The following is a 57,671-nucleotide window of genomic DNA, read 5'->3' on the forward strand; positions in this document are numbered from 1 at the left end:
GAACTTCAGTTCGACGATGCCACTTTCAAGAGCCTTAACCGTGATGGCTTTACCTTCGTAAATCATCAACTGATCTCCACGATATGGAAGCTGAACAGTACACGTCGGACGCAGGCGAATGGCTCGGCAGGGACGCTGTTCGTCGATGCTAACGCCAATCCACCCGGCACACCCGCCAACGCGATAGTCGGGATTCTGTAGGAGCGGTCTGAAATACAAACGCTCAATTCATACGCCCGTTTGATTTGGGTACGTCACCTTCACGGAATTTCCGACAATTGTCAATCGCCCAAAATACGGGTTGAAACGCGACTTTCCGGTCATTTCCGTACCGCGAAGCCCTGCAACACGCGGATGCATGTGAGGCCATTCATAGAATCAATAGTTAGAAAAGTCGCCCTAATTCGCGGCAGCCTGTGTTTAACGGGCTACGCTGGCGGGACACCGAGAAAAAACATGAGCACTTTTGGCGAATGCCCAGCGCAAGATCAGCCCCACACCGAATTACCGGCCTGCCTGGCCAACCCAGCCCGATGTTGATGTCGGGCTTTTTATTGCCTGCTTTCCGGACGAATACGACGCGGCTTTTATTGCCTGCCTTCCGGACATATGCGGTTTTGTAGGAGCTGCCGAAGGCTGCGATCTTTTGATTTTGCTTTAACGGCAAGATCAAAAGATCGCAGCCTTCGGCAGCTCCTACACGGGGCGGAGTTCAGGCAAGGGCTTTGAGGGTGGCATCAATCTGTTGCAAAACAGTCGCGTCACCCTTTTCGCCCCAATACAACGTGATCATTTGCTTGTCCGCTTCGATCTTGTAGACGTTGTCTGGCAACTTTTCGAAATGAATCAACAACGCCGGATCTTCGCAGACCTCTTGCCACTGATTCACCCACACACCCGGCGCTTTTTGCCAATAACTCCAGCAGGCCGGCTTATTCCCACGTCGTGGCCGGTGATACTGCGCACAGGGGCTCGGCGGCTCCTGACTCAGCCAGTGCGGCCATTCCTGAGGCGCCAGCTGCATCGCCAGCCCGAGGCGTCGCGCCTCCATGCGCAGGGCCATACGGCCGCTCTGGTGGCGGGACGGCCGCAACCATGCCAGCGGACTCAACACCACCAACAGGATTGACACCACTATCCAGACCGTCATATCTGTACTCCCGATTCTTGATGAGCGCATTCAGTCACTTTGGAAACAATGCGCTTGAAACCAGCCATACTTACCAATATTGCAATCCTCAGGAGGAGCACCTCATGCCCTACAACCACATTCTGGTCGCTGTAGATCTAACCGAAGAGTGCGATCCTGTAATCCACCGCGCTCGCGAACTGTCGGTGAGCAACGGTGCGAAGCTGTCCCTGGTGCACATTGTCGAACCGATGGCCATGGCCTTCGGTGGCGACGTGCCGATGGACCTGTCACAACTGCAACAACAGCAGTTCGATCAGGCCCGGGAACGCCTGGACCGGCTGATCCTGAAATATCCGGAGCTCACCAAGGAATACAGCCACCTGACCTACGGCCAGCCGCGCCAGGAGATTCACCACCTGGCCAAGGAGCAAGGATGCGACATGATCGTGGTGGGCAGTCACGGGCGGCATGGTCTGGCGCTTCTGCTGGGCTCCACCGCCAATGATGTCTTGCACGGTGCGCCTTGCGATGTGCTCGCGGTGCGCCTGATCAAAAGCTGACAACACGAAACCCCTGTAGGAGCGAGCTCGCTCGCGATAAACCTGAGAACGCACGGGGGTGTCAGACTGTCAGCGCTATCGTTGACGACCATCGCGAGCAAGCTCGCTCCTACAAAGATCGATTCGGCCTTGCGTCATACAAAAAGCCCGACACTCGAATTACCGAGGTCGGGCTTTTTTACAGCAGGATCAATCAGGCATCCAGCTCGGCCCAGCGCTCGACCATCACGTCGAGCTCAGCCTGCAACTGTTCCAGCTGAGCGATCACCGCCGCCGTCTCGGCAGCCGGACGCTGATAGAAGCCAGCATCGGCCATCTGAGCTTCAACCACGGCAATCTGCTGTTCCATGGCTTCGATCTGACCCGGCAACATTTCCAGCTCACGCTGCAACTTGTAACTGAGCTTCTTCTTCGCCACCGGCGCTTCGACGGCTGCAACCGGCGCAGCTTCTGCCGTCACGACAGCAGAAGTCAGGTCGGCTTTGCCGGATTTGCTCTCGGTCACGCCCAGCAGGCGCGGTGAACCGCCCTGACGCAGCCAGTCCTGATAACCACCGACGTACTCGCGAACCTTGCCCTCACCTTCGAAGACCAGGGTGCTGGTCACCACGTTGTCGAGGAATGCCCGGTCGTGGCTGACCATCAGTACGGTGCCGTTGAAGGTCAGCAAGACCTCTTCCAGCAGTTCGAGGGTTTCGACGTCGAGATCGTTGGTCGGTTCGTCGAGGACCAGCAGGTTCGCCGGCTTGCTGAACAGTTTGGCCAGCAACAGACGGGCACGCTCACCACCGGACAGCGCCTTCACCGGCGTGCGGGCACGCTGCGGGCTGAACAGGAAGTCGCCGAGATAGCTCAACACGTGACGGCTCTGACCATCGATATCGATGAAGTCGCGACCTTCCGCGACGTTGTCGATCACGGTCTTTTCCAGGTCCAGCTGATGGCGCAACTGGTCGAAGTAGGCCACGTCGATGCGCGTCCCTTCTTCCACTTTGCCGCTGGTTGGCTGCAGACCGTTGAGCATCAGTTTCAGCAGGGTGGTCTTGCCGGTGCCGTTGGCGCCAAGCAGACCGATACGGTCGCCGCGCGTCAGGACCATCGAGAAATCCTTGATCAGGAACGGGCCACCCGGGTGAGCGAAACTCACGTTCTCGAGGACCATCACCTGCTTGCCGGATTTGTCAGCGGTGTCCAGCTGAATGTTGGCCTTGCCGGTGCGCTCGCGACGTTCGCTGCGCTCGACGCGCAAGGCTTTCAATGCGCGGACGCGGCCTTCGTTACGGGTGCGACGGGCCTTGATGCCCTGGCGGATCCAGACTTCTTCCTGGGCCAGCTTCTTGTCAAACAGCGCGTTAGCGGTTTCTTCAGCCGCCAGCGTGGCTTCTTTGTGCACGAGGAAGCTGGCGTAGTCGCCGTTCCAGTCGATCAGACCGCCGCGATCCAGTTCGAGGATGCGGGTAGCGAGGTTCTGCAGGAATGAACGGTCGTGCGTGATGAACAGCACGGCGCCCTGGAAATCCTTCAGCGCTTCTTCAAGCCAGGCAATCGCACCGATATCCAGGTGGTTGGTTGGTTCGTCGAGCAGCAGCAGGTCCGGTTCGGAAACCAGGGCCTGAGCCAGCAGGACGCGGCGACGCCAGCCGCCGGACAACTCGGCGAGGGTCTTGTCGGCAGGCAACTGCAAACGGCTAAGCGTGCTGTCGACCAGTTGCTGCAAGCGCCAGCCATCGCGGGCCTCGAGGTCGTGCTGGACGTGCATCAGCTTGTCCAGATCGGCGTCGGTGACGATGTTCTGGCTCAGGTGATGATACTGCGCAAGCAGCTCGCCCACGCCGTCCAGGCCTTCGGCCACCACGTCGAACACCGTCCGCTCGTCGGCTACCGGCAATTCTTGCGGCAATTCGCCAATCTTGAGGCCTGGCGCACGCCAAACGGAGCCTTCGTCGGGCTTCTGGTCGCCCTTGACGAGCTTCATCATGCTGGACTTGCCAGTGCCGTTGCGGCCGATGATGCACACCCGCTCACCACGGGCGATCTGCCAGGACACCTTGTCCAACAACGGCATAGCGCCGAAAGCAAGGGACACATCGCTGAATTTGAGCAGGGTCATGAGCTTCTCCAAAAACCGGGCGCGCATTCTACCTGACTTGAGGCTTCAGAAGGCCGGCAATTTCAATGTGGAAGCACTCTGCATGACAAATGTTGCGAACTTAGGCTGACGGGCCAGCAAAGCTTTCGCCCGCTGCTGGCAAAAGGCTAAGCTACAGATTATTCAGTACGGGTATTGCCCGAACTTGTCATGATTTCTCTGCCCGGATGTCTCATGCGCAGTCGCCTTTTCAGTCTTTTATCGTGCTTGCTTCTCTCTGCCACTGCCGCTCAATCTGCCCAGGCGGTGGACCTGTCCACCCAACGCCAATATTACGATGAGGCCAAACGCGCCTTGGCCAAGGGTGATACCGGTCCTTATTTCCGTTACAGCCAGGCCCTCAGCGATTACCCGCTGGAGCCCTACCTGGCGTATGACGAACTGACCGCACGCCTTAAAACCGCTAGCAATGAAGAAATCGAGAAATTCCTCGCCGAACACGGTGACCTGCCGCAAGCCAACTGGATGAAGTTGCGCTGGTTGCGCTGGCTGGCCGATCGCGGCGACTGGGCGACCTTCGTCAAGTACTACGACCCCAAGATGAACTTCACCGAGCTGGACTGCCTGAACGCGCAGTATCAGATCGGTCATAACCAGAAATCTGAAGGTTACGCCAACGCCAACAAACTCTGGCTGACCGGCAAATCTCAACCTGCTGCTTGCGATGCACTTTTCGGACAATGGGCCGCCGAAGGCCAGCTGACCGAGCAGAAACGCTGGGAACGCGCCAAGCTGGCCGCCCAGGCTCGCAACTATCCGCTGGCCAATAGCCTGGTCAACGGCCTGACCACCCTCGCCCCTCGCGGTCGGTTGTTGGTGGATGTAGCGCAGAAACCCGAGCTGCTTAACCAGCCATCGCGCTTCACCCCGGCCGACGAGCCGATGTCTGACGTGGTCAGCCTTGGCCTGCGCCGCCTGGCACGCCAGGATCCGGACAAGGCCATGGACCTGCTCGACGGCTATGCCAGCAGCATGCACTTCTCCCGTGATGAAAAAGTGGCGATCGCCCGGGAAATCGGCCTGACCCTCGCACGACGTTTTGACAGCCGTGCGCTGGATGTGATGACCAAGTACGACCCGGAACTGCGGGACAACACGGTGTCCGAATGGCGCCTGCGCTTGTTGCTGCGCCTGGCCCGCTGGGACGATGCCTATCAGCTGACCCGCCGCTTGCCTCAGGATCTGGCGACGACCAACCGCTGGCGCTACTGGCAGGCCCGTAGCCTGGAACTGGCGCAGCCGCAAAACCCGGAAGCACAGACGCTCTATAAAAGCCTTGCTCGCGAGCGGGATTTTTACGGCTTCCTCGCGGCCGATCGTTCGCAGTCACCTTATTCGCTGGTCAATAAACCGCTGGTGCTTAGCCAGGCACTGATCAACAAGGTGCGCAACACCCCCGGCGTACGGCGCGCCCTGGAACTCCACGCTCGCGGGCAGATCGTCGACGGTCGCCGCGAGTGGTATTACGTCAGCCGCCACTTCAGCCGTGACGAAATGGTCGCCCAGGCGAAACTGGCCTACGACTTGAAATGGTATTTCCCGGCGATCCGCACTATCAGTCAGGCGCAGTACTGGGACGATCTGGACATCCGTTTCCCGATGGCCCACCGCGAAACCCTGGTGCGTGAAGCCAAGATACGTGGCCTGCATTCGAGCTGGGTGTTCGCCATCACCCGACAGGAAAGCGCCTTCATGGACGACGCTCGTTCCGGCGTCGGCGCCAGCGGCCTGATGCAGTTGATGCCCGGTACCGCCAAGGAAACCGCGCGCAAGTTCAGCATTCCGCTGGCTTCACCGCAGCAAGTGCTCGACCCGGACAAGAACATCGAGCTCGGCGCCGCGTACCTGAGCCAGGTTCACAGTCAATTCAATGGCAACCGCGTACTCGCCTCCGCCGCCTACAACGCCGGCCCCGCCCGCGTGCGCCAGTGGCTGCGCGGCGCGGACCACCTGAGCTTCGACGTTTGGGTAGAAAGCATCCCGTTCGACGAAACCCGTCAGTACGTGCAGAACGTGCTGTCGTACTCGGTGATCTATGGTCAGAAGTTGAACTCGCCGCAGCCGCTGGTGGATTGGCATGAGCGGTACTTCGACGATCAATGACCGGCAGGAGCTATGTAGGAGCTATGTAGGAGCTGTCGAGTGAAACGAGGCTGCGATCTTTTGACCTTATCGGTACCGCTGAAGATCAAGATCAAAAGATCGCAGCCTCGTTTCACTCGACAGCTCCTACAGTCGTTCAGTCGTTCAGTCGTTCAGTCGTTCAGTCGTTCAGTCGTTCAACCCTACAGCCGTTCAGCCGCTCAGTCCTACAAGTGAAGACCGAATTCAGGCTTGCCATCACTAAACTGCAACGCCGCCAACCGCGCATACAACGCATTGCTCGCAATCAATTCCTGATGCGTTCCCACCGCCACCAGTTTCCCCTGGTCCATTACCGCGATCCGGTCGGCGTTTTTCACTGTGGCCAAGCGGTGGGCGATGACCAGTGTGGTGCGGTTTTTCATCAGGCTCGGCAGGGCTTGCTGGATCAGGTGTTCGCTTTGGGCGTCGAGGGCGCTGGTCGCTTCGTCGAGCAGCAGAATGGGCGCGTCCACCAGCAGCGCCCGGGCGATGGCCAGGCGTTGGCGCTGACCGCCGGACAAACCGAGGCCGCCGTCACCGAGGTGGGTCTGGTAGCCGTTGGGCATGGCCTCGATGAAGTCATGGGCGTAGGCGATTTTCGCCGCTTCCTGAACCTGCGCCAGGGTTGCCGTCGGATTGCCGTAACGGATGTTCTCTTCGATGCTGCCAAAGAACAGCGCCGGGTTTTGCGATACCAGCGCGAAACAACGTCGCAGGTCCAATGGATCAAGCTGAGTCAGCGGCACGCCATCCAGCAAGATGCGTCCTTCGGCCGGGTCGTAAAAGCGCAACAGCAAGTCATACACCGTCGACTTGCCCGCACCGGAAGGCCCTACCAGCGCGAGGGTTTCGCCGGCATTGATAGTCAGATTCAAGCCATCGACGGCGTAGCTTTCAGGACGCGACGGGTAGGAAAAGCGCACGTCTTGCAGTACCAGATCGCCCTTCACTCGCTCAGGCAACGTCACCAGGCCTGTGGTCGGTGGCTGGATGATGTTTTCCGAGCGCAGCAATTCGGCAATCCGCTCAGCCGCCCCTGCCGCCCGCTGTAACTCGCCAATCACTTCGCTCAACGTACCGAAGGCGCTTCCGACGATAAGGCTATAGAAGACAAACGCCGCCAACTCACCCGCGGAAATCCGTCCGGCGATCACGTCCATGCCGCCGACCCAGAGCATCACGCCCACCGCGCCCAGCACCAGCACGATCACCAGGGTGATCAGCCAAGCCCGCTGGAAAATGCGTTTACGGGCGGTGTTGAAAGCCTCCTCTACTGTGACGGCAAAACGCTGCTCGTCCTGAACCTGATGGTTGTAGGCCTGCACGGTCTTGATTTGGCCCAGGGTTTCGGAAACGTAACTGCCGATATCGGCGATCCGGTCCTGACTCAGCCGCGACAGGGTGCGAACCCTGCGACCGAAAATCAGGATCGGCGCAATCACCAGTGGCAACGCAATGACCACGATGCTGGTGAGCTTGGGGTTGGTGATAAACAGCAGCACGATCCCGCCGATGACCATCAGCAGATTGCGCAAAAACAGTGACAGTGAAGAGCCGATCACCGATTGCAGCAACGTCGTATCGGCGGTTAGCCGCGACTGAATCTCGGAGCTGCGATTGTCTTCGTAGAAACCCGGATGCAGGTAAATCAGGTGGTTAAACACCTGCTGGCGGATGTCGGCGACGACACGCTCACCGATCCACGACACCAGGTAAAAACGCGCGAAGGTACCGACTGCCAGACCGACCACCAGCAGCATGAACAGGCCAATGGACTGGTTGAGTAAATGGGGCGACTGGGTCATGAACCCCTGATCGACCAGCAATCGAATCCCCTGCCCCATCGACAACGTGATGCCCGCCGTGACGATCAATGCCAGCAAGGCACCGAAAGCCGGCCAGCGATAGGGCGCAAGAAACTGACTGGCCAATCGAATGGCGCGGCGCTGACGGGAAGAAAGCATTGAAATCATTCGATAGCCTGATCACAGAAAATTGACAGGGCCCAGCCTACACTCGTCCCAACCTGGAACTCTATAAATCACAATGAGTCCGGTTAATTATGACCGCCAAGACTAGCGCCTAGACGCTATTGGTCTAAAGTTCGGGTGGCAGCACTGCGGTATTTCTGGTGGACTGGAGTTACCGTCCTGGAAAGATCGCAGGGAGTTGTCACAGCCCGGTCACCTGACGGCTTTAGAGTAGGCACACAACCTGAAGAGGAGACAGGCCATGTCCTTGCAAAACAGCAGCGATGACAAGATTGAAGTGATCCGCACGAAGCCGCACCAGTCTCTGGGTTGCTCGATTATTGATGCAGATGGGCGCGAAGTACCGATCACTGAAGACATGATCCAGGACGCTTGCCGCGAACTGGAACAGCGATTGGTCAAGCCTGCCGAACAAAAGTGATGTAGCCACCGTCTTCTTGACCCGGCCCTGATGGCCGGGTTTTTTATGGGGGCAAGATCAAAAGATCGCAGCCTGCGGCAGCTCCTACAGGGATTCGGTCAGGCTCTTAGGCCGAGGTTGCGCCAAGAGCAGCGACAATCTGTCGCAACGCGGGTGACTCCCCGTCAATCCGCACCTGCAACCCATCAATCTCTCGTCGCTGCGGGTAATGCTTGCGCAGTGCATCAAATGCCGCACGTTGCTCGTTCACGTTGCCGACAAGACTGCGGCGGAAATCCGCATCATCCCGGCGCGGGTCGTACACGCCACGGCACAACATCGCCAGCGCCCAGGCCGGATCGCTGTCCGCGTTCAACGACACGTGCGACAACCACGGCGCCGGCAGTAAATCGCTCAAGCTGACCTGAGCCGATTGCCCAAGGAATTCGCAATACGCCTGGTAGATCTGCGCCGTCCCGCGCTGTTTGCCATCAAGGCTGTAACCGGCGATGTGCGGCGTCGCCAGCACGCAGAGTTCGGCCAGCGCCACATCGACCTCAGGCTCCCCTTCCCAGACATCCAGCACCGCTTGCAGGTCTTCGCGCTGCAGCAGCACCTGGCGCAGGGCGGCATTGTCCACCACCGGGCCACGACTGGCGTTAATCAGCCAGGTGCCGGGTTTGAGTTGGTTCAAACGGTTTTTATCGAACAGGTGCCAGGTTGTCTGGGCGCCGTGTTTCTTCAACGGCGTGTGCAGACTGATGACGTCGCACTGCTCGATGATGTGCTCAAGGCTGACGAAATCGCCACCTTCCGCGGCTTGCCGTGGTGGATCGCAGACCAGTACGTTCCAGCCCAAACCTCGCAGCACCTTGACCAGTCGGCCGCCGACTTCACCGGCACCCACCACCCCATAGGTGCGCTGAGTCAGGTCGGCGCCTTCGATTTCAGCCAGGGTCAGCAGGCTGCCCAGTACGTAGTCAACCACGCCCCGGGCGTTGCAGCCGGGAGCGCTGGACCAGGTGATGCCGGCCTGTTTGAAGTAATCCAGATCCAGGTGATCAGTGCCGATGGTGCAGGTGCCGACAAAGCGTACTTTGCTGCCGTCGAGCAATGCGCGGTTGACGTTGGTGACCGAGCGCACCAGCAGGACATCGGCCTCTTCGATGGTGGCGCGGTCGATGGAACGCCCCGGCACGCGGCGGATTTCACCGAAACCTCCGAAGAAGGCATCGAGCAGCGGGATATTTTCGTCGGCAACAATCAGCATGGGCAGGCTCCTTTGGCGGATCGGCAGTGTAGGCGGAGATGACATCCCACGCCTAGCACGCATCCCCTGTAGGAGCTGCCGAAGGCTGCGATCTTTTGATCTTGTGTTTCATAACGGAACCTCAGTGTTGCTGAAGAGCCCAAAAGCGGAGATCAAAAGATCGCAGCCTGCGGCAGCTCCTACAGGGGAATGCGTTGCGTTGGGATTACAAATCGGTAACACAGGTCTTTTCCTGACCGATGCGTCAACGCGTAGAATGCCCCGCCTCGCGCATCAAACTCTTTTGGACGTTTCGCCCTTGAATTCCGTGACTGACCGCCCCGCCGCACTTTCCCTCAACCGCCCGGCCCGGGTTCGCCTGGAGCTTAAAACCCTGCTCGCGCTCGCGCTGCCGATCATGGTGGCGCAGCTTGCCACTACTGCGATGGGCTTCGTCGATGCGGTGATGGCTGGCCGTGTCGGACCGCGTGACCTGGCGGCGGTGGCGCTGGGCAACTCGATCTGGGTCCCGGTGTTCCTGTTGATGACCGGCACCCTGCTGGCCACCACGCCGAAAGTCGCCGAGCGTTTCGGCGCCGGCACCCACAGCGCGATCGGTCCGATTGTCCGTCAAGCGTTGTGGCTGGCCCTGGTGGTGGGATTAATGGCGACCGGCATGCTGTTCAGCGCCGAGCCGATTTTGCATGCCATGAAGGTCGATCCCGAGCTGATCGGCCCCTGCATGCAATACCTGCACGGCATCGCCAGTGGTTTGCCCGCCGTTGCCCTCTACCACGTGCTGCGCTGCTTCAGTGACGGCCTGGGACGCACCCGACCGGCGATGGTGCTGGGCCTGTGCGGGTTGGCGCTGAATATTCCGCTGAACTACATCTTCATTTACGGCCATTTCGGTGTGCCGGCCATGGGCGGTGTCGGTTGCGGCTGGGCCACGGCGATTGTGATGTGGGTGATGGCACTGGGCATGGCCGGTTGGGAACGCTGGGCGCCGGCGTATCAGTCGAGTCAGTTGTTCAGCCGTTTCGACTGGCCGCAGTGGTCAGTGATCAAACGCCTGCTGGGCATCGGCCTGCCGATCGGCATCGCGGTGTTTGCCGAGTCGAGCATCTTCGCCGTGATCGCCCTGCTGATCGGCAGCCTCGGCGCCACCGTGGTGGCCGGGCACCAGATCGCCCTGAACTTCAGCTCGCTGGTGTTCATGATCCCCTACTCCCTTGGCATGGCCGTGACGGTGCGGGTCGGCCAGGCGCTCGGTCGCCAGGAACCGCGTGAAGCGCGTTTCGCCGCCGGGGTCGGCATGGGCACGGCGCTGGCGTACGCCTGTATTTCCGCGAGCATGATGCTGTTGCTGCGCGAGCACATCGCGACCATCTATACCGCGGACCCGACAGTGATTCACGTCGCAGGCATGCTGATTGTGTATTCGGCGCTGTTCCAGTTTTCCGATGCGATCCAGGTGACTGCGGCAGGCGCCTTGCGCGGCTATCAGGACACGCGGGTGACGATGATCCTGACGCTGTTCGCCTACTGGGGCATTGGTTTGCCGGTGGGTTACGCGCTGGGCCTGACGGATTGGTTCGGCACGCCGAGCGGCCCGAGCGGGCTGTGGCAGGGTTTGATCGTGGGCTTGAGTTGCGCGGCGCTCATGCTGTCGATCCGCCTGACGCGCAGTGCACGCAAGCGGATCCGCATCAGCCAGTCGGCGGGTTGACCGCGTAAAATAGAGGCCTGCAATGCAGGTAATGCCGATAAGGAAATTTGTAGGAGCGAGCTTGCTCGCGATGGACGTTAACGATAACGCGTGTTTTCTGAATGAACGCGTCGCCCTCAGGTCCATCGCGAGCAAGCTCGCTCCTACAAGGGTCAGCGTCCGGTTAATTGGACTTTTTGCGGATCCAGTAGAGGTAGGTGCCTGCCTCTTCGTGCTGCGCGACCAGTTCGTGATCGAGAAACACGCAGAACTTGGGAATGTCGCGGCGGGTCGAGGGATCGGTGGCGATCACCTTGAGCAGGCCGCCGGGCACCAGGTCACGGATGTGCTGGTGCAGCATCATCACCGGCTCGGGGCAGTTGAGGCCGGTGGCGTCGAGGGTGCCGTCTACCGGCGTATCAATCATTTCACTCATGATTCACTCCTGAAACTTGCCGGCATTGTCGCGCATTGCCGGGTGTGTCGTACACCGTACCCCTGTAGGAGCTGCCGCAGGCTGCGATCTTTTGATCTTGTTTTTAAGGGCAAGATCAAAAGATCGCAGCCTGCGGCAGCTCCTACAGGGGTACGCGTAAATCAGCGGGACTTGGGTTTCTTTACGTCCAATCGGCGCAGGTGGCAGGTGACTTCCTCTCGGTCGTGATACAGCTGCTTACAGCCAATCTCCACCCGAATCCCGCGCTCCTTGAACCCGTCGGCGATGCGCTCCAGCAAGCGCTTCACTTCCGCGTAACGCTGTTTCATCGGCAACTTGAGGTTGACCACCGCTTCACGGCAATGCCCCTCGCCGATCCATTCTTCGAGCATCGCGGCGTTGCGCGCCGGTTTCTCGACGATGTCGCACACCATCCAGTCCACCGGCTGCTTGGGCTTGAAGGTGAAACCGTCAGCCATCAAGTGTTGCACCAGCCCGGTGTCCATCAGGCTTTCGGCCATCGGGCCATTGTCGATGGCGGTCACCAGCATGCCACGGTTGACCAGTTGCCAGGTCCAGCCGCCGGGCGCGGCGCCGAGGTCGACGCCGGTCATGTCACTGTGCAAGCGCTCGTCCCACTGGTCGCGGGGGATGAAGTGGTGCCAGGCCTCTTCCAGCTTGAGGGTTGAACGGCTCGGAGCCTCACGCGGGAACTTCAAGCGCGGAATTCCCATCGGCCACATTGCCGAATTGTTCGACTCAGCCAGGCCCATGAACACTTCACGGCCGCTTTTGAAGGTCAACAGCAAACGTGGCTTGCTGGCGTCTTCCACCAGCTTGCCAGCCGCCATCAGCGCCTTGCGCAGGTGCACTTCAAATTTTTTGCAAAAATTCGACAGCTCTTTGCCGTCGTTGGTGTCGACCATTTCCAGCCACAGGCTGCCGCACAGGGGGAAGTCAGCCATGTGCGCGAGGATCACGCTGATGCGGTCGGTTTCCGGCAGGTCGATGAAAATCCCGCGCGCCCATTGCCGTGGGAAAATCAGTTGGGCGAAACGCTGGCCACGCATCAGGCGCTCGGCGCCGTCTTCTTCGGTGCAGATAAATTCGGCGCAGGCGCTGGCGGTCTTGGCCTTGGCATAACCGGCCACATTCAGCCGCGCGGCGTGTTCGGAAATCTCGGAACAGACTTCGCCTTCGAAGCCCGGCCGGCAATGCATAAAGAGGGTGTTCATTCTTACTCCTGGGCAGTAGGCGAGAAATTCAGCCACTGCGCGATGCCCAGACTTGCGTTGAAGCAAAGCCTGTCACGAAAACCGGCGCATGATAGCCGAGTTCGGAACCTTGGACTCGGCCATAGAGTCCAGTTATTAGCCTTAATGCCTAAACAGGGCTAGGTTAAAAGCTCTGTTCGTCCCGTCAGTCCGTAGCCGTGCGGACCCAAAGGAGTCATTTCAATGCCGTCCCTCGATAGCCTGAAAACCCTTAAAACCCTGCAAGTCGACGACAAGACCTATCACTATTTCAGCCTGCCGGATGCCGCCAAAAGCCTGGGCGACCTGGACAAGCTGCCGATGTCGTTAAAAGTGCTGCTGGAAAACCTGCTGCGCTGGGAAGACGAAAAAACCGTCACCGGCGCCGACCTCAAGGCGATTGCCGCCTGGCTCAAGGAGCGCCGCTCCGATCGCGAAATCCAGTACCGCCCGGCGCGGGTATTGATGCAAGACTTTACCGGCGTCCCCGCCGTGGTCGACCTGGCCGCGATGCGCGCCGCCATGGCCAAGGCCGGCGGTGACCCGCAGCGCATCAACCCGCTCTCGCCGGTGGACCTGGTGATTGACCACTCAGTGATGGTCGACAAGTTCGGCACTTCAAGTGCCTTCGAACAGAACGTCGACATCGAAATGCAGCGCAATGGCGAGCGTTACGCCTTTCTGCGCTGGGGCCAGAGCGCCTTCGACAACTTCAGCGTGGTGCCACCGGGCACCGGCATTTGCCACCAGGTGAACCTGGAATACCTGGGCCGCACGGTCTGGACCAAGGACGAGGACGGTCGCACCTACGCCTTCCCCGACACCCTGGTCGGCACCGATTCTCACACCACTATGATCAACGGCCTCGGCGTGCTCGGCTGGGGCGTCGGCGGGATTGAGGCGGAAGCGGCGATGCTCGGCCAACCGGTGTCGATGCTGATTCCGGAAGTCATCGGCTTCAAACTCACCGGCAAACTCAAGGAAGGCATCACCGCCACCGACCTGGTGCTGACCGTGACCCAGATGCTGCGCAAGAAAGGCGTGGTCGGCAAATTTGTCGAGTTCTACGGCGATGGCCTCGCGGACCTGCCGCTGGCCGACCGTGCGACTATCGCCAACATGGCCCCGGAATATGGCGCCACCTGCGGCTTCTTCCCGGTGGATGACATCACCCTGGAGTATCTGCGTTTATCCGGTCGCCCCAGTGAAACCGTGAAACTGGTCGAGGCATACAGCAAAGCCCAGGGCTTGTGGCGCCTGCCGGGCAAGGAACCGGCGTTCACCGACAGCCTGGCCCTCGACATGGGCCGCGTCGAAGCCAGCCTCGCCGGGCCGAAACGCCCCCAGGACCGGGTTTCGCTACCGAATGTCGCGCAAGCGTTCAGTGACTTCATCGACCTGCAATTCAAACCCACCAGCAAGGAAGTCGGTCGCCTCGAAAGTGAAGGCGGCGGTGGCGTCGCGGTGGGTAATGCCGACCTGGCCGGTGAAGCCGACTACGAATACGACGGTCAGACCTATCGATTGAAAAACGGCGCGGTGGTGATCGCCGCGATCACCTCCTGCACCAACACCTCTAACCCGAGCGTGATGATGGCAGCAGGGCTGGTGGCGAAGAAAGCGGTGGAAAAAGGCCTCAAGCGCAAACCGTGGGTCAAAAGTTCGCTGGCCCCAGGCTCGAAAGTGGTCACCGACTATTACAAGGCCGCCGGTCTGACCCAGTACCTTGATCAACTCGGTTTCGACCTGGTCGGTTATGGCTGCACCACCTGCATCGGCAATTCCGGCCCCTTGTCGGAACCGATCGAAAAAGCCATTCAGGCAGCCGACCTGACCGTGGCCTCGGTGCTCTCGGGCAACCGCAACTTCGAAGGTCGCGTGCACCCGCTGGTGAAAACCAACTGGCTCGCCTCGCCCCCGCTGGTCGTCGCCTATGCGCTGGCCGGTACGGTGCGCATCGACATCAGCAGCGAGCCTTTGGGGACTGACAAGGAGGGCAACCTGGTGTATCTGCGAGACATCTGGCCGAGCACCAAAGAAATCGCCGACGCGGTGAACCAGGTCAATACCTCGATGTTCCACAAGGAATACGCCGAAGTGTTTGCCGGCGACGCGCAATGGCAAGCGATTGAAGTGCCACAAGCGGCGACTTATGTCTGGCAGGCCGATTCGACTTACATCCAGCACCCACCATTCTTCGATGACATCGGCGGGCCGCCACCGGTGGTCAAGGACGTCGCCGGCGCCAGAGTCCTTGCACTGCTGGGTGATTCGGTGACCACCGATCACATCTCCCCGGCCGGCAACATCAAAGTCGACAGCCCCGCCGGCCAGTACCTGCGCGAGAAAGGCGTGGAATCGCGGGACTTCAATTCTTACGGCTCACGGCGCGGCAACCATCAAGTGATGATGCGCGGCACCTTCGCCAACATCCGCATTCGTAACGAGATGCTCGGCGGCGAAGAAGGCGGGAATACGATCTACATTCCCACCGGGGAGAAAGTGCCGATCTACGACGCAGCCATGCGCTATCAAGCCTCGGGCACGCCGCTGGTGGTGATCGCCGGCCAGGAATACGGCACCGGATCAAGCCGCGACTGGGCGGCCAAGGGCACCAATCTGCTGGGGGTCAAAGCCGTCATCGCCGAAAGCTTCGAGCGGATTCACCGCTCCAATCTAGTGGGCATGGGCGTGCTGCCGTTGCAGTTCAAGCTGGATCAAAACCGCAAGAGCCTGAACCTGACCGGCAAGGAGACCCTGGATATTCTCGGTCTGACCGGCGTCGAGCTGACTCCGCGGATGAACCTGACCCTGGTCATCACGCGTGCAGACGGCAGCCGCGAGAAAGTCGAGGTGCTGTGCCGGATCGATACGCTCAATGAAGTCGAATACTTCAAGTCGGGAGGGATTTTGCACTACGTGTTGCGGCAATTGATTGCCTCATAATCGCGTGCTGACACAGACACCGCCTTCGGGCGTAATACGTTCAGTTAAGCGAATGGCATCCACTGTAGGAGCGAGCTTGCTCGTGTTTACTGGCTAAACGCAGCGTTCTTCAGACCATCGCGAGCAAGCTCGCTCCTACAATTCCTTCACTGAACGGTATTACGCCTTCGGGCGGTGTTTTTGTGGGTGCCACATCCCTGCACTTAAGACTCGCGCTATAGAAAGGACCATAGACTTCACCAAACCGCGACTAGTACTCGGTATCCCCTTCAATCCTGAAATGCTCAACCCAACCATTGAGTGAAGTCACAACAACCATAAGCGCCGCCAGCATCAACAACGTCATTGCAACAACAGGCCAAGTCATCATGCGCAACCCCTGGTTCAGGAAAATCCGGCAGAGCGCCCTTCAAGTTAATGTCAGGCACGTTTAAACATAGTCACAGATTCAGTTCTACGCTTCAGTTAAGGAAAAACGTCAGTATCTATATTGCTGATTCACGGGCATTTCTGCCTGAATGCCTCACATAAAGCGGCCTCGTCAGTCAATCAGGATGACCCCATGCTCGTACTACCGTGGCCGTACCTGACACTGCTCTCCGCCGGCTATGTCCTGGCACTCACTTACGGACAACTGACTGCCCTGGCGAGCATGGCAATCATACTGTTGATGCTCGCCGGTTTTGCCGTCCGGCAACCCGACTACCGTTACGCTCGTTATCTCGGCCATGCACTGTTTGTCCTGCTGGCACTCGCATTGGCAGTGCATGAGTGGCCGGGTTTTTACAACGCCAAGATGATCGACCACGAGCGCTTTACCGAGAACGCCGTCCCCTTTTCGATGAACCTCAACCTGGACAAACCGCTGATTGGCTTCTGGCTGTTACTGGTGTGCCCCTGGATCGTCGACCGCCATCCGTTGCTACCGACACTCAAAGCAAGCGCGGCTGCATTGAGCCTGACGGCATCTGTCACGTTTGGGGCCGCTTGGCTGCTGGGAATCGTCGAGTGGTCACCCAAATGGCCGGATCAGGCGTGGCTGTGGATAAACAACAACCTCCTGCTGGTGACCGTCGTCGAAGAAGCGTTATTTCGCGGCTATATACAGGGCGGCCTGAGCCGATGCTTCAAGTATCGGCCCTACGGTGAACACCTTGCCCTGCTGATCGCCTCGCTCCTGTTCGGGCTGGCCCATTGGGGTGCCGGCTGGGAATGGGTCGTGCTCGCGAGCCTGGCGGGCATTGGTTATGGGCTGGCCTATCGATTCGGCGGACTGGCGGCTGCCATTGCCACCCATTTCGGCTTGAACCTGCTGCACTTCGGTCTGTTTACCTACCCGATGCTGGCAGGGTGAGCGACGGAAAATCAGACCAGACACGCAGACCCTGACCGGTCAACCAACCATCAAATCGCCCTGAATCTTGGCAAAACCAGCTGATTATCGGTAGGGAACTAAGCGGCTTGACTCTTGTCGGCCACACCGTTTAACCTCCCGCCCCACGAATGGAAGCAATCTGTCATACACCGACTGATAGTCCTCTGAAAATGAATTCAAGCAGCGCGTTTATCGCGCTGTTGTGCTGTGCGGTAAATAATGCTCAAGCCTCGCTCCCCCCTGCAAATCAAAAAATCCGTCATTTTTGCCCTGGTGCTGCGTGAAGCGCGTTCGCGTTTTGGCGATCGGCGCATGGGGGCTACCTGGACGCTGATCGAGCCGATTTGCCACCTGCTGATTCTCAGCGTGCTATTTTCCCTGATTCGCGGCCGCACGGTGGCCGGCATCGACTTCCCGGTCTTTGTATTGGTCGGTCTTGCGCCCTTCCTGCTGTTTCGCAACATCGCCATGCGGCTGATGAACAGCCCCAAGGAAAACCGCGCGCTATTTGCCTATAAACAGATCAAGCCCCTCGACACCTTTGTGGCCCGCGTACTGGTGGAGTTCTGCATCTCGGCAAGCGCGTACGCCATTCTGGTGTTTGGCTTCGCCTGGTACGGCTTCGACATGTCCATCAAGTCGCCCATTGAGTGGATGCTGACCATCCTGCTCGGGGTACTGTTCTCCTTTGGCCTGGGCATGCTGTTCTCGCTGATCGCCCATGCCATGCCCAGCAGCAACCTATTTCTGCGAATGATGTTCTTCCCGTTGTATTTCATCTCGGGCGTACTCATTCCCGCCGCCTACCTGCCTCAAGCCATGCTGCCGCTGCTGCTGCTCAATCCGTTCCTGCACCTGCTGGAACTGATTCGCGCCGAAATTTTCCCGCACTACGTACCGGTCGATGGCGTTTCGCTGCATTACGTCATCGCCTTCACCCTGGTTTTGCTATTCGTCTCCCTGGGTACTTATCGGGTTCGTCGACTGCATTTGATCTCCACCAAGAACGGCTAACCGCAGGCTTCCCGTGTTCGAGCTCAGAAATATCACCAAGTCGTACCTGACCCCCAAAGGTCGTCGCCACGTGTTTCGCGACCTGTCGCTGAAGATCCCCGCCGGCAAGAACATCGGCCTGATCGGCCGCAACGGCTCGGGTAAATCGACCCTGATGCGCCTGCTGGGCGGTGCCGATGTGCCGGACTCCGGCACCGTTGCCACCGACAAAAGCATCTCCTGGCCAGTGGGTCTGTCCGGCGGCTTTCAGGGCACCATGACCGGACGCGAGAACATCAAGTTCGTCAGCCGCGTCTACGGCGCAGTCGGTGATGCCATGCGCCAGAAAGTGGCCTACGTCGAAGATTTCGCCGAAATCGGCAGCTGGATCGACGAACCGGTGAAGACCTACTCCTCCGGCATGCGTTCGCGCCTGGCCTTCGGCCTGAGCATGGCCTTCGACTTCGACTACTACCTGATCGACGAAGTGATGTCGGTGGGTGACGCACACTTCAAGCGCAAATGCGCTGACGTGTTCGAGGAACGCCTGCAGAAATCCAAGGTTGTCCTGGTTTCCCACAACATGCCCGAAATCAAAAAGCTCTGTGACGTCGTGCTGCTGGTGCGCGATGGCGGGGTGCAGATCTATGACGATGTCGATGAAGGCATCAAGGCCTACAACACCTGATCGCCCGGACTGTGGCGTGATTGTTTTATTTCAAGGATGCAAGTGCATATGAGCAGTACGGGTAAATTCAAGGGCTGGCGCCTGACACTGGGGCTGATCGTAGTACCCATGGTACTGGCCATCGCCTACTACAGCTTTTTTGCCGTGGACCGCTTCGTCAGCTCCGCGCAAGTGGTGGTTCGTCAGGACGGTAACAACCCGGGCGCACAGCTGCCAGGGCTAAGCATGCTGCTGAACGGAACCAACCCCGCCTCCCGGGAAGAAACCCTGTACCTGCGCGAATACATCGTGTCGATGGACATGATGCAACTGCTGGAAGATCGCCTGCACTGGGTCGAGCAATACAGCAAGCAACGCAACGACCCGTTCTTCTGGCTGGACAAAGACACCGAGCGCGAGGACCTGCTCAAGTACTACCAACGCATGGTCTCCGCCCACTACGACGAGACTACCGGCCTGCTGAAAGTTGAAGTACAAGCCTTCAGCCCGGAACTCGCAGAGCAGATGGTCAAGACCATTCTGGAAGCCAGCGAGCACTTCGTGAACGAAGTCTCACACGGCATCGCCCGCGAGCAGATGCGCTTCGCCCAAGGCGAACTGGAAGGCGCGAAGAAGCACTACACCAAGTGCAAGGAAGAACTGCTGAGCTTCCAGAACCGTAACAAGGTACTGGACGGTAAAAGCTCGGCCTTGGGCCGCGCCAGCATCATCGACACCCTTGAAGGCGAGCACTCCAAAGAGCGCGCCGTGCTCACCCAAATGCTTTACAAGCTTCACGCGGACTCCCCTCAGGTCAAGCAACAACAGCAACGCGTTAGCGCCATTCGTGAACAGCTGAATGCGGAAAAACACATGCTGGTGTCCGCCCCGGATGGTGACCAGCTCAACGTGGTGGCCTCGCGCTTCCAGCAATTGACCCTGGACGCCGGCATCGCCGAAGAAACCTACAAGACCGCCGTCGCTGCACTGGACAACGCCCGCATCGAAGCCAGCAAGAAGATCCGCACCCTGGTCACCGTAGTCAGCCCGAACACCCCGCAGATGGCTCTTTACCCGGAGCGCCTCTACAACCTGGCAACCATCTTCCTGGCCCTGCTGTTGCTCTACGGTATTGCCCGCTTCCTTATTGCATCGATCGAGGATCATCGTGATTAAATCCATTTCCGGCCTGCCCCTTCGCCCCCTGAACTTGAGCATGCGAAACAGCGCTGTTGCGGGTTTGATGCTGGTGACTCTGACGCTGGCAGGTTGCGGCGGTACCCTGTCCGGTGCCGGCCCATACAAAGGCGATATCGAAAACAAAAGCCAAAGCACTGCGTATGACCTGGTGGACATCAACGCCAACACCATCGCACCGTTCATGCGCCCAGCCACCAAACCGGCCAAAGCCAAAATCACCAGCCCACTGGCGCAAAGCGTGCGCCTGATGGGCGGTGACGTGATCAACGTACTGATCACCGACAACGCTCCGGAAGGCAGCGGCCTGTTCGCCCCGCTCTCGACGGGCGGCACCCAACTCAAAGTGCGCATCGACGACAAGGGAATGATCTCCCTGCCGTACGTTGGCCATCAGTTCGTTGCCGGCATGACCCTGATTCAGGTCGAAGACATGATTCGGCAGAAGCTAAAGGGCGTGACCACCGACGTGCAGGCGCACGTTGATCTGGTTGGCGACCTGTCCGGCTCGGTGCTGGTAGCTGGCGCGGTGAAAGCCCCCGGCCGCTTCTCCACACTGCAAGGCCCGCTGACCCTGCTTGATGCCGTTAACCAGGCTGGCGGGCCGCTTCTGGAACCGCACTTGGTCAACGTCACTGTACGCAACGGTGCTCAAGCCAGCACCTTCAACTACGAAGATGTACTGGCCGGTAATAATTTCGTGCTGAAGCCAAATTCGGAAGTGGTTCTGGACCGTGCGCGTCAACGCTTTGTGGCGATGGGTGCTGTGGGCGAGCCAGGCTTGCATGATTTACCAGCGCAAAATTCCAGCCTTCTGGATGCACTGGGCTCGGTGGGCGGGCTGAAAGAAGCTAATGCAAACCCACAGGGTGTATTCGTTTTTCGGATGGGAGAATCCACCCCTACACAAGCTGCCAAACCCATTGTCATGCGTATCGATATGCGTGATCCGGCCGCAATTTTTTACGCCCGCCAGGTCATGCTAAAGCCGGATGACACGATTTATGTCACCAATGCGGCTGTGTATGAGTGGCAAAAAATTATTGGGCCAATCGTACAGACTCTTGTACTCGGTCGAGCTGCGGGCGTGGGCCCGAACTAAGCAAAAAAGACAGAAAGCACTTACGTGACTGCTGCCATCGACCATGTCATGGCGACAATCCAAACCGATATTTACCTACAAGCGGAGTGTTTGTTGGGCCAGTGAATTTTGTACAGCGCTAACAAGTTAAAAGACAGGGATGTCACATACTGGACTTTCTAAAAGCTGACTCAAGGATTGCCCCGGAAAGAACACTCCAGCAGATTTCAAGGAACTTGAATGAACGTCCTTTTCTATCTGGAGCCCGCCATTGAGTTGGGCAACCCTGAATTTCGCTACGCGACACTTCGCAGCTCAATCGTGCCGCAAGTTACTTCACTGCGTGATGCCGGCGTAAGCGTCCACTGCATCGTTAGCCAGGTCATTGCTGAACGTGCATTGCGTGACGGCTACGTCGCGACTATCGGTTCGCTGTCTACCATCGATCCGCTGGATTGGACCGCAGGTGAAAACACCCTTGAGCGCTCGCTAAGACACCAAGCCAACAATTACAAGGATGGCGAGCACGCGCGCCTAGGCGAATTGCTCAAATCCGGTATTCCGGAAGGGTTTGAACCCGACATCATTATCGTCTGGGAATCCCCAATGTCGTTTCTTGGAGAAATCTTTCCCAAGGCGCGAATTATTTATCAGATGCCCGGCTTTTTCTCCCGCCCGCCATTTGCCAATCTTGTCGCGTTTGACACAGGGCTCCTCGGTGATAGCACCTCCCCCACCAATCGCTCTGTCAGCCCAGCAGAAATAGATGCCCTTGAAAGCCTGAGAGACCACGAAGCTCGATTCCTGAACTCCATTGCTCCAACACAAGTAGCAATCAACGACCTTAAACAACGCTTTCGTAGCGTGATCCTGTTGCCATTGCAGATTGATGGCTACTTCATGATCGACTCCGTATTGGGGCGTCGTAGCCAATTCGATGTACTGGTGGACATCATGGGTCGGATACCGGCCAATCAAGCTCTGGTAGTAACAAATTACTGGTCCGGCCAGACCCGAAGTGCAGTTTTGACTGCACAGAACATCAGTTACCTGCGCTCGCGTTTTGAGAATTTTGCCTACTTCGAAAACTTCGACAAAATCCCCTCTGTATCGCAGTTGCTGGTCCCTGAAATGGATGGTGTTATCACTATCTCCTCCTCCCTTGGCTATCAGGCAGCGTTCTGGCAAAAACCTTTGCTGACCCTCGGCGCCAGCCATATCACGCCATTTGCAACCACCAACGACTGGAATGAGTTTTTCGCCCAGGTAACTGCGGGTGATCCGATCGTCCGAGATGATCTGATTATTTCAACGATCAGTGCTAAACATCTCCCCGCTCAAATGCTTGAGGAAGACGGCAAAGGTTATGCAGGCTGGCTTCGAGAAGTCGCCGACCGCCCTGTTGGGGAGTTTCCATGCTGGACTGACAATGAGCCAGTAGCCAAAACCCTATTCGATCTACGACGCGAACCCGAATACCTGAAGCAGCTTGGCTACTTCAACCTGGTACGCGAAGAGTCTTCAATGGATCACTGCCGTGAGCTTTCACAGCAGATTCAACGGCACCCAATCATTTCGTTCGACGTATTCGATACGCTTTTGTACCGACCATTCAAATCTCCTTCAGACATGTTCGAATTCATGTCGGATGAAGTGCGTCAGATTTGCAATCTTCCGTCCCTTGATTTCCGTGCCGCTCGACGCGCCGCAGAAAAAGCTGCTTTCGAGGAGGCTATTGCACGTGGTGACGGCGAGACTCGGATCGATGAAATCTATCAGGCATTCGCAGAACAAACGGGTGTAGGCCAAGAACTGGCAGAGCGAGTTCAACAGCTCGAAATGCAGATGGAAATGGACATCCTTTACCCAAGACTGTCTGGCTTCAAGGCCTTCAATGAGGCCCGCAGTCTGGGCAAGCGAATTATCATCATTTCCGACATGTATCTTCCACGTGACTTCCTAGAGGCCATTCTCAAAAAGAACGGTTATGAAGGTTACGAGCGTTTTTACGTATCGTCTGAAGCCCGCGTCAAGAAACACAACGGAAGACTCTTCGATCACGTTCTTGAAGATCTAAACGTCGATCCAAAGACAATTCTCCACGTTGGGGATAACGTTGCCGCCGACGTGGTGCGGGCCAAAGAACGTGGCATCAAACCATTCCACTTGGTCAAGGCATCTGAAGTATTCGCGGAATGCGACAGCTTCAAGACGCCGTGGTCTCGCGATGAAGAGCGCCACTCCCTGGACTGGAAAATGATTCTTGCTATCGCGGGCAATCGATTCCATGACAACCCGTATTTGCCGCATCGACGCGGTACCCTGTTCTGCGGCGATCCTTGGCGCTTGGGTTACTACGGCCAAGGCCCTATGCTTCTGGGTTACACCAAGTGGCTGATAGAGAAAGCTATTCGCGACGGCGTGCAACGTCTTTACTTCCTGTCTCGCGACGGCTTGATCATGAAGGAAGCGTACGACCGCATTGCCCAGAATTATCCCGACGCCCCAAGTAGTCACTACTTACTCTGCTCGCGCAGAGCCGTGAATCTAGCCAAGGTACGAGATGAACATGGCGTGATGGATCTACTGCAAGTGGATTATGCTCGCACGACCATCGAGCACCTGCTCTCATCTCGTTTTGGTGTTTATCCAGCAAATGTCCCGACTGAAATCCTCTCAAAACACGACCTTACTCTTGAGACGATAGTCACCAACAAAAACCAGGAAATGCTCAAGCCGTTTTTCCTTGACCTGCTTCCACTCATCGTAAGTGCCGCCAGCAAAGAGCGGGCGAATTACCTCGAATACCTTGAAGGAACAGGCCTGCTTGACTCAGGTGAAGTTGCCTTGGTGGATATCGGGTATGCCGGCACTATGCAGGAATCCCTGTATTTGCTGACTGATCGCAAGAAACTGTTTGGTGGTTACTACCTGATGACCTTCCGTCAGGCACTGAAGCGCGTAGATGCTTATGGCATGCCGATCAGAGGGTACCTGGGTGAGTTCGTGGATCGTCACGATACCCACCATCCATTCTGCCGAAACGTTCCACTCTACGAGACACTGTTTAGCAGTGTGGACACGTCATTTGTCCGCATGGATCGTGATTGGAATGGCCGCCTTACCCCGATTTTCATGGAGCGATTTGCAGCCGAGGCAAAACGTGAAGAGGTAGTTCATCGGATCCATAAAGGTGCGCTGAGCTTTATTGAAGAAACAGCGCGCATCTTTGGCAGTCGCTTGAAAAACCTGGATATCGAGCCCGTCAAATCTCTACGCGTGCTAGAGAAGTTCTTCAGTGATCCGCATCCGATAGACGCCAAAATGTTCGCCGGCCTTGTTTTTGAGGATGCTTATGGCGGAGCGGGTCTGAAAAAAATACTGCCAACAGTAGACAAACTGAAAGAACAATGTGTTTGGAAAATGGGCGCCGCTGTATTGCAGCGAGCACAAAGTAAAAATGGGCAACCAAAGGCTACTGAAACCACTATAACAACAAAAACCGCCAGCAAGCTTGAGCAAAGATTGATCCGTTGGGTGGTCAGGAAAACCTCCAATGATCGTAAATTCAAAAAATTTGAACTTACTCCAGTTAAATTTTTTAACGACTCCAAGAGCCCACACGTTCGCCTACTAGGACGACTGTATCTATCCAGATCAGCTGACTGACGAGCGAAATACCGGCATACAGTTCATTACGATTTTATCTGTAATGAACTGTATGCCCTTCCATACAAAACCCAGTAAAAAAGCGCGCTTTCAGAATCTTTTTACTTATCAATAATTTTCATAAGTAACAGGAACTCCATTGCTACTGACTTTAGCCATTCAAACGAACGCTCAGTCAAAAATCTCCACAACCCCCACCACCTCATCACTCCCCTCTGCCATCACCAGCAGCGCACGAATCTTGTGATCCAGCATATAAGCCTCAGCCTCACTCAACTGCGCATTCGCTTTCACGGTATGCGGGCTGGCGGTCATGAAGCTGGCGACGCTTTCATTCACCACACCCGGATTGCCCAGCAGTGCCCGGCGCAGGTCGCCGTCGGTGACGATACCGACCAGTTTGTCGTTGTCCATCACCAGGGCCAGACCCAGGCGGCTGGAGGTCATGACCAGCAGGCAGTCGTGGAATGAGGTGTCGCGAGTGACTTTGGGGAGGTTGGTGTGCATCACGTCGCTGACGCGGGTCAGTAGTTTGCGGCCGAGGCTGCCGCCGGGGTGGTAGCGGGCGAAGTCCATCGGTTTGAAGTCGAGGGCGCTGATCAGGGCAACGGCGAGTGCATCGCCCATAGCCATGGTGGCCAGGGTCGAGGTGGTGGGTGCCAGGTTGTTCGGGCACACCTCGCGCTCGACCGAGATGTCGAGCCAGATGTCGGCGTGTTTGGCCAGGGTGGATTGGCCGTTGCCGGTCATGGCGATGATCTTGTTACCGAAGGACTTCAGGCTCGGGATCAGCTTGATCACTTCTTCGGTTTCGCCGCTGTAGGAAATCAGGATCAGTACGTCAATCGGCTTGAGCATGCCGAGGTCGCCGTGGAAGGCTTCGGCCGGGTGCAGGAACAAACTTGGGGTGCCGGTAGAGGCGAAGGTGGCGACCATTTTCTGGCCGATCAAACCGGATTTGCCCATGCCGCATACCGCCGCACGGCCTTTGCAGCCGAGGATCAGTTCTACGGCGCGCTGAAATTCGCCATCCAGGCGTTCTGCGAGTTGACTGATGGCTTGCGCCTGGGCGCAGAGTGCTTCTTTGGCAATTGGAAGGTGATTCATGGGGGACACTATCGCTCCTTGATTTTGAAGGCGCGTATGGTAACGGCTCAATGCCAGCGAGGGAATGTTGATCTCCTGGCCGTAGGAAATTGCCAGCGGGCGCTATGAAAACTGATTCCCCATGAAAAAAACGAAACCAGCCTCGAATAGTCAAGCGCTGAAAATAGGGCAGGACGCCCGCTCGTCGGACTGTTTAAACCACAAACCTGAGATGTTAAAAATTCATCAAATAGGTGAAAAAAAGTCGTAAGAAACCCCCTAGTTTTACGAGTGGCAACGTGCCATTTGTATTATCATTTGCGCCAAATTTTGATTAAGCATTTTTTCAGACACGTACTGATTCGTGGCTGACACAAGACTGCGCTCGTTATGGATATCCGCTGTTTTTTATGGACAATGCCGCTCCACCGCGTCGCTCTTTGCTGATTCTGTCCAAAGGCGCGCAACAGATCTCTACCCTCCCCACCTTGCTGCCCGAGTATCGGCTGCTGTGCGGGACGGTGCGCGACATTGCCCAGGCCGATGATGTCCTCGCGTGGGGGCGTAAACCTAGCGCATTGCGCGCGCAGGCCGTTGCTAAAGATGCCGGTTTGCCCCTGCTCACTGTCGAAGACGGTTTTCTGCGCTCGGTGGGGCTGGGTGCCGAAGACCCGCCGTTGTCGCTGATTGTCGATCCGCTGGGTATCTATTACGACGCCACCGCGCCGTCTCGTCTGGAACAATTGATTCCCGTCCCGCTGATGCAAGCGCAGATCCTGCGTGCCCGGGCCTTGCAAGCAAGCTGGTGCGAAGAGCGCGTGTCCAAATACAACGGCGCTCGGATTGAAGCCTGCGTATTGCCGCAGCCGTGTGTGCTGGTGGCCGATCAGACCCGCGGCGATGCCTCGCTGCAAGGAGCCACCGCCGCTGATTTCGAGCGCATGCTCGAAGCTGCGCTGACCGAGCATCCGCACAGCACAGTGGCGGTCAAGGTTCATCCGGACGTGGTGGCCGGGCGCAAGCAAGGTCACTTCGACCTGGCGAAGCTGCGCAAGCATCCACGGGTTCATTTGATCAGCGATAACCTGCACCCGGCCGAGCTGATGCCGAGCGTCCAGGCTGTCTACGTGATGACCTCACAACTGGGCTTCGATGCACTGTTGTGGGACGTGCCTGTGCACACCTTTGGCATGCCGTTCTATGCCGGCTGGGGTTTGACCCTTGATGCCCTGCCCGCCCCTGCGCGGCGCCAGCCCGTCAGCCTTGAACAATTGCTGCATGCCGCGCTCGTGGAGTACCCGCGCTACGTCGACCCGGAGACGGCCGCGCCGTGCGAACCCGAAACCGTACTGGCATGGCTGGGCCTTCAACGAAGAATGCGCAGTCGGCTGCCCGAGAGCCTGCAAGTGGTTGGCTTCAGCAAGTGGAAACACCCACTGGTGCTGGATTTTTTCAACGGGTCATCCATTCGGTTCCTTGGACGTTTCTCCCGACGTCGTCTCGCCACACCGGTCATTACATGGGGCTGTCATCACGACACGCCATTGACGACGAAAGCTGGCAACCACCTCGGCCGCGTCGAAGACGGCTTCCTCCGCTCCGTCGGCCTGGGTGCGAAGAAAACCCGCCCACTGTCGTGGGTGTTCGACGACCTGGGCATTTACTACGACGCTACCCGTCCTTCGCGCCTGGAACACCTCTTGCAGAACGAACCGTGGAGTTCAGGTTTGCTGCAACGGGCCACGGCGCTACGTGAAGCGATCTGCGCCGCCGGCGTTACTAAATACAACTTGCCCGGCACCACGTGGAAACGTCCCGCCGGTGTCGAGAAAGTGATTCTGGTACCGGGCCAGGTCGAGTCCGACGCCTCGATTCGCTACGGCGCGCACCGGATCCGGCGCAATCTTGATTTGCTCAAGGCGGTGCGCCAGCGCCACCCGTTGGCGTGGCTGTTGTACAAGCCACATCCAGAAGTATTGGCCGGCACTCGCGAGGCCGGCGAAGGCGAAGAACGCACCAGTGACTGGTGCAATCAGGTGGTGGGCGATGTGCCCTTCCACCAGCTGTTGTCCGAGGTCGATGAGGTGCACGTACTGACCTCGCAATCGGGCTTCGAAGCCTTGTTGCGCGGCGTGCCGGTGACCACTTACGGCCAGCCGTTTTATGCCGGCTGGGGGCTGACCCGGGATCTGGGCATGAGCCCTGAGGTCCAGGCACGCCGCACCCGGTGCCTGAGCCTGGACGAATTGGTGACCGCGACCCTGATCCGCTACCCGACTTACGTCAGCCGCATCACTCGAAAATTCACCACCCCCGAACGCACGTTAATCGAGATTCAAAACTGGGATGAAGTACCTACGCAAGGAAGGCCTCCAACATGGCGAGAGATGATTCAACACTGGGTCCTCAGCGCTTTGAAACCACGCCCAAGAAATTCGTAGTGCCGGTCGAACGCTCCCAGCGTCAGGTCTCGGTGAAGCCGCGCAACTCATTCCTGTTTCTGCAGGGTGTCAGTTCGCCGTTTTTCGCACGCCTGGTGCAGGCACTGCGAGCCGAGGGACAGCTGGTCAAGTCGGTCAATTTCAACATGGGCGACACCCTGTACGGCAGCGGCGCGCGGGTATTTTATTCGGCGCGGCCCGAGCAGCTGATGGACTTCTACAGCCAATGTTTCAGGGCGGACCACATTACCGACGTGGTGCTGTTCGGCGACTGCCGTCCGGTGCATCAGCCGGCGGTGGAACTGGCCAGGTCGCTGGGCATTCGCGTGCACGTCTTCGAAGAAGGTTACTTCCGCCCCTACTGGATCACCCTTGAGCGCAATGGCGTGAACAATCACTCGCTGCTGCCCCGTGATCCGGACTGGTATCGGGAAGTCGGCAAGTACATCCCGCGTTATCACAACGGCGATTCGTTTCGCCTGTCCTTTGCCTCTCGGGCTTTCCACGATGTGATGTACCACGTCGGCGGCGCCTTGAACAAAGTGGTGTTCCCCCATTACCAAACCCATGCGCCGTTCAACGCGGCGGTGGAGTATGCCGGCTACATTCGCCAGGGCATTCGCCTGGTCAGTGCCAGGGGCCGCGATTCCGAGGTCATCAGTGAAGTGGCGCGTAATCGCCATCGCACCTTCCTGTTGCCATTGCAGCTGGACAGCGATGCGCAGATCCGCGATCACTCGCCGTTCAAGCACATGAAGGATGTGTTGAAGCACGTAATGGGTTCGTTCGCCCGCCATGCCGGCAGTGACACCCGCCTGGTGGTCAAGAATCATCCCCTGACCCCGGGCATCGTCAACTATCACCGAATCACCCGGCGCATTGCGCAAAAACTCGGCATCGCCGATCGCGTGGACTTCCTCGAAAGCGGCCACATGCCGACGTTGCTGTCCCACGTCGCGGGCGTGATCACGGTCAACAGCACCGTCGGCGGTTCGTCGCTGATGCACAACGTGCCGACCATCGCCCTCAGCGACCCGATCTACAACCTCAAGGGGCTCACCCACCAAGGCAGCCTCGACGATTTCTGGCACACGCCGGAACCGCCCGACACCACGCTGTTCCAGCGCTTTCGCAGCACTGTGATTCACACCACCCAGGTCAACGGCGGTTTCTATACGCGCTGCGGCATCGACATGGCCGTGAACAACTCGCTGGAAGTGCTGATGGCCAAAACCTCAAAGATTGAACGGTACCTATGACGCTGCACAAAAACCCACGCTGCATTCTTATTACCGGGGCCACGGGTGGCATCGGCGGCGCGCTGGCACCGGCGTATGCTGCGCCTGGCGTGACCTTGATCTTGCAAGGCCGGCGCACCGAGCGCCTGGAAGAAATGGCCGAGCAATGCCGCGCTGCCGGCGCCCGGGTCATCCTGCACGCGCTCGATGTACAGGACCTGGTTGCGGTGCGCGAATGGATGACCCGGATCAGCGAAACCGAGCAACCTGACCTGATCATCGTCGGTGCCGGGCTCAATACCGCCGCGGGCCCAAACTCGGAAGATGAAGTCTGGGATCTGTCCCAGGCCGTGATCGAAGTGAACGTCATGGCGGCCATCGCGACCGTGCAGGCAGCGTTGCCGGCCATGCGCGCTCGAAAGCACGGCCAGATCGCGCTGTTCAGTTCCCTCGCCGGTTGGCGCGGGCTACCCGCCACACCCAGCTACAGCGCCAGCAAAGCGGCGATGAAGGCTTACGGCGAAGCCATGCGCGACCTGGTGGCCGCTGACGGCGTGCGGATCAACGTGATCATGCCGGGTTATGTCGAATCGAAAATGTGCTTTGAAATGCCTGGACCGAAACCGCTGCTGTGGAACCCGGACAAGGCCGCGCAGCGGATCCGTCGCGGCCTGGCAGCCAACCAGGCACGCATCAGTTTCCCCTTCCCCTTGAACCTCGGATGCTGGGCCCTGGGCGTGATTCCCCCACGGATGTCATCTGTCATTTTGCGATGGCTGGACTACGGTGCCTGATTTCTTGAACAGTCCTTTTACCTGGGTTATCGCGGTCGGGTTTGTCCTGACCTGTCTTCTCGAAGCGTTGCTGATTCCCCGCCCGACGTTGCGTCGTCCACTGCGCAGCTGGCTGCTGCATGCCGGGGTGTGGCTGTTTGCGCTGGCCGTGCTGTACACGATCACCGGGCGCCCTTATTTCAGCGCGGTGAACGCCCTCGCCCTGTGGCTGCTGATCGTGATGGTGAGCAACGCCAAGTATCACTCGCTGCGTGAACCGTTCGTGTGCGCGGACTTTGAATACTTCAGCGACGCGGTGCGTTTTCCGCGCCTGTACCTGCCCTTCTTCGGCATCGGCAAGACCATCGCGCTGGCCCTGGCGTTTATCGCCTATCTTGCGTGCGGACTGTATTTCGAGCCTGCTGCCCCGCAGGCGCAGCACGTTGGCCTCGCGACGCTGGCGGCCGCCGTGTTGTTGCTGATCCTCGGCGGCATCAAGCCTTTGCAGCCGACTTACGATGCCAGCCTGGACTTGACCCGCTGGGGTCTGGCCGCCAGTCTGTGGACCTATTTTTGCGCGGCACGGCGCAAGGTCGCCATCGACCCATTGCACTCTCCGTTCGCCCTCGATCCGCGTCAGGCGCCTGCCCCGATGGGCACCGCGCTGCCGGATCTGGTCTCCGTGCAGAGCGAGTCGTTTTTCGATGTTCGTCGGTTGTGGCCGGGCATCCGCGAGCAGGTGTTGAGTCACTACGACGTGTTGCGCGGCGAAGCGCTGGCACACGGTCGCCTGCAAGTCGCCGCCTGGGGCGCCAATACCGTGCGCACCGAGTTCGCCTTTCTTACCGGGATTGCCGGAGACAAGCTCGGCGTGCACCGCTTCAACCCGTATCGCCATCTGGCGCGCCAAGGGTTGCCGAGCATTGCCGCCGAAATGAAACGCAAGGGCTACCGCACCGTGTGCATTCACCCGTACGACGGTAGTTTTTACGGTCGCAACAAGGTGCTGCCGGCGCTGGGTTTTGATCAGTTCATCGACCAGCGCAGCTTCAACGATTCGCAAAAAGCCGGGCCGTTCATTGGCGATTGTGCGGTGGCCGACAAGATCACTGAATTGCTCAACGACAGCACCCGCACTCAGCCGTTGTACATCCATGCCGTGACCATGGAAAACCACGGCCCGCTGCAACTGGAAACCGTCGATGCCGCTGAGTTGCCGACCTGGTTCGACCGCCCGCTGCTGGATGACCTGCGCGATCTGGCGCCGTACGTGCGGCACGTCAGCAACGCCGACCGGATGCTCGGCCAATTGCGCGAGTGCCTGATGTCGCGACCGACCCCGACCGGGCTGTGCTTTTTTGGCGACCACGTGCCGATTCTGCCCGAGGTGTATGCCGCACTCGGTGCGCCGGATGGCGATACCGACTATTTCATCTGGTCCAATAAAGTGCCCGGCAGCCGCGCGGCCACGTCACTGGCAGTCGAACACCTGGCCAGGACGTTCGTCGACCAGCTAAGTCGCGCCAAGGCTGTCAGCAAACCGCTGAGCCACGCCCAGACTGCCCTCCATGACTGAGAGCGCCCACGAGGCGCTACGGATTGTCCTTGGCTCCGGTTTGCCGGAGCGTGACGAGGCGATTGCGCGGCTGATCGCCTCGGGTCGTAGTTCGCTGGCCTTTATCCTCGGCGATGAAGCCTGCCGCTATCGGCTGCTGGCCCGGGCGATCAACTGGGACCGGGTTCTGATTGCCTATCGCGGCCCCACCGTGCTCGGTTATGCCGCGTTCAAGCACCATCGACGTGGACCGTTCTCGCCGGGTTTCGGCCCTTTCCGGGATGAGTTCGGCCGTCTTCGCGGTGGTGCGCGCTACCTGCTGTTTATCATTACCGAATGCCGCGAGTGGTATTACGGGTTCTACCTGTATGGCCTGCGCGTGATCAAACCGGCACGCCATCAGGGCGTAGCCACCGCGCTGCTGACAGAGACATTCGGGCAAGCCCGTCAAGCGGGCTACGACAGAGTTGAGCTTGAGGTTCAGGTGAAAAATCAAAACGCCCAACAGCTCTACACCCAGCAAGGTTTCGTCCGGGTGCGCACTACACCGGTGAATTGGCTCGGTCGGTTGCTGCCCTTCCCTGCGGTGGTGAACATGCGCCGCACACTGAAGCCCCAGCCATGAAGCGCGCCAACCTGAATCAATCGCTGGTCGAAGGGCCGGGCTGGATCGGCATCATGTCCCAGTGGGTCATGTGGCGGGTTTTTCACCTGAGCGAATTTCTCGACCCGGAAGGCAAGCCGTCATGGCTGTGGCGGCGTGGCGCGAAAAAACCCAAGGGTCTCAAGGCGATTTCCGGGATTGGCTACAAGCGCTCGTCGGACCACGCCCGGGTACTGTGCAAGCGCTGGGACATTCCCTACATCGCACTGGAGGACGGTTTTCTGCGCTCCTCCTCCCTCGGGGTCGAGGGCGATACGCCGATGTCGATGGTGGTCGATCCGATCGGCATTCACTACCTGGCGGATCGTCCTTCGCTGCTGGAAAACATCCTCCAGCAACCGCAGCAGCTGACGGCCGACGAACTGGCCACCGCCACCGAGCTGATCGCGCTGATTCGTAGCAGTTGCATCGGCAAATACAACAACGCCCCGGACCTGAGCGACGATGACCCATTGGGTCGGGACACGCCGCTGGTGCTGGTGGTAGATCAAACCTACGGCGACTTTTCGATTCCGGGTGGCGGCCTGTGCGAGGCGGATTTCATTCGCATGCTCGATGCAGCGCTGGCGGAAAACCCCGGTGCCGACGTTCGCGTACGGATTCATCCGGACTGCATGAGCGGGCACAAGAAAAGCTGCTTGCTCGACGCGGCGAAGGCGCGCGGCGTAACGCTGGAAAGTCGGCCGGTGTCTTGGGCTTCGCTGGCACGTCGGGCCGCGCGCGTGTACATCGCCACCAGCCAGGCCGGGCTCGAAGCCCTGATTCAGGGCGTGCCGGTGACGTGCTTCGGGCTGCCCTTTTATGCCGGCTGGGGTTTGACCGATGACCGTCTGGCCATCTCGCGCCGGCAAGCGCGACCGACGCTCGAACAGTTGGTCGCCGCAGCCTACGTCCGCTATTGCCGCTACGTTGATCCGTTGACCGATCAGCGTTGCGACGTCATGACCGTGGCCCGGCAACTGGCCCGGCAAAAACAACAGGACGCGCAATTTTCCGGCTCGGTGACGGTGCTCGGTGTGCCTCGACACCAACAACCGGCCATCCGCAGCTTTCTCAAAAGCCGCTGGGGCCGCGTGCAGTTCACCCTTGACAACACCGAGCTGATGACGAAAGTGGTTCGCGAGGACGGCAAACTGCTGGTTTGGGTGGGCGGTGAAGCGGCTGATTTGCAGGAGCGCGCCGCGGCGTACGGCGTACCGATTTGGCGCATCAGTCCGGACGCGATGCCGTCACCGGGACGCCGCGCACCGGCCTCGCTAGTGGTGGATCGCAGACCGCACCACTCAATAGCCGGGCGACGGAAAATGGTGTCAGACGCCGATGTGCAGCGACTGGCGCAGGTTCGCGGCATGCCCTGCAGCCCGGAACACGGTGCTTGTCCCGAGACGGGTTTGCTCGACAGCTGCGCGCGTTATCGACAGGTCCGGCGCTACATCAAAGGCATGCTCGGCCTATAGCTTTTGCAGTTCCTGCGCCACGGCGCTGACGGTGTCGGCGATCTGCTCCGGCGTGTGCAGGCACGACACGAAGAACCGGACACGGGCCGCTTTCTCCGGCACGGCAGGATGAAGGATCGGCTGGGCGTTGATGCCTCGACGCGACAAGGCCCAGGACAATTGCGTGGCTTTGAGTGAGCTACCGGTAATCACCGGAATCACCGCCAACCCGGTGCTGGTGCCGGTGTCCAGGCCCGCCTCTTTGGCCAACTGCAAAAACTGTTGGCCTCGGGCCTGAAGCGTCGCCACCCGCTCGCGGTCGTCACGCAGGCAACGCAACGCGGCCAGCGCCGCGGCGGCCACCGGTGCGGGCATGCCGACGCTGTACAAGAAACCCGGCGCCAGAAACTTCAGGTGCTCGACCAGCGCCGCTTCGCCGGCAATGTAGCCGCCACAGCTGGCCAGGCTTTTACTCAAGGTGCCCATCCAGATATCCACGTCACCGCCGGCCAGGCCGAAGTGTTCGCGGATGCCCTTGCCCGTCTGCCCCATCACGCCCAGCGAGTGCGCTTCATCGACCATCAAAAATACTTTGTGTTTTTTCTTCAGCTCGACAAAACGCGGCAGGTCCGGGTAATCACCGTCCATGCTGTAGATGCCTTCAAGCACCACCAGCACGCGTTCGAAATGCTGACGCTGATCGCTCAGCACACGGTCGAGGGCTTTCCAGTCGTTGTGCGCAAAACTCAGGCGACGCGCGCCGGACAATTGCACACCTTGTAGCACGCTGTTGTGGATAAGTTCGTCATGCAGGATTAAATCCCGCGGGCCGAACAGGTAGCCGATGGTCGTCACGTTAGTCGCATGGCCGCTGACAAACGTAATGGCGTCCTCCACTTCGTACAGATCAGCCAGCTCGCGCTCCAGCTCACGGTGGATCGGCCGGTCGCCCGAGACCGGACGGCTGGCGGACACCGACGTCCCGTAGTGATCAATGGCCGCTTTCGCCGCCGCCGTCACTGCCGGGTGCCCGGAGTAACCCAGGTAGTTGTAGCTGGCGTAATTCACATAACGGGCGCCCTGGATCACGGTTTCCGCGCCCGCCAACCCTTCATGCAATTTGAAGAACGGATTGGTCAGCCCGAAACGCGCCGCGCCGTCGAGCATGATTCGCAGCTGCTGATAGCCGGGGTGCTGATCGAAACGATAAAACTGTTCCGGCACGCTGTGCGCCGCAGCGCTCACGCCCTCCAGCGAAGGCCCTGGCGCGACATCAGTCGTCTGGCGCAGGCGCCGTTCCAGGGCTTGCTGGATCAGCTTGTCTTTCATCGAAGCGGCAAGCCCGGGGGAGGATTTATTGGTCATAGTCCGAATCAGTTAATCAAACGAGTGAGGTTGGAATCCTGGCCATTGAGGCCATCGCTCAATTGCGCAATATCCTCCCGGGACAGCTCCGCGCCGTGACGCGACAGCGCATCGGCCGCCCGCGATTGCAGCGTATCGACGTGGTCCTGCAACTCGGCGTGCTCTGGGTTGCCACGCAGCAGTTCGAGAATCCGTCCGGTCAATTTGGCGATGCTGGAGGTTTCGCTCAGTTCCATCACCGGCAGGCGAATCCCGAAACGCTCCTCGACTGCGACCACCAACTCGACACTCATCAACGAGTCCAGCCCCAACTCCTGCAGCGGACGGTTGATCTCGAGTTTGTTGGCCGGCAAGCGCAGGATTTCGCTGATTTCCTGTTTGAGCATTTCACCGAACAGCTCCGTCAGTTCCTGTTCATTCAGCTCGACCAGCAAACGCTGAATGTCGTCGACGTCGCTTTCCTCGCCCTGTTCACCGCCATTGAGACGGGCCAGTTCACTGAACTTCGGCGTGTTCGCCGCCGGCAGGAAACGCGACAGCGCTTTCCAGTCGAGCTCCAGCACGCCGAGCCCGGAACGCTGTTGCAGGAGCAGTCGTTCGAGGGTGTCCAGCGCCACTTGCGAGAGCAGCGCCGAGCCGCCCATTCGACTTTGCAGGGCGTCTTTGATGCCCTCGTTACGCGCGAGGAAACCCGCATCGTCAATGGCGCCCCACAGCACGCTGGTCGCAGGCAGACCGAGCGCCAGGCGATGGCGGGCCAGGGCTTCGAGCCAATGGTTGGCCGCTACGTAGTTGGCTTGACCCGGGTTGCCGAACAACGTGGTTGCCGAGGAAAACAGCACGAAGAAGTCCAGCGCCAGGTGCGCGGTCATTTCGTGCAGGTATTGCGCGCCCTTGGCTTTGGGCTCTAGTACCCGTTGCACGTGTTGTGGGGTCAGGTTGCGAATCAGCCCGTCGTCGAACACCGTGGCCGCGTGCACGACACCGCGCAACGGGTGGGCACTGGCTTCGATACGCGCCATGACCGACTTCAATTGCGCGGCGTCGGTGATATCGCACGCCAGCGCTTGAACCTCGATACCCTGCTCGCGCCAGACCGCCAGCATTGGCTGCGCTTCTTCGGTGGCGGCGCCACGGCGACCCAGCAACACCAGATGACGCGCGCCTTTTTCCACCAGCCATTGCGCGGTGCGCAGGCCAAATCCGCTGAGACCGCCAGTGACCAGATAAGCGCCATCGGCCGACAGCTGCAACGCTGGCGGCTGAGCCACCGGTGCACTGAAGACCTGTTGAATCGGCGTGCGATAGGTGACGACGATTTTGCCGATCTGCCGCGCCTGCTGCATGTAGCGGAAGGCTTCGACGACTTCATTGGCATCGAAGACGCGGTACGGCAGCGGCGTCAGGAAGCCGTCCTGGAACAGACCCATCATTTCGCTGAACAACCGGCGGGTCAGCAGTGGACGCTCGCTCATCAGCTGATCGGCATCAATGCCGAAGTAGCTGATGTTGTTGCGGAACGGTCGCAGGCCAATCTTGGTGTTCTGATAGAAATCGCGCTTGCCGAGCTCAAGGAAACGCCCGAACGGTTTGAGCACTCGCAGGTTGCGGTTGATCGCCTCGCCCGCCAGCGAGTTGAGCACCACGTCCACACCCCGGCCATCAGTGATCGCCAGAATGTCGTCGGCATACGCCAGCGAACGGGAATCAAACACGTGCTGGACGCCGAGCAGGCGCAGGAAGTCCCGCTTCTCGTCGCTGCCGGCCGTGGCGTAAATTTCGGCCCCACACCATTTGGCGATCTGGATGGCGGCGATGCCGACACCACCGGCCGCGCCGTGGATCAGGATCTTCTCGCCAGGCTCAAGCCGCGCCAGGTAATGCACCGCGTAATAGACGGTAAAGAACGTGCTCGGAATAGTTGCCGCCGCTTCGAACGACATGCCCTCAGGAATGCGCGCGACGGCGTTGGCATTGGTCACCAGACGGTTGGCGAAGCTCGACGGGCCGAACCCGACAACGCGGTCGCCCGGCTGAAAATCCCCCTCGACCACCGCGCCTTTACCGCGCACCACACCGGCGAATTCAAAGCCCAGGGTTGGGCCGGAAAAGCCGTTTTCAATGGCGTCATCGGAGAGCAGACCCAAGGCATACATGACGTCCCGGAAATTCAAACCGGTGGCCTGGACTTCGATGTCCAATTCATCGCCGGCCGGCATCAGCGGGGCTCGGCTTTCCCAGCGCAAATTGCGCAGCTGACCTGGCAAATCGAAGCCCAGCTTGATCTGGGTGGGTGCATGCTGGAGCGTATCACCCGGCACGTCATTGGGCTGGATGCGCAAACGGGCAACGTAGCGATCACCCGCGGCGCTGATCGCCAGTTCGGTTTCATCATCGGCCTGCAACAGCGCTGGCAGCAGTGCTTCGACACCGCAGTCGGTGGCCAGGTCGAGCAAGCGCACGCGGCACCCGACCGCCTCGTTGGCCAGGGTTCGACCGAAGCCCCACAGGGCTGCATCAGCCAGCCCTTGCACGGTGCTTTTGGTTCGAGCGCCAACGGGCAGCAAATGAACGGCGGCGCCAGAGGTCAGCAGCCAGCAATCCGGCGCAATGCCCACCACCTCACACGCCTGAGTGATCGCGGCGGCCAGCATGCAACGGTCTGCCTGAGCATCCAGCCCTTGCGTGGCGAACAGGCCGGCCAGCATCACCACGTGGTGCGGTGTGGCACCGGTGAGACGCAATTGATCCGCCAACCCGGTGGCAGAATCCGGGGCCAGCAGCGCAACGTCCTGACCCTGCTCGCGCAAGAGCGAAGCCAAGGCGCGGGCAAATGGCGCGTCCGCGCCCTGTTCGCTGGCCACCAGCAACCAGTTCTGGCGCGCCGGTTCAGCCTCAACTTCAAGGGTCTTCGGTGTGTGCGCAGCCGCCACCAACAGGTAGCTGCCGCAAGCCGTGTGAGGGATCAGCTCCAACGGCTCGGACACGTTGAGGCCATGACGCTGCAATTCCTGCTGCCAGAAACCTGGACGCTGTTGCACCGACAACCGTTGCTGTCCGTGCCCGGCCAGCCACCAGGACGCTTGCGCGCCGAAGATAAAGTCCGCCCAACGCGCGGGGTGTTGCGCCAACAACAGCAGTTCACCGTCGGCGCAAAGGCGTGTGGCTACGTGTTGCAGGCCTAGGCTGACCGCTTCCAGCGGCGCCAGGTCCGTGGTGACCAGCACCAGATCGAAGTCATTGCCCGGCACCTTCGGCAATTGCGCGAAATCGGCCAGGGTCATGATTTGCAACTGGGCAAAGTCCGCCTGAAGCATCGACACCTGATCAATGCTTTCAGCGCAGTACTGATAGTCAATGCGGTCGAAGTCCAGCGTCGCAGCGAGGTCAGCGGCCAGTGGCACACCGTCAAAACCCAGCTCAACAATACGCAAACGCTGGCCGTCAGGCAGCACGCTCAGGCATTCGGCGATGTGCGCGCGCACGCTGCCGAGCAAGGCGTGATAGCCGGCAACACTGAGTACCTGGCGAGTCAATTGCGCCGCAGAGGTTTCCCGTGGCAGCAGTTGCGCGATGCTCACTTGCCCGCTCAACAACACCAGCAGATGCACGCCGATACGGCCGACCGAATGGATGATCTGGAAGTGTTCGGGATAGCTGCGGAACAGTTCCTGCCAAATGTCTTGCGCGCTCGCTCGCTCGCCTTGATCGGCCGCTTGCCAGTTGCCTTCAGCGGTCAGGAGCAGGCTGCCCTCTTCCACCGCCAGCGCCAGCAAATGATCGAGGTAACCCGACAGCGCATGCGCCTCCGGGCCCCAGCTCGAACGCTGCTGCCGCGAGAGTTCACCACCCAGTTGCTCGATGGCTTCCCAGAGGAAACTGCCGCACAGGTTGTCGAGCAGCGGATCGATTTCATTGGCATAACGGGTCAGCGCCGGATCGTCCGCAATCGCGGCAATCTGTTGCTGCAAGGTCGCGCCCAGCAGCGAGCCCCTCATCGGAGAACGAGGGCCAGCGACGGGATAGGGTTTGGCAATCCCGACGAAGTCCACCAGTTTCAGGTCGCCGCTGCGATCCTTGTGCAGGCGCACACCCCGGAAACGCGCGTCCTTGATGCAGATGACCGCACGGCCTTCGGCGTCGTACAGCGTGAAGTCCGCCAACAGCGAATGTTCCGAACGACGCACCAGCCGCAGCTGTGCCAGACACGGCGGCAGGCTGCCCGTTGCGAACGAGATACGGCCGAATTTGACCGGTATGAACGCCAGGCCCTTACGGCTCTTGGCGTCGCTGCCAAGCAGTTGGGTGATCAACTGGAAAGCACTGTCGAGTAATGCCGGGTGCACATGCAGGCTCGTGAGCTCCGCCTCGATCAGGTCCGGAACGGTCAGTCGAGCCAACACTTGATTGTCGTCAATCCAGCCGTCTGTTACCGCCTGATAGGCCGGGCCGTAATTGAGACCAATCGCACGGGTCAGCGCCAGATGATCCGCCGAGGTGAAGTCCGGTGCGCGGTTCGGCAAGGCCGGCGCGGTGCCGGCGAGCAAACCACCGCGGGCTTCGCCGGGAAATCTGGCGCTCACATGTTGAACCCACGGTTCGGTCTGGGCCGTGCTACGCGAAACGATGGACAACGCACCGTCGGTGCTGTCGACCACCACTCGGACCTTCTTCGAGGAATCGGCGTGCAACAACAACGGGCTGTGGATTTCCAGCTCTTCGATTTCCACGTACTCGCCCGGCTGATACTTCAATGCAGCGGCCAGCGCAACTTCGGTGAAACCGGCGCCTGGGAACAACACGGCGTCGCCGACCATGTGGTCGCCCAGCGACGGGAACAGCTGGGTGTCCAGGCGATTGTCCCAGGTCAGTTCATGCCCGGGCAGCGCGTAGCCCAACAACGGGTGAACCCGCTCGCGCTGAAGGCGACCGGAAGACTCGGGTGTCTCCGGGTGCCAATGACGCTCGCGTTGCCAGGCGTAATTCGGCAACTGCACGAATCGACCGGTGCGCGGAAATAGACGCTGGTGCTGAATGTCCACGCCGGCGATCAAGACTTTCGCCACGGTGCGATCGATCAGTTGCGGGGTTTCTTCGCCACGCAGATCCGTCGCGATCACGACGGCTTGCCGTTCCTGACGGTTGTGCGCGTCGGCCACGTACGAACGCAGAATCGGATGCGGACCCACTTCCACGAAAACGTTATAGCCCTGCTCGGCGAGTTTTTCGGTGGCGGACTGGAACAGCACTGGCAAGCGGATGTTTTGCCACCAGTACTCGGCGTCCAGGCGTTCACCGGCCAGCTCGTCGCCCGTCACGGTCGAATACATCGGAATGCGCGATGGCCCTGGCGCCACATCGCTCAACACGTCGATCAGCGCATCACGGATCACGTCCATGGCCGGCGAATGGAACGCGTAGTCGAGGCCTAGACGCCGAACGAAGACCTGTCGCTCGGTCAGCGCCTGTTCCAGAACGTCCAGTGCGGCTTGCGGACCGGCGACTGTAGCGCCCTTGAAGCTGTTCTCACCGGCGACCACCAGGTCGTGGTGCAGGTTGAGCGTTTGCAGCAGGCTGGCGGTGTCTTCGCCGGAAAGACCGACCGCCGACATTTGCCCGCTGCCTTTGGTCAATCCTTGCAAACGACTGCGGTGGTAAATAACCCGCGTGGCATCCTTGAGGGTCAGGGCATTACAAGCCCAGGCGGCGGCGACTTCACCCACGCTGTGCCCAGTGACGGCCATCGGCAGAACACCTTTTGCAGCCAGCATCCGCGTGATACCGACCTGCAACGCAAACAGTGCCGGTTGAGCAATCTCGGTCAGTTGATAGCGGTCTTTGCCATTGTCGCCGGCCAGTTCCGCCCGCAGCGAGTAACCCGCCAGCGGTTCGAAAATGGCGTCCACCTCAGCCACGGCACTGTGGAAAACTGGGTCGGCAAGCAACGACTTGCCCATGCCTTGCCACTGCGAGCCATTGCCGGAATAAACGAACACCGGGCCTTTCGGTTGCTCCAGCGCCAGACCGCTTTCGAGCACCGCCGACAGGCTTGGCACCCCGGGATCGGTCGCGAAATCGAGCAGTGCCTGAGCACTCTGTTGAGCATCGGCGCCAAACACCACGACACGCTGGGGGTGAATGTCGCGACGCACCAGTGACTGATAGGCAACGTCGTAAAGGCTTGCCTCGGCGGACCCGGACAAAAACTGGGCGAACTGCTCCGACTGAGCGGCCAGGCCAGCGTGGTCCTTGGCCGACACAATCAGCGGCACCGGGTGATCGGTCGAGGCTGGCGCCTCATCGGCCTGCGGCGGGCTTTCCAGAATAACGTGCGCGTTTGCACCGCCGAAACCGAACGAATTGACCCCGACCACCAGTTTGCCAGTGGGCTTGAGTGCCTGGGTTTCGGTGACGACCTGCAAGTTGAGGTCGGCGAACGGGATGTTCGGGTTGAGCTTAGTGATGCCGATGGTGGCCGGCACCTGGCGTTCAATCACGCAGAAAAGCGCCTTCATCAAACCGGCAACGCCGGACGCGGCTTCAAGGTGGCCGATGTTGCTTTTGATCGAGCCGATCAGCAGCGGCTGGTCGGCCGGGCGTTTCTGGCCGAGCGCTTCGCCAATGGCGCGGCTTTCAATCGGATCGCCGACCGGTGTGCCGGTGCCGTGCGCCTCAAGGTAATCGATCTGCGTGGCGTCGATGCCGGCCGTGGCGTACGCCTGCGTCATCAGCGCGCTTTGCGCTTCGGCACTCGGCACGGTCAGACTCGACTTGCGGCCATCGGTGTTCGCCGCAGTGCCGGCTACAACCGCCAGGATCTGATTGCCGTCCGCGACGGCCTTGTCGTAATCCTTCAGATAGAACAGGCCCGCCCCTTCGGACCGGACATAACCGTCGGCGGATTCATCGAAAACATGGCATTGGCCTGTGCGCGAGAGCATCGACGCCTTGGAAAAAATCAGGAAGCCGAACGGGTGAAGGTGCAGGCTGATACCGCCGGCCAGCGCCTGTTCGATATCACCGTTCTGAATCGCCTGGCACGCCTGGTGAAACGCAATCAGAGAAGACGAGCACGCCGTGTCGATGGCCATGCTCGGACCTTGCAGGTCGTAAAAATAAGAGAGCCGGTTGGCTGCAATGCTGAAGGTGTTGCCCGTGGCGGTGGCCGCTTCGATCGCCGACAGGTCATGGGCCAACCGGTAGCTGTAATCGACGCTGGCAATGCCCAGGTAAACGCCGCAATCGCTGCCGCGCAGGCTCGAGGGCTTGACCCCGGCGTTCTCGAACACTTCCCAGCCGAGCTCCAGCAACAGGCGTTGCTGAGGATCCATGATCGCGGCTTCTCGCGGGGAAATATTGAAAAAGCCTGCGTCGAAGGTGGAGATATCGCCCAGCGAGCCAGACGCGAAGGTATAGGACGTCGCCGGGTTGGCCTTGTCCGGGTGCAGGAACTCGTCTTTGGACCAGCGCGAAAAATCTGCTTCGGTGATGAAGCTCTGCCGATCTAACAGGTGCGGCCAAAAAGTTGCAGAAGTAGAGCCTGGAAAACGGAACGACGTCCCTATGATTGCAACTTTTTTACGCATTGCTACGAACCCTTTTCATGCCCAACCTTTTTCCAAAGGTTGGGCAACAATCAACTTCCATTAATTTAAATGCTGGGTAACCGGCGACACCTTATAAAAGGTCGCGTCGCTAAATCCTGCTCGTACTCAGCCAGCGTCCTACAAAAAATAACGGCGAATCATACGCGCCCAGGCCCCTGAGGGAAACCTGAATAGCTCGCCCGTTGGGAGGGGCGGCCCTATCAGCGCCATGCAGAAAATTTGCGACACACGTCCGATTAATAAAAAAGAATTCAATAAATTCGCGGCGCAGCCGACAACTTCTGAAAGCCTCACGGATTGAAAATGCCATGCGTAACAACCAGCCTATTACACAACGCGAACGGACTTTCCCGGCTCAGCAACGGTTGATTTCCACCACCGACGCCAAGGGCGTGATCACCTACTGCAACGATGCTTTCGTCGAGATCAGCGGGTTTTCTCGTGAGGAGCTGATCCGCGCGCCGCATAACCTGGTTCGTCATCCTGACGTTCCATCCGCGGTGTTCGCGCACATGTGGGACACGCTGAAACAAGGCTTGCCATGGATGGGCATCGTCAAGAATCGCTGCAAAAGCGGTGATCACTATTGGGTGAACGCCTATGTGACGCCGGTGTTCGATGGCAAACAGGTCATTGGTTATGAGTCGGTGCGGATCAAACCCACCGCCGAACAGATCCAGCGTGCCGAAGCGCTCTACCAACGGATCAACCAGGGTAAGTCAGCGGTTCCTTCCACCGATAAATGGCTGCCGGTGCTTCAGGACTGGCTGCCGTTCATTCTGGTCAGCCAGTTGAGCTTCATGATCGGCGCAACCCTCAACTCCCACTGGGGGTTCGCCCTTGCCGCCGGTCTTTCGGTGCCGCTGGGCTTGCTGGGCCTGAGCTGGCAGCAGCGTGGCCTCAAGCGTTTGCTGCGTCTGGCCGAGCAGACCACGTCCGACCCGTTGATCGCGCAGATGTACACCGACAGCCGCGGTGCTCAGGCACGTCTGGAACTGTCGATCCTCAGCCAGGAAGCACGCCTGAGAACCTGCCTGACCCGTCTGCAGGACACCGCCGAGCACCTGACCGAGCAAGCGAGACAGTCCGACACCCTGGCGCACAACAGCTCCACCGGACTGGAACGCCAGCGCGTCGAAACCGAGCAAGTGGCCACTGCCGTCAATCAGATGGCCGCCACCACGCAGGAAGTCGCCAGCCATGTGCAGCGCACCGCCGACGCAACTCAGGAAGCCAATCGCCTGACCGGTCGCGGCCGCGACATCGCGGGTGAAACCCGTGAAGCGATCCAGCGCCTGTCGGTGGTGGTCGGTGAAACCGGTCTGACCGTGACGCAACTGGCCAAGGACAGCGACGAAATCGGCGGTGTGGTCGATGTGATCAAAGGCATCGCCGACCAGACCAACCTGCTGGCGTTGAACGCGGCTATCGAAGCTGCGCGTGCCGGCGAGATGGGTCGTGGTTTTGCGGTGGTCGCCGATGAAGTCCGTCAACTGGCGCAACGCACCAGTGAATCCACCGGGCAGATTCACACCCTGATCGCCAAGCTCCAGCAAACCGCCAACACGGCGGTGCAAACCATGGAAGCCGGGCATCGTCAGGCTGAAGAAGGGGTGGCGCGAGTACTGGAAGCGGATCAGGCGCTGGTGGGGATCAGTGAAGCGGTGGCCAACATTACCGACATGACCACCCAGATCGCTGCAGCGACCGAAGAGCAAAGCGCCGTGGCCGAAGAGATTAGCCGTAACATCAGCAACATCTCGCAACTGGCGGACCAGACCTCGGAACAGGCTCAACATTCGGCGCTGTTGAGTGAGGAACTGACCAAAACCGCGAATACCCAGTATTCGTTGGTGGAGCGGTTTAACCGCTAGCTCAAAAAAACCTGTAGGAGCGAGCTTGGTCCGGGCGGCGTTCCGACGATGGTCGTTAACGAAAGCGCGTTTTACCAAGGTAAACGCGGCGTTCTTAAGTCCATCGCGAGCAAGCTCGCTCCCGCAGGGTTTTGTGCATCACCACATTCCACTGTGGGAGCGAGCTTGCTCGCGATGAGGCCTTGCGCAGCACCGCAGAAATCACCGAAGGAATAACGCCACCTTGCCCGCCGCAGCCGCCAGATGCTGCTCATGGGTAAACCCGGACGCCTTCAACGGTTTCAAATCGTGATCCCCCGCCGCCAGCCAAAACACCTCGATGCTCGGCGATAACGCATACCCCTCGACTGCCTCACGATTACCCAGCGCATCCCGCTCTCCCTGCACGATCAATGTCGGCGTCTTAAGCGCAGCCAAATGCTCCACCCGCGGTTTCTCCGGTTTGCCCACCGCATAAAACGGATACCCCAGGCACACCAGCGCATCAGCGCCCAATTCATCCGCGAGCAAACTGGCCATCCGCCCGCCCATGGACTTGCCGCCGATGGCCAGACGCCCAGTGACATGGCGTCGCACCACGGCGTACACCTCACGCCAGCACTCCAACAATTTCGGGGCCGGATTCGGTGGACGTTTACCACCATCGACACGTCGTTGCGCCATGTAGGGAAACTCGAAGCGCAGTACGTTGACGCCTTGATCGGCAAGGCGTGCAGACATGTCGTTCATCCAGCCGCTGTCCATGGGCGCACCCGCGCCATGAGCGAGGATCAACGTCGCCGATGCCGGCGCGACAGCGGCATTCCACAGCCATCCATGATCCCGCAGGCACTGCGCCCATTGATCCCCGTCAATACTGGCCTTGTGCTCTTTGTCCATGCTTGCCTCGCTTTTAGTCTGCCTATAACTCCAGGCGAAGGGAGCGTCATTGCCTTGCGCAAACGCCTTCACTTCGGCTGAACCGTGGATGGGGAACCATGAACACTTCTATCAGTACCGCCTACAACTACAAGGTGGTCCGCCAATTCGCCATTATGACGGTGGTGTGGGGCATCGTCGGCATGGGGCTCGGGGTTTTTCTCGCAGCCCAGTTGGTCTGGCCCGAACTCAACTTCAATTTGCCGTGGACCAGTTTCGGGCGTCTGCGCCCATTGCACACCAACGCGGTGATTTTCGCTTTCGGCGGCTGCGCCCTGTTCGCCAGTTCTTTTTATTCGGTGCAACGCACCTGCCAGACCCAACTGTTTGCACCGAAAATCGCCCAGTTCTGCTTCTGGGGCTGGCAGCTTGTGATTGTCCTGGCAGCCATCAGCCTGCCGCTGGGCTACACCAGCTCCAAGGAATACGCCGAGCTTGAATGGCCGATCGACATCCTGATCACCATCGTCTGGGTCGCCTACGCCATCGTGTTCTTCGGCACACTGGCCAAGCGCAAGACCAAGCACATCTACGTCGGCAACTGGTTCTTCGGTGCGTTCATCATCACCGTGGCGATTCTGCATATCGTCAACAACCTGGAAATCCCGGTCAGCCTGACCAAGTCCTACTCGCTGTACGGTGGCGCGACTGACGCCATGGTTCAGTGGTGGTACGGCCACAACGCGGTGGGCTTCTTCCTGACCGCTGGCTTCCTCGGGATGATGTACTACTTCGTGCCGAAACAGGCCGAGCGCCCGGTGTATTCCTATCGCCTGTCGATCGTGCACTTCTGGGCCCTGATCACCTTGTACATCTGGGCCGGTCCGCACCACTTGCACTACACCGCACTGCCGGACTGGGCCCAGTCGCTGGGCATGGTGATGTCGCTGATCCTGTTGGCGCCCAGTTGGGGCGGGATGATCAACGGGATGATGACGCTCTCGGGCGCCTGGCATAAGTTGCGCAGCGACCCGATCCTGCGCTTCCTCGTTGTATCGCTGGCGTTCTACGGCATGTCGACCTTCGAAGGGCCGATGATGGCGATTAAAACCGTCAACGCCCTCTCCCACTACACCGACTGGACCATCGGCCATGTACACGCCGGCGCCCTCGGCTGGGTGGCGATGATCTCCATCGGCGCGCTGTACCACATGATCCCGAAAATCTTCGGCCGTGCGCAGATGCACAGCATCGGCCTGATCAACGCGCACTTCTGGCTCGCCACCATCGGCACCGTGCTCTACATCGCTTCGATGTGGGTCAACGGCATCGCCCAAGGCCTCATGTGGCGCGCTGTCAACGAAGACGGCACGCTGACCTACTCCTTCGTCGAAACCCTGGTGGCCAGCCATCCAGGCTACGTCGTGCGACTGGTGGGCGGTGCGATCTTCTTCAGCGGCATGTTGCTGATGGCCTACAACACCTGGCGTACCGTGCGGGCCTCGCAGCCTGCCGAAGTCACCGCTGCCGCGCAGATGGCCTGAGGAGTCCGCCATGAAACACGAAACAATCGAGAAAAACGTCGGCCTGTTGCTGTTGCTGATGGTGTTGGCCGTGAGCATTGGTGGTCTGACCCAGATCGTCCCGCTGTTCTTCCAGGACGTGACCAACAAACCGGTGGAAGGCATGAAGCCCTACACCGCGCTGCAGCTGGAAGGTCGCGACATTTACATCCGCGAAGGCTGCGTCGGCTGTCATTCGCAGATGATCCGGCCTTTTCGCGCCGAGACCGAACGTTACGGGCACTACTCGGTGGCCGGTGAAAGCGTTTGGGATCACCCGTTCCTGTGGGGCTCGAAGCGTACCGGACCGGACCTGGCCCGGGTCGGCGGTCGCTACTCGGAAGACTGGCACCGCGCGCACTTGTACAACCCGCGCAACGTCGTGCCGGAATCGAAGATGCCCGGCTACCCCTGGCTGGTGGCCAATCAACTCGACAGCAGCCACACCGAAACCAAGATTCGCGCCATGCGTACCCTCGGCGTGCCGTACACCGACGACGACATCGCCGGAGCAACGGACTCGCTCAAGGGCAAGACCGAAATGGACGCACTGGTCGCCTACCTGCAAGTGCTCGGCACTGCCATCAAGAGCAAGAGGTGAGCCATGTTCTTTGAAATGAGCAGTGGAATGATCCGCGGCCTTGGCACGGTCGTGGTGTTCGTGGCCTTCGTCGGCCTCGCGTTGTGGGTGTTTAGCGGCAAGCGCAGTTCGGAATTCGCCGAAGCACGCCTGCTGCCGTTCGCCGATGAGCCACAACCCGACCGCATCCAAGCACCTGCAACCACACGGAGTACCCGGCCATGACCACCTTCTGGAGTACGTGGATCTGCGTACTGACCCTTGGCAGCCTGATCGGCCTGACCTGGCTGCTCATCGGCACCCGCAAGGGCGAAACCAAGGGCAGCGTCGACCAGACCATGGGCCACAGCTTCGACGGCATCGAGGAGTACGACAATCCGCTGCCACAGTGGTGGTTCGTGCTGTTCGCCGGTACGTTGGTGTTTGCCGTGGGTTATCTGATTCTTTATCCGGGACTGGGCAACTGGAAAGGCATCCTGCCGGGCTATGAGGACGGCTGGACCGGCGTCCATGAATGGGAAAAGGAGATGGACAAGGCGGACGCGAAGTTCGGGCCGATCTTCGCTAAATTCGCCGCGATGCCGCTGGAAGAAGTGGCCGGGGATCCGCAGGCGCTGAAAATGGGCGGTCGCCTGTTTGCCTCCAACTGCTCGGTCTGCCACGGCTCGGATGCCAAAGGTGCTTTCGGCTTCCCGAACCTGGTGGACAGTGATTGGCGCTGGGGCGGTGATGCCGAGATGATCAAGACCACCATCATGGGCGGTCGCATGGCGGCGATGCCGGCCTGGGGTGAAATCCTCGGTGACGCTGGCGTGAAGAATGTCGCGGCCTATGTGCGTCATGACCTGGCCGGCCTGCCATTACCGGCGGACAGCAGCGCCGACCTGATCGCTGGACAGCAAGTGTTCAGCACCACTTGCGTAGCCTGTCATGGGGCAAACGGCCACGGCACTGAAGCCATGGGTGCGCCGAATCTGACGCACCCGGCCGGTTTTATTTACGGTACAAGCCTGGCGCAACTGCAACAAACCATCCGTCATGGCCGCCAGGGCCATATGCCGGCGCAGAACGAACTGCTCGGCAACGACAAGGTGCAACTGCTGGCCGCCTACGTTTACAGCCTGTCTCACGGGTTGAATACCGAACGGTTGCAGGCTAAAGACATAAGCGAATAAGTCTTGACCGCTCTGCTGCCGCATTCTGCGGAATGCGGCAGTTCCCTGCCCCTTTGCGACTCATTGTCGCACCCTCCGTTGGTCCTCCTTTCGGTTCACCAGATTCGGGTCTAAGCTTCTCCCGATGCGGACTGGCAGTGGGCCGGTTCCAGGTCGACCTGACCCGATGTGTTCGACGAATCTGTTCGATGACAGACCGCAAAGGCTGGTAGATACCGGCTGTCGTGCCAATTGCCGTCCGTCACCCGATCGTTGCGTTTCAACACACCCCGTTACATCTGATCTGAACCCACCCCCTTTTTCGTCCGCGGCGACATTTTGCCCGTGGGCAATTTTGTCCTTACGCGGCGCATGGAAAGGCCGCAGAATCAGCTTTTGAAAGCATTGATACAGGTCATGGCGCGTTGCAATGACCCCCTGCTTTCTCCATACTTGCGGCCGATTTTTACTCCTAATAAAACACCCAAACCGTGGAACCTTAGAATGAGCACAGCAATCAGTCCGACTGCTTATAACTATAAGGTAGTCCGCCAGTTCGCCATCATGACGGTGGTCTGGGGGATCCTTGGCATGGGGCTTGGTGTCTTCATCGCCTCACAGCTTGTATGGCCGGAATTGAACTTCGGTCTGCCGTGGACGACTTTTGGACGCTTACGCCCGTTGCACACCAACCTGGTGATTTTCGCCTTCGGTGGTTGTGCTCTGTTTGCCACTTCTTATTACGTCGTGCAGCGAACCTGCCAAACGCGACTGATTTCCGACAGCATGGCCGCCTTCCACTTCTGGGGATGGCAGGCTGTAATTGTCGGCGCAATCGTTACCTTGCCGCTGGGTTACACCACCACCAAGGAATACGCGGAACTGGAATGGCCTCTGGCTATTCTGCTGGCTATCGTCTGGGTCACCTACGGTGCGGTGTTCTTCGGAACCATCGTCAAGCGCAAGACCAAGCACATCTATGTCGGTAACTGGTTCTACGGTGCCTTCATCGTCGTGACGGCCATGCTGCACATCGTCAACCACATGTCGCTGCCGGTCAGCCTGTTCAAGTCCTACTCGGCTTACGCCGGTGCGACTGACGCAATGATCCAGTGGTGGTACGGCCACAACGCAGTCGGTTTCTTCCTGACCACCGGCTTCCTGGGGATGATGTACTACTTCGTTCCGAAGCAGGCCGAGCGTCCGATCTACTCCTATCGTCTGTCGATCGTGCACTTCTGGGCACTGATCACGCTGTACATCTGGGCAGGTCCGCACCACTTGCACTACACCGCCCTGCCGGACTGGGCTCAGTCCCTGGGCATGGCGATGTCGATCATCCTGCTGGCGCCAAGCTGGGGCGGCATGATCAACGGCATGATGACCCTGTCGGGCGCCTGGCATAAGCTGCGCACCGACCCGATCCTGCGCTTTTTGGTCGTCTCCCTGGCGTTCTACGGCATGTCGACCTTCGAAGGCCCGATGATGGCCATCAAGACCGTCAACTCGCTGTCTCACTACACTGACTGGACCATCGGCCACGTTCACGCCGGTGCTTTGGGCTGGGTTGCGATGATCTCGATCGGCGCCATCTACCACATGATCCCGAAAATCTTCGGTCGCCCGGCCATGCACAGCACCGGCCTGATCAACGCTCACTTCTGGCTCGCGACCATCGGTACCGTGCTCTACATCGCTTCGATGTGGGTCAACGGCATCACCCAAGGTCTGATGTGGCGTGCAATCAACGATGACGGCACCCTCACCTACTCCTTCGTCGAAGCGCTGCAAGCCAGCCACCCCGGTTTCATTGTTCGTGCCCTGGGCGGTGCGTTCTTTGCCAGCGGCATGCTGTTCATGGCGTACAACGTGTTCCGTACCGTACGCGCCTCGAACCCGGCTGAAGCTGAAGCCGCCGCTCAGATTGCTGTAGTTGGAGCTCACTGATGAAGCATGAAACAGTCGAGAAGAATATTGGCCTGCTGGCCTTCTTCATGGTCATCGCCGTCAGCATCGGCGGCCTGACCCAGATCGTTCCGCTGTTTTTCCAGGACGTCACCAACAAGCCGGTCGAAGGCATGAAGCCTCGCCCTGCCCTTGAACTGGAAGGCCGTGACGTCTTTATCGCTAACGGTTGTGTCGGCTGCCACTCGCAGATGATCCGCCCGTTCCGTGCTGAAACCGAACGTTATGGCCACTATTCGGTTGCCGGTGAAAGCGTCTGGGACCACCCGTTCCTGTGGGGCTCCAAGCGTACCGGTCCGGACCTGGCCCGTGTCGGCGGTCGTTACTCCGATGACTGGCATCGTGCGCATTTGTACAACCCGCGCAACGTTGTGCCTGAGTCGAAAATGCCGGCCTATCCGTTCCTCGTGGAAAACAAGCTCGACGGCAAAGACACCGCCAAGAAAATGGAAGTCTTGCGCACGCTCGGCGTCCCTTACACCGACGAAGACATCGCCGGCGCCAAGGATGCTGTGAAGGGCAAAACCGAAATGGACGCGCTGGTGGCCTATCTGCAAGGCCTGGGCACCATCATCAAAAGCAAACGGTGATTTAGATGGATATCGGGATGATTCGTGGCCTGGGCACCGTTGTTGTGATGGTGGCCTTCATCGGACTGGCGCTGTGGGTGTTCAGCCCCAAGCGCAAGTCGGAGTTTGAAGACGCGACCTTGCTGCCTTTCGCGGATGATCCCGAAGCCATCAAGCACGTCGAGCAAGCTTCTAGGAGTAACAAAGAATGACTACGTTCTGGAGTCTGTACGTCACAGTCCTCAGTCTCGGCACCATCTTCGCCCTGACCTGGCTGCTGCTGTCTACCCGCAAGGGCCAGCGCAGCGAAGCCACCGAGGAAACGGTTGGCCACTCCTTCGACGGGATCGAGGAGTACGACAACCCACTGCCGAAATGGTGGTTCATGCTGTTCGTGGGCACCATCATCTTCGCGCTGGGCTATCTGGTCCTGTACCCGGGCCTGGGCAACTGGAAAGGCCTGCTGCCGGGTTACAACTACCTTGATAACGACAAGCAGACCGCGTTCGCCAACGGCCAGACCGGCTGGACCGGCGTTCACGAGTGGGAAAAGGAAATGGCCAAGTCGGACGCCAAGTTCGGCCCGATCTTCGCCAAGTTCGCTTCCATGCCGATCGAAGACGTCGCCAAGGACCCGCAAGCCCTGAAGATGGGTGGCCGCCTGTTCGCCTCCAACTGCTCGGTCTGCCACGGCTCCGACGCCAAAGGCGCGTATGGTTTCCCTAACCTGACCGACGCCGACTGGCGCTGGGGCGGCGAACCGGCAACCATCAAGACCACCATCATGGGCGGTCGCCACGCGGTGATGCCTGCGTGGGCTGAAGTGATCGGCGAGCAAGGCGTTGCGGACGTTGCCTCGTTCGTGCTGACCAACCTCGATGGCCGTAAGCTGCCGGAAGGCACCAAGGCTGACCCGGTTGCCGGCCAGAAACTGTTCGCTGCCAACTGCGTGGCGTGCCACGGGCCGGAAGGCAAAGGTACCCCAGCCATGGGCGCACCTAACCTGACTCACCCGGCAGCGTTCATCTACGGTTCGAGCTTCGCTCAATTGCAGCAGACCATCCGTTACGGCCGCCAGGGCCAGATGCCTGCGCAAGAACAGCTGCAAGGCAACGACAAGGTTCACCTGCTGGCCGCTTACGTCTACAGCCTGTCTCACGGTGACAAGGCTCCGGTGGCGGACGCCCAGTAAGTCAAACGCTTGAGGCAACACAAAAAGGCCCCGCCAGTGATCTGGCGGGGCCTTTTTCATGGGCGACTGGCCCAAATCGATTTTACCGGCACTGTCGCTACCAGCTCGCGCTTTTGCCACTGGTTGTTTTCGACCAGATTGACCTGCAGCTGTTTGCGATCGTTGGAAAAACTGGCAATCAAGTAGGTCTCCTGGGAGGCACTGCCGCTGAGGAAAGCGGGCACGCCGCCCATGTACAACATAGAACCGCCACTTTCATGAAGATGACCGGCGAATATGGCCGTCACCTGATATTTCGAGACCATATCCCGAAAACGACTTTCCTGATTCGAGTCGCCCTGCCAATCAAAGGGTTTATGCATGTTGATGATGATCGCGTACCCCTGAGTCCGGGCGACCGACAAGTCCTTCTCAAGCCAATCCAGCGCATGGGTAATGTTAAAAGTCGTAGGGTTCAGGGGGTGGGAAATATGGGCCTCATAAGTAGGCTCATTGTTAAGCTGAACCAGATGAACCTCTCCTATATTTTTGGAATAGGCGAGACTGCCCGAATACAACTTATTCAGAAAACCGCCAGTGACCTTTAAATCGAACTCATCAACTTTACCGGCATGATGCTCTTGATATTCGACAATACTGCCCGCCGCACAACTATTACTAAAACAGTCATCAACGCTGTTCTGATAGTCGTGATTACCCAAACCGTACAAGTAGTCCTTATTGAAGTGTTTATTAAGCGTCGAATTGATGTACGAGCGCTGCCAGCCATGACCGAACGCGGTAATGTCTCCGTTAATCATCAGCGGCACTTGTGCCTGACCGCCCATTTTGTTTCTGAAATCCGCAATACTCGCGAACTGGGCCTCTACCAGCCATTTGGCGCGCCTTTCAAAATTTGCGTCTGACTCTTGTTCACCACTGTCTGTCTTTTCCGTCCACGGGTACTGCGGATCAGAAGCGAAGACCATATGCTGTGGCGTACCTTCATTTGAATGCGCTAGAGATGCCAGTGACAGGCCCCACATACACGCAAGTAGCCTTAAACCTTTTACAACGCTCATAGAATTCCATTTCCGTTCATATTAGATAGATATACAACCATTTGATAACTGCATACCAGAACAACTTATGCCTGAAGATGAAAAATCACAAACATAAAACAACAACCATTTAAGTTAATATATTTCTGACTCATTTATAATAACTAACAAACACTATTCCCCTCTGGACCCTATTTCCATTCATGACGCGACGAACGGCCGGCCCTTTCCTGCCTTTGAGGTTGTTGACTCACAAGCAAAGTAGTAACGTTTCTACACAAGCCATTTCAGGAGGATCACCCATGATGGCCATCACTACTATTTCCAGCCGCGAATTCAATCAGGACACAAGCAGTGCCAAAAAAGCCACGCGTCAGGGGCCGGTTATCATCACCGACCGTGGCAAACCCGCTCACGTACTGCTAAGCATTGAGGAATACCAAAAACTGACTGGCACCAACACCAGCATTGTCGACCTGTTGGTGATGCCGGAAGCGGCAGACATCGAGTTCGAAACCGAGCGTGCCGTGATCACTCATCGACCCGTGGACCTGTCCTGATGTTCCTACTCGACACCAACGTCATTTCTGAACTGCGCAAACCCCAGGCGGACGCCAACGTTGTCGCCTGGGCCCAAGGTGTCATCGCGCCACGAATGTTTATATCGGCCATTACCCTGAAGGAACTGGAAACAGGTGTCCTGCGCATAGAGCGTCGCGACCCCGCGCAGGGGAAGGTCTTGCGTACCTGGCTGAAGCGCCACGTCATGCCGGCTTTCGATGGCAGAATTCTTCCGATCGATGCCGCCGTGGCGCTGCGCTGTGCCGGTTTGCATGTTCCGGACCGAGTCAACGAAGCCGACTCCCTGATTGCAGCGACCGCGCTGGTTCATGGCCTTACGGTGGTTACGCGCAACATTAGCGATTTTCAATCCAGCGGCGTCGCCCTTATCAATCCATGGGCCGATTGAGCGCCGACACTCGCAAAACCGTCCATAATTTCACCAGTCAATTGATTCAAGTCATTACACCGTCAGCTGATTTCCACCAACGTGACCAAAGGTCGCACCCTTGAGCCAGAGCGACAGGCGTATCATTGCGCCACTGCACTACCTCTTTTTGACCGCGGTCGGCATGTACTGACCGAGGCATTTTTCCACTGCCGTGGGATGCATCAGATGAGCAACCAGATTCCGGTACACGACGTTACCCCGCCTGCCAAAAACGCGAACAACAGCGTCGATCTCTACGCCTCTCGAGAAAAGATTTACACCCGCGCCTTCACCGGCCTGTTCCGCAACCTGCGGATGATGGGCGGCGCGTTTTTGTTTCTGTTGTATTTCGGTACGGTCTGGCTAAATTGGGGTGGTCATCAAGCGGTCTGGTGGAACCTGCCAGAGCGTAAATTTTTCATTTTTGGCGCGACCTTCTGGCCTCAGGATTTCATCCTGCTCTCGGGGATTTTGATCGTCAGCGCCTTCGGCCTGTTCTTCATCACCGTTTATGCCGGTCGCGTCTGGTGCGGTTATACGTGCCCGCAGAGCGTCTGGACGTGGATTTTCATGTGGTGCGAGAAGGTCACCGAAGGTGACCGCAACCAGCGCATCAAGCTCGACAAGGCGCCGATGAGCGCCAACAAATTAGTGCGAAAACTCAGCAAACACACGATGTGGCTGTTGATCGGCCTCGTCACCGGCTTGACCTTTGTCGGTTACTTCTCGCCGATCCGCGAGCTGACCATCGACTTCTTCACCGGTGAAGCCGATGGCTGGTCGTATTTCTGGGTTGGCTTCTTCACCCTCGCCACCTACGGCAACGCCGGTTGGTTGCGCGAACAAGTGTGCATTTACATGTGTCCGTATGCGCGCTTCCAGAGCGTGATGTTCGACAAGGACACCCTGATCGTCTCCTACGACCCGCGTCGTGGTGAAAGCCGTGGCCCGCGCAAGAAAGGTATCGACTACAAGGCCCTGGGCCTGGGCGATTGCATCGATTGCACCATGTGCGTCCAGGTCTGCCCGACCGGTATCGACATCCGCGACGGCTTGCAAATCGAGTGCATCGGTTGCGCCGCGTGTATCGATGCCTGCGACAGCATCATGGACAAGATGGATTACCCGCGCGGCCTGATCAGCTACACCACCGAACACAACCTGTCCGGGCAGAAAACCCATAAACTGCGTCCGCGCCTGATCGGTTATGCCGTGGTGCTGCTGGCGATGATGGCGTTGCTGGCAACCGCATTCTTCATGCGCGCGCTGGTCGGTTTCGACGTCAGCAAAGACCGCGTGCTGTACCGTGAGAACGCCGAAGGCCGGATCGAAAACGTCTACAGCCTGAAGATCATGAACAAAGACCAGCGCGATCACACCTATGTGCTGGAAGCCGCCGGCCTGCCGGACCTCAAGCTGCAAGGCAAGCGCGAAATCAAAGTCGCTGCCGGGGAAATTTTCAGCCAGCCGGTTGAGTTGTCCATCGCTCCGGAAAAATTGCCATCGAGCACCAACGAGGTGAAATTCATCCTCAAGGATGCCGATGACGCGAGTGTCCACGTTGAAGCCAAAAGCCGATTCATCGGCCCACAAGTTCGTTGAGAGAAGTGATCATGACCGCAGCAAACGCCGCAAGCCCTTGGTATAAGCACCTTTGGCCGTGGATCATCATCGGGATTCTGACGTGCTCGGTGACCCTGACCCTGTCCATGGTGACCATTGCGGTGAACAACCCGGACAACCTGGTCAACGACAACTATTACGAGGCCGGCAAGGGCATCAACCGCTCGCTCGATCGTGAATTGCTGGCACAGACCCTGCTCCTGCGCGCCAGCGTTCACCTGGACGATGTAACCGGCGAAGTTGACCTGCGCCTGACCGGCAACAGCCAACCGAAATCCCTGGAGCTGAATCTGATCTCGCCGACCCAACCGGAAAAGGATCGCAAGATCACCCTGGCTCGCAGCGAAACGGAAGAAGGCCGCTACATCGGCCAGTTGAGCGACAAGGTAGAAGGCCGTCGTTTTGTGGAACTGCTGGGTGTGCAGGATGAAAAAACCTGGCGCCTGTTTGAAGAAGAACAGGTCAGCCATGACAAGGATCTGCTACTGGGAGATGAGCCGCTGCAAGGCGCGGAAGACAAGTAGGATTTGTAAGACTTGTAGGACTGGTAGGACCTGTAGGAGCTGTCGAGTGAAACGAGGCTGCGATCTTTTGATCTTGCTCTTCAAAAACAAGATCAAAAGATCGCAGCCTCGTTTCACTCGACAGCTCCTACAGGTATTACAGGGTTTACAGGATTTACAGGATTTACAGGATTTACAGGATTTACAGGTTGTACAGCAAGCGGCCCTCCCGAACGATATAGACTCCACCTCATGACCACGCCAACCCCCTGCTACCACTGCGCCCTGCCCGTCCCGGCCGGCAGCCGCTTCACCGCCGTTGTCCTCGGGGAAAACCGCGAGTTCTGCTGCCCGGGTTGCCAGGCGGTGGCTGAGGCGATCGTCGTCGGTGGGCTGGAGAGCTATTACCAGCATCGCAGCGAATCATCGGCCAACCCCGAAGCCTTGCCCGTGCAGTTGGTGGACGAACTGGCGCTCTACGACCGCGCCGACGTGCAAGCCCCGTTTGTGCGCCACGACGGCGATCTCGCCGAAACCACCCTGCTCATGGAAGGCATCAGTTGCGCCGCCTGCGGCTGGCTGATTGAAAAGCACCTTCGCAGCCTGCCCGCCGTGGCCGAAGCGCGACTGAATTTGTCGAACCATCGCCTGCACGTGCGCTGGGC

44 protein-coding genes (2 of these 44 cut by a window edge) are annotated in these 57,671 nt (G+C 59.0%); 32 read left to right on the top strand and 12 right to left on the bottom strand.

Annotated features, from left to right (window positions below; all coding sequences use genetic code 11):
• Window positions 1-66, bottom strand: the 5' portion of a protein-coding gene (fadB, locus tag JFU37_RS21140; protein ID WP_201118220.1) for a fatty acid oxidation complex subunit alpha FadB. It extends 2,082 nt beyond the left edge of the window; the window shows 66 of its 2,148 coding nt (coding positions 1-66); the start codon lies at window positions 64-66; its stop codon lies beyond the left edge, outside the window.
• Window positions 67-466: 400 nt separating this feature from the next.
• On the opposite strand from fadB, the gene JFU37_RS21145 reads away from it, so the two are divergent.
• Entirely contained in the window at window positions 467-661 is a 195-nt protein-coding gene (locus JFU37_RS21145; protein WP_201118221.1) for a hypothetical protein, read from the top strand.
• Between the two features lie 51 nt (window positions 662-712).
• Here the strand turns inward: JFU37_RS21145 and JFU37_RS21150 are convergent, their stop codons facing one another.
• On the bottom strand, window positions 713-1,150 hold the full coding sequence (locus tag JFU37_RS21150) for a hypothetical protein (protein ID WP_201118222.1): 438 nt from the start codon (window positions 1,148-1,150) through the stop codon (window positions 713-715).
• 104 nt (window positions 1,151-1,254) lie between these two features.
• On the opposite strand from JFU37_RS21150, the gene JFU37_RS21155 reads away from it, so the two are divergent.
• On the top strand, window positions 1,255-1,692 hold the full coding sequence (locus JFU37_RS21155) for a universal stress protein (protein WP_201118223.1): 438 nt from the start codon (window positions 1,255-1,257) through the stop codon (window positions 1,690-1,692).
• Between the two features lie 193 nt (window positions 1,693-1,885).
• Here the strand turns inward: JFU37_RS21155 and JFU37_RS21160 are convergent, their stop codons facing one another.
• On the bottom strand, window positions 1,886-3,802 hold the full coding sequence (locus tag JFU37_RS21160; RefSeq protein ID WP_201118231.1) for an ATP-binding cassette domain-containing protein: 1,917 nt from the start codon (window positions 3,800-3,802) through the stop codon (window positions 1,886-1,888).
• Window positions 3,803-4,015: 213 nt separating this feature from the next.
• On the opposite strand from JFU37_RS21160, the gene JFU37_RS21165 reads away from it, so the two are divergent.
• Entirely contained in the window at window positions 4,016-5,944 is a 1,929-nt protein-coding gene (locus JFU37_RS21165; protein ID WP_201118240.1) for a transglycosylase SLT domain-containing protein, read from the top strand.
• A 206-nt stretch (window positions 5,945-6,150) separates the two neighbouring features.
• Here JFU37_RS21165 and JFU37_RS21170 read toward each other — a convergent pair whose 3' ends face one another.
• The gene (locus tag JFU37_RS21170; protein WP_201118251.1) at window positions 6,151-7,938 is read right to left on the bottom strand and encodes an ABC transporter transmembrane domain-containing protein; all 1,788 of its coding nucleotides are present in this window, start codon (window positions 7,936-7,938) and stop codon (window positions 6,151-6,153) included.
• A gap of 259 nt (window positions 7,939-8,197) precedes the next feature.
• On the opposite strand from JFU37_RS21170, the gene JFU37_RS21175 reads away from it, so the two are divergent.
• Entirely contained in the window at window positions 8,198-8,377 is a 180-nt protein-coding gene (locus tag JFU37_RS21175) for a PA1571 family protein (protein WP_201118253.1), read from the top strand.
• A 106-nt stretch (window positions 8,378-8,483) separates the two neighbouring features.
• Here JFU37_RS21175 and pdxB read toward each other — a convergent pair whose 3' ends face one another.
• On the bottom strand, window positions 8,484-9,626 hold the full coding sequence (gene pdxB / locus JFU37_RS21180) for a 4-phosphoerythronate dehydrogenase PdxB (RefSeq protein ID WP_201118255.1): 1,143 nt from the start codon (window positions 9,624-9,626) through the stop codon (window positions 8,484-8,486).
• Between the two features lie 298 nt (window positions 9,627-9,924).
• On the opposite strand from pdxB, the gene JFU37_RS21185 reads away from it, so the two are divergent.
• A complete protein-coding gene (locus JFU37_RS21185; protein WP_201118257.1) occupies window positions 9,925-11,334 on the top strand; it encodes an MATE family efflux transporter in 1,410 nt (469 codons plus the stop codon).
• Between the two features lie 163 nt (window positions 11,335-11,497).
• Here JFU37_RS21185 and tusA read toward each other — a convergent pair whose 3' ends face one another.
• Together tusA and rlmM are read right to left on the bottom strand one after the other, a co-directional pair.
• The gene (gene tusA, locus JFU37_RS21190) at window positions 11,498-11,749 is read right to left on the bottom strand and encodes a sulfurtransferase TusA (protein ID WP_201118259.1); all 252 of its coding nucleotides are present in this window, start codon (window positions 11,747-11,749) and stop codon (window positions 11,498-11,500) included.
• A 161-nt stretch (window positions 11,750-11,910) separates the two neighbouring features.
• Window positions 11,911-12,984 (bottom strand): 23S rRNA (cytidine(2498)-2'-O)-methyltransferase RlmM, encoded by a 1,074-nt coding sequence (rlmM, locus tag JFU37_RS21195; protein WP_201118261.1) that lies wholly within the window; start codon window positions 12,982-12,984, stop codon window positions 11,911-11,913.
• A 222-nt stretch (window positions 12,985-13,206) separates the two neighbouring features.
• Here rlmM and acnA point away from each other — a divergent pair, with 222 nt between their 5' ends.
• The 7 genes from acnA to JFU37_RS21230 all read left to right on the top strand — a co-directional run bounded on the left by acnA (window position 13,207) and on the right by JFU37_RS21230 (window position 24,930).
• Window positions 13,207-15,948, top strand: a complete 2,742-nt coding sequence (acnA, locus tag JFU37_RS21200; RefSeq protein WP_201118263.1) for an aconitate hydratase AcnA — start codon at window positions 13,207-13,209, stop codon at window positions 15,946-15,948.
• Between the two features lie 562 nt (window positions 15,949-16,510).
• Window positions 16,511-17,302: a CPBP family intramembrane glutamic endopeptidase gene (locus JFU37_RS21205; protein ID WP_201118265.1), complete on the top strand. Its 792-nt coding sequence runs from the start codon at window positions 16,511-16,513 to the stop codon at window positions 17,300-17,302.
• 240 nt (window positions 17,303-17,542) lie between these two features.
• Window positions 17,543-18,337 (top strand): ABC transporter permease, encoded by a 795-nt coding sequence (locus JFU37_RS21210; protein WP_201118267.1) that lies wholly within the window; start codon window positions 17,543-17,545, stop codon window positions 18,335-18,337.
• Between the two features lie 13 nt (window positions 18,338-18,350).
• Window positions 18,351-19,004 (top strand): ATP-binding cassette domain-containing protein, encoded by a 654-nt coding sequence (locus JFU37_RS21215; RefSeq protein WP_201118270.1) that lies wholly within the window; start codon window positions 18,351-18,353, stop codon window positions 19,002-19,004.
• Between the two features lie 48 nt (window positions 19,005-19,052).
• Window positions 19,053-20,159: an ABC transporter permease gene (locus JFU37_RS21220; protein WP_201118272.1), complete on the top strand. Its 1,107-nt coding sequence runs from the start codon at window positions 19,053-19,055 to the stop codon at window positions 20,157-20,159.
• A gap of 40 nt (window positions 20,160-20,199) precedes the next feature.
• A complete protein-coding gene (locus JFU37_RS21225) occupies window positions 20,200-21,282 on the top strand; it encodes a polysaccharide biosynthesis/export family protein (RefSeq protein WP_201118274.1) in 1,083 nt (360 codons plus the stop codon).
• A 219-nt stretch (window positions 21,283-21,501) separates the two neighbouring features.
• Entirely contained in the window at window positions 21,502-24,930 is a 3,429-nt protein-coding gene (locus JFU37_RS21230) for an HAD family hydrolase (protein WP_201118276.1), read from the top strand.
• A gap of 171 nt (window positions 24,931-25,101) precedes the next feature.
• Here JFU37_RS21230 and JFU37_RS21235 read toward each other — a convergent pair whose 3' ends face one another.
• Window positions 25,102-26,037: a KpsF/GutQ family sugar-phosphate isomerase gene (locus tag JFU37_RS21235; RefSeq protein WP_201118278.1), complete on the bottom strand. Its 936-nt coding sequence runs from the start codon at window positions 26,035-26,037 to the stop codon at window positions 25,102-25,104.
• A gap of 389 nt (window positions 26,038-26,426) precedes the next feature.
• On the opposite strand from JFU37_RS21235, the gene JFU37_RS21240 reads away from it, so the two are divergent.
• The 6 genes from JFU37_RS21240 to JFU37_RS21265 are packed head-to-tail and all read left to right on the top strand — an operon-like array spanning window position 26,427 to window position 34,144.
• Window positions 26,427-28,457 carry a capsular polysaccharide biosynthesis protein gene (locus JFU37_RS21240; protein WP_201118280.1) on the top strand — a complete coding sequence of 677 codons (2,031 nt, stop codon included), beginning with the start codon at window positions 26,427-26,429 and terminating at the stop codon, window positions 28,455-28,457.
• The gene (locus JFU37_RS21245) at window positions 28,457-29,716 is read left to right on the top strand and encodes a capsular polysaccharide export protein, LipB/KpsS family (protein ID WP_201119491.1); all 1,260 of its coding nucleotides are present in this window, start codon (window positions 28,457-28,459) and stop codon (window positions 29,714-29,716) included. Before JFU37_RS21240 ends, JFU37_RS21245 begins: the two co-directional genes overlap by 1 nt.
• Complete coding sequence (locus tag JFU37_RS21250) at window positions 29,713-30,489, top strand: SDR family NAD(P)-dependent oxidoreductase (RefSeq protein ID WP_201118282.1); 777 nt, start codon at window positions 29,713-29,715, stop codon at window positions 30,487-30,489. The genes JFU37_RS21245 and JFU37_RS21250 overlap by 4 nt, the downstream gene beginning before the upstream one ends.
• Window positions 30,490-30,493: 4 nt before the next feature.
• On the top strand, window positions 30,494-32,044 hold the full coding sequence (locus tag JFU37_RS21255) for an LTA synthase family protein (RefSeq protein WP_207201685.1): 1,551 nt from the start codon (window positions 30,494-30,496) through the stop codon (window positions 32,042-32,044).
• Window positions 32,037-32,648 carry a GNAT family N-acetyltransferase gene (locus JFU37_RS21260; protein WP_201118284.1) on the top strand — a complete coding sequence of 204 codons (612 nt, stop codon included), beginning with the start codon at window positions 32,037-32,039 and terminating at the stop codon, window positions 32,646-32,648. Before JFU37_RS21255 ends, JFU37_RS21260 begins: the two co-directional genes overlap by 8 nt.
• Complete coding sequence (locus JFU37_RS21265) at window positions 32,645-34,144, top strand: capsular polysaccharide export protein, LipB/KpsS family (protein WP_201118286.1); 1,500 nt, start codon at window positions 32,645-32,647, stop codon at window positions 34,142-34,144. The genes JFU37_RS21260 and JFU37_RS21265 overlap by 4 nt, the downstream gene beginning before the upstream one ends.
• On the opposite strand, the gene JFU37_RS21270 is transcribed toward JFU37_RS21265, so the two are convergent.
• Both JFU37_RS21270 and JFU37_RS21275 read right to left on the bottom strand, forming a co-directional pair.
• Window positions 34,139-35,488: an aminotransferase class I/II-fold pyridoxal phosphate-dependent enzyme gene (locus tag JFU37_RS21270; protein ID WP_201118289.1), complete on the bottom strand. Its 1,350-nt coding sequence runs from the start codon at window positions 35,486-35,488 to the stop codon at window positions 34,139-34,141. The two genes, JFU37_RS21265 and JFU37_RS21270, sit on opposite strands and share 6 nt — an antisense overlap.
• A gap of 8 nt (window positions 35,489-35,496) precedes the next feature.
• Complete coding sequence (locus JFU37_RS21275; protein WP_201118298.1) at window positions 35,497-43,074, bottom strand: type I polyketide synthase; 7,578 nt, start codon at window positions 43,072-43,074, stop codon at window positions 35,497-35,499.
• Between the two features lie 329 nt (window positions 43,075-43,403).
• On the opposite strand from JFU37_RS21275, the gene JFU37_RS21280 reads away from it, so the two are divergent.
• The gene (locus JFU37_RS21280; RefSeq protein WP_201118300.1) at window positions 43,404-44,969 is read left to right on the top strand and encodes a methyl-accepting chemotaxis protein; all 1,566 of its coding nucleotides are present in this window, start codon (window positions 43,404-43,406) and stop codon (window positions 44,967-44,969) included.
• A 201-nt stretch (window positions 44,970-45,170) separates the two neighbouring features.
• Here JFU37_RS21280 and JFU37_RS21285 read toward each other — a convergent pair whose 3' ends face one another.
• Window positions 45,171-45,848, bottom strand: a complete 678-nt coding sequence (locus JFU37_RS21285) for an alpha/beta family hydrolase (RefSeq protein ID WP_242485790.1) — start codon at window positions 45,846-45,848, stop codon at window positions 45,171-45,173.
• Window positions 45,849-45,946: 98 nt separating this feature from the next.
• On the opposite strand from JFU37_RS21285, the gene ccoN (JFU37_RS21290) reads away from it, so the two are divergent.
• From ccoN (JFU37_RS21290) to ccoP (JFU37_RS21325), 8 genes are all read left to right on the top strand, one after another.
• Complete coding sequence (ccoN, locus tag JFU37_RS21290) at window positions 45,947-47,371, top strand: cytochrome-c oxidase, cbb3-type subunit I (protein WP_201118301.1); 1,425 nt, start codon at window positions 45,947-45,949, stop codon at window positions 47,369-47,371.
• A 10-nt stretch (window positions 47,372-47,381) separates the two neighbouring features.
• Window positions 47,382-47,990: a cytochrome-c oxidase, cbb3-type subunit II gene (gene ccoO / locus JFU37_RS21295; protein WP_201118313.1), complete on the top strand. Its 609-nt coding sequence runs from the start codon at window positions 47,382-47,384 to the stop codon at window positions 47,988-47,990.
• A 3-nt stretch (window positions 47,991-47,993) separates the two neighbouring features.
• Window positions 47,994-48,194 (top strand): cbb3-type cytochrome oxidase subunit 3, encoded by a 201-nt coding sequence (locus tag JFU37_RS21300; RefSeq protein WP_201118315.1) that lies wholly within the window; start codon window positions 47,994-47,996, stop codon window positions 48,192-48,194.
• A complete protein-coding gene (ccoP, locus tag JFU37_RS21305; RefSeq protein ID WP_201118326.1) occupies window positions 48,191-49,144 on the top strand; it encodes a cytochrome-c oxidase, cbb3-type subunit III in 954 nt (317 codons plus the stop codon). Before JFU37_RS21300 ends, ccoP (JFU37_RS21305) begins: the two co-directional genes overlap by 4 nt.
• A gap of 483 nt (window positions 49,145-49,627) precedes the next feature.
• Window positions 49,628-51,070 (top strand): cytochrome-c oxidase, cbb3-type subunit I, encoded by a 1,443-nt coding sequence (gene ccoN, locus JFU37_RS21310; RefSeq protein WP_201118328.1) that lies wholly within the window; start codon window positions 49,628-49,630, stop codon window positions 51,068-51,070.
• Window positions 51,070-51,678: a cytochrome-c oxidase, cbb3-type subunit II gene (gene ccoO, locus JFU37_RS21315; RefSeq protein ID WP_201118330.1), complete on the top strand. Its 609-nt coding sequence runs from the start codon at window positions 51,070-51,072 to the stop codon at window positions 51,676-51,678. The genes ccoN (JFU37_RS21310) and ccoO (JFU37_RS21315) overlap by 1 nt, the downstream gene beginning before the upstream one ends.
• A gap of 5 nt (window positions 51,679-51,683) precedes the next feature.
• Window positions 51,684-51,869, top strand: a complete 186-nt coding sequence (locus tag JFU37_RS21320) for a CcoQ/FixQ family Cbb3-type cytochrome c oxidase assembly chaperone (protein ID WP_003175465.1) — start codon at window positions 51,684-51,686, stop codon at window positions 51,867-51,869.
• Window positions 51,866-52,849, top strand: coding sequence for a cytochrome-c oxidase, cbb3-type subunit III (gene ccoP, locus JFU37_RS21325; protein ID WP_201118332.1), 984 nt, complete (start codon window positions 51,866-51,868; stop codon window positions 52,847-52,849). Before JFU37_RS21320 ends, ccoP (JFU37_RS21325) begins: the two co-directional genes overlap by 4 nt.
• A 56-nt stretch (window positions 52,850-52,905) precedes the next feature.
• Here ccoP (JFU37_RS21325) and JFU37_RS21330 read toward each other — a convergent pair whose 3' ends face one another.
• Window positions 52,906-53,910: a metallophosphoesterase family protein gene (locus tag JFU37_RS21330; protein ID WP_201118334.1), complete on the bottom strand. Its 1,005-nt coding sequence runs from the start codon at window positions 53,908-53,910 to the stop codon at window positions 52,906-52,908.
• 284 nt (window positions 53,911-54,194) lie between these two features.
• Between JFU37_RS21330 and JFU37_RS21335 the strand changes: the two genes are divergently transcribed.
• The 5 genes from JFU37_RS21335 to JFU37_RS21355 all read left to right on the top strand — a co-directional run.
• Window positions 54,195-54,449 carry a type II toxin-antitoxin system Phd/YefM family antitoxin gene (locus JFU37_RS21335; protein ID WP_201119494.1) on the top strand — a complete coding sequence of 85 codons (255 nt, stop codon included), beginning with the start codon at window positions 54,195-54,197 and terminating at the stop codon, window positions 54,447-54,449.
• The gene (locus JFU37_RS21340) at window positions 54,449-54,859 is read left to right on the top strand and encodes a type II toxin-antitoxin system VapC family toxin (protein ID WP_201118336.1); all 411 of its coding nucleotides are present in this window, start codon (window positions 54,449-54,451) and stop codon (window positions 54,857-54,859) included. The genes JFU37_RS21335 and JFU37_RS21340 overlap by 1 nt, the downstream gene beginning before the upstream one ends.
• Before the next feature lie 207 nt (window positions 54,860-55,066).
• The gene (gene ccoG, locus JFU37_RS21345) at window positions 55,067-56,482 is read left to right on the top strand and encodes a cytochrome c oxidase accessory protein CcoG (protein ID WP_201118338.1); all 1,416 of its coding nucleotides are present in this window, start codon (window positions 55,067-55,069) and stop codon (window positions 56,480-56,482) included.
• Window positions 56,483-56,493: 11 nt separating this feature from the next.
• Window positions 56,494-57,027 (top strand): FixH family protein, encoded by a 534-nt coding sequence (locus tag JFU37_RS21350; RefSeq protein WP_201118340.1) that lies wholly within the window; start codon window positions 56,494-56,496, stop codon window positions 57,025-57,027.
• 231 nt (window positions 57,028-57,258) lie between these two features.
• Window positions 57,259-57,671 carry the 5' portion of a heavy metal translocating P-type ATPase gene (locus JFU37_RS21355; protein ID WP_201118342.1) on the top strand. It continues 2,038 nt past the right edge of the window, so the window shows 413 of its 2,451 coding nt (coding positions 1-413); its start codon is at window positions 57,259-57,261; the stop codon falls past the right edge of the window.

Source organism: Pseudomonas sp. TH41 (assembly GCF_016650695.1).
GTDB lineage: Bacteria > Pseudomonadota > Gammaproteobacteria > Pseudomonadales > Pseudomonadaceae > Aquipseudomonas.

What these genes read in the sequence shown, in the direction of transcription:
- JFU37_RS21150 (WP_201118222.1), bottom strand. Translation starts at nt 1,150, where the DNA reads ATGACGGTCTGGATAGTGGTGTCAATCCTGTTGGTGGTGTTGAGTCCG.
- JFU37_RS21155 (WP_201118223.1), top strand. Translation starts at nt 1,255, where the DNA reads ATGCCCTACAACCACATTCTGGTCGCTGTAGATCTAACCGAAGAGTGC.
- JFU37_RS21160 (WP_201118231.1), bottom strand. Translation starts at nt 3,802, where the DNA reads ATGACCCTGCTCAAATTCAGCGATGTGTCCCTTGCTTTCGGCGCTATG.
- JFU37_RS21165 (WP_201118240.1), top strand. Translation starts at nt 4,016, where the DNA reads ATGCGCAGTCGCCTTTTCAGTCTTTTATCGTGCTTGCTTCTCTCTGCC.
- JFU37_RS21170 (WP_201118251.1), bottom strand. Translation starts at nt 7,938, where the DNA reads ATGATTTCAATGCTTTCTTCCCGTCAGCGCCGCGCCATTCGATTGGCC.
- JFU37_RS21175 (WP_201118253.1), top strand. Translation starts at nt 8,198, where the DNA reads ATGTCCTTGCAAAACAGCAGCGATGACAAGATTGAAGTGATCCGCACG.
- pdxB (WP_201118255.1), bottom strand. Translation starts at nt 9,626, where the DNA reads ATGCTGATTGTTGCCGACGAAAATATCCCGCTGCTCGATGCCTTCTTC.
- tusA (WP_201118259.1), bottom strand. Translation starts at nt 11,749, where the DNA reads ATGAGTGAAATGATTGATACGCCGGTAGACGGCACCCTCGACGCCACC.
- rlmM (WP_201118261.1), bottom strand. Translation starts at nt 12,984, where the DNA reads ATGAACACCCTCTTTATGCATTGCCGGCCGGGCTTCGAAGGCGAAGTC.
- acnA (WP_201118263.1), top strand. Translation starts at nt 13,207, where the DNA reads ATGCCGTCCCTCGATAGCCTGAAAACCCTTAAAACCCTGCAAGTCGAC.
- JFU37_RS21205 (WP_201118265.1), top strand. Translation starts at nt 16,511, where the DNA reads ATGCTCGTACTACCGTGGCCGTACCTGACACTGCTCTCCGCCGGCTAT.
- JFU37_RS21210 (WP_201118267.1), top strand. Translation starts at nt 17,543, where the DNA reads ATGCTCAAGCCTCGCTCCCCCCTGCAAATCAAAAAATCCGTCATTTTT.
- JFU37_RS21220 (WP_201118272.1), top strand. Translation starts at nt 19,053, where the DNA reads ATGAGCAGTACGGGTAAATTCAAGGGCTGGCGCCTGACACTGGGGCTG.
- JFU37_RS21225 (WP_201118274.1), top strand. Translation starts at nt 20,200, where the DNA reads ATGCGAAACAGCGCTGTTGCGGGTTTGATGCTGGTGACTCTGACGCTG.
- JFU37_RS21230 (WP_201118276.1), top strand. Translation starts at nt 21,502, where the DNA reads ATGAACGTCCTTTTCTATCTGGAGCCCGCCATTGAGTTGGGCAACCCT.
- JFU37_RS21235 (WP_201118278.1), bottom strand. Translation starts at nt 26,037, where the DNA reads ATGAATCACCTTCCAATTGCCAAAGAAGCACTCTGCGCCCAGGCGCAA.
- JFU37_RS21240 (WP_201118280.1), top strand. Translation starts at nt 26,427, where the DNA reads ATGGACAATGCCGCTCCACCGCGTCGCTCTTTGCTGATTCTGTCCAAA.
- JFU37_RS21250 (WP_201118282.1), top strand. Translation starts at nt 29,713, where the DNA reads ATGACGCTGCACAAAAACCCACGCTGCATTCTTATTACCGGGGCCACG.
- JFU37_RS21260 (WP_201118284.1), top strand. Translation starts at nt 32,037, where the DNA reads ATGACTGAGAGCGCCCACGAGGCGCTACGGATTGTCCTTGGCTCCGGT.
- JFU37_RS21265 (WP_201118286.1), top strand. Translation starts at nt 32,645, where the DNA reads ATGAAGCGCGCCAACCTGAATCAATCGCTGGTCGAAGGGCCGGGCTGG.
- JFU37_RS21270 (WP_201118289.1), bottom strand. Translation starts at nt 35,488, where the DNA reads ATGACCAATAAATCCTCCCCCGGGCTTGCCGCTTCGATGAAAGACAAG.
- JFU37_RS21275 (WP_201118298.1), bottom strand. Translation starts at nt 43,074, where the DNA reads ATGCGTAAAAAAGTTGCAATCATAGGGACGTCGTTCCGTTTTCCAGGC.
- JFU37_RS21280 (WP_201118300.1), top strand. Translation starts at nt 43,404, where the DNA reads ATGCGTAACAACCAGCCTATTACACAACGCGAACGGACTTTCCCGGCT.
- JFU37_RS21285 (WP_242485790.1), bottom strand. Translation starts at nt 45,848, where the DNA reads ATGGACAAAGAGCACAAGGCCAGTATTGACGGGGATCAATGGGCGCAG.
- ccoN (WP_201118301.1), top strand. Translation starts at nt 45,947, where the DNA reads ATGAACACTTCTATCAGTACCGCCTACAACTACAAGGTGGTCCGCCAA.
- ccoO (WP_201118313.1), top strand. Translation starts at nt 47,382, where the DNA reads ATGAAACACGAAACAATCGAGAAAAACGTCGGCCTGTTGCTGTTGCTG.
- JFU37_RS21300 (WP_201118315.1), top strand. Translation starts at nt 47,994, where the DNA reads ATGTTCTTTGAAATGAGCAGTGGAATGATCCGCGGCCTTGGCACGGTC.
- ccoP (WP_201118326.1), top strand. Translation starts at nt 48,191, where the DNA reads ATGACCACCTTCTGGAGTACGTGGATCTGCGTACTGACCCTTGGCAGC.
- ccoN (WP_201118328.1), top strand. Translation starts at nt 49,628, where the DNA reads ATGAGCACAGCAATCAGTCCGACTGCTTATAACTATAAGGTAGTCCGC.
- ccoO (WP_201118330.1), top strand. Translation starts at nt 51,070, where the DNA reads ATGAAGCATGAAACAGTCGAGAAGAATATTGGCCTGCTGGCCTTCTTC.
- JFU37_RS21320 (WP_003175465.1), top strand. Translation starts at nt 51,684, where the DNA reads ATGGATATCGGGATGATTCGTGGCCTGGGCACCGTTGTTGTGATGGTG.
- ccoP (WP_201118332.1), top strand. Translation starts at nt 51,866, where the DNA reads ATGACTACGTTCTGGAGTCTGTACGTCACAGTCCTCAGTCTCGGCACC.
- JFU37_RS21330 (WP_201118334.1), bottom strand. Translation starts at nt 53,910, where the DNA reads ATGAGCGTTGTAAAAGGTTTAAGGCTACTTGCGTGTATGTGGGGCCTG.
- JFU37_RS21335 (WP_201119494.1), top strand. Translation starts at nt 54,195, where the DNA reads ATGGCCATCACTACTATTTCCAGCCGCGAATTCAATCAGGACACAAGC.
- JFU37_RS21340 (WP_201118336.1), top strand. Translation starts at nt 54,449, where the DNA reads ATGTTCCTACTCGACACCAACGTCATTTCTGAACTGCGCAAACCCCAG.
- ccoG (WP_201118338.1), top strand. Translation starts at nt 55,067, where the DNA reads ATGAGCAACCAGATTCCGGTACACGACGTTACCCCGCCTGCCAAAAAC.
- JFU37_RS21350 (WP_201118340.1), top strand. Translation starts at nt 56,494, where the DNA reads ATGACCGCAGCAAACGCCGCAAGCCCTTGGTATAAGCACCTTTGGCCG.